This window comes from Bacillus sp. SDLI1 (genome assembly GCF_001553895.1).
In the GTDB taxonomy this organism is placed as follows: Bacteria; Bacillota; Bacilli; order Bacillales; family Bacillaceae; genus Bacillus; species Bacillus siamensis.
This window is the reverse complement of sequence record NZ_CP013950.1, coordinates 1869206-1926876: the sequence shown is the minus strand read 5'-3', so window position 1 is coordinate 1926876 and position 57671 is coordinate 1869206. Positions and strand designations below refer to the sequence as shown.

Annotated in this window: 35 protein-coding genes and 3 pseudogenes (2 of these 38 running past the window's edge); 22 read left to right on the top strand and 16 right to left on the bottom strand. The window is 49.3% G+C overall.

The features are described 5' to 3' along the window. Together AUL54_RS09070 and AUL54_RS09065 are read left to right on the top strand one after the other, a co-directional pair. Positions 1-451 carry the 3' portion of a proline utilization transcriptional regulator PutR gene (locus AUL54_RS09070; protein ID WP_060963644.1) on the top strand. Its footprint begins 785 nt before the window's first position, so 451 of the gene's 1236 nt are visible here — the last part of the coding sequence; its start codon lies beyond the left edge, outside the window; its stop codon occupies positions 449-451. 185 nt (positions 452-636) lie between these two features. Beyond that, positions 637-1647, top strand: coding sequence for an NAD(P)/FAD-dependent oxidoreductase (locus tag AUL54_RS09065; protein ID WP_060963643.1), 1011 nt, complete (start codon positions 637-639; stop codon positions 1645-1647). Positions 1648-1680: 33 nt separating this feature from the next. Here AUL54_RS09065 and cobA read toward each other — a convergent pair whose 3' ends face one another. From cobA to AUL54_RS21950, 4 genes and pseudogenes are all read right to left on the bottom strand, one after another. Next, positions 1681-3120 carry a uroporphyrinogen-III C-methyltransferase gene (gene cobA, locus AUL54_RS09060; protein WP_060963642.1) on the bottom strand — a complete coding sequence of 480 codons (1440 nt, stop codon included), beginning with the start codon at positions 3118-3120 and terminating at the stop codon, positions 1681-1683. A 67-nt stretch (positions 3121-3187) separates the two neighbouring features. Then, positions 3188-3508: a nitrite reductase small subunit NirD gene (nirD, locus tag AUL54_RS09055; RefSeq protein ID WP_060963641.1), complete on the bottom strand. Its 321-nt coding sequence runs from the start codon at positions 3506-3508 to the stop codon at positions 3188-3190. Between the two features lie 20 nt (positions 3509-3528). After that, complete coding sequence (nasD, locus tag AUL54_RS09050) at positions 3529-5946, bottom strand: NADPH-nitrite reductase (RefSeq protein ID WP_060963640.1); 2418 nt, start codon at positions 5944-5946, stop codon at positions 3529-3531. Positions 5947-6064: 118 nt separating this feature from the next. Then, a pseudogene (locus AUL54_RS21950) lies at positions 6065-6194 on the bottom strand (hypothetical protein); the annotation flags it as partial. 147 nt (positions 6195-6341) lie between these two features. On the opposite strand from AUL54_RS21950, the gene AUL54_RS09045 reads away from it, so the two are divergent. From AUL54_RS09045 to AUL54_RS09025, 5 genes and pseudogenes are all read left to right on the top strand, one after another. Further along, positions 6342-7544 (top strand): GTP-binding protein, encoded by a 1203-nt coding sequence (locus AUL54_RS09045; protein ID WP_060963639.1) that lies wholly within the window; start codon positions 6342-6344, stop codon positions 7542-7544. A gap of 63 nt (positions 7545-7607) precedes the next feature. Beyond that, on the top strand, positions 7608-8744 hold the full coding sequence (locus tag AUL54_RS09040) for a zinc-dependent alcohol dehydrogenase (RefSeq protein ID WP_060965076.1): 1137 nt from the start codon (positions 7608-7610) through the stop codon (positions 8742-8744). A gap of 16 nt (positions 8745-8760) precedes the next feature. Continuing rightward, positions 8761-9195 (top strand): RDD family protein, encoded by a 435-nt coding sequence (locus tag AUL54_RS09035; RefSeq protein WP_060963638.1) that lies wholly within the window; start codon positions 8761-8763, stop codon positions 9193-9195. A gap of 117 nt (positions 9196-9312) precedes the next feature. Further along, the gene (locus AUL54_RS09030; RefSeq protein WP_406795067.1) at positions 9313-9591 is read left to right on the top strand and encodes a YckD family protein; all 279 of its coding nucleotides are present in this window, start codon (positions 9313-9315) and stop codon (positions 9589-9591) included. 100 nt (positions 9592-9691) lie between these two features. Continuing rightward, positions 9692-9962, top strand: a pseudogene (locus AUL54_RS09025) (family 1 glycosylhydrolase); the annotation flags it as partial. Positions 9963-10121: 159 nt separating this feature from the next. On the opposite strand, the gene comJ reads toward AUL54_RS09025, so the two are convergent. From comJ to hxlA, 4 genes are all read right to left on the bottom strand, one after another. Beyond that, positions 10122-10520 (bottom strand): competence protein ComJ, encoded by a 399-nt coding sequence (gene comJ / locus AUL54_RS09020; protein WP_047476185.1) that lies wholly within the window; start codon positions 10518-10520, stop codon positions 10122-10124. Positions 10521-10541: 21 nt separating this feature from the next. Next, positions 10542-10979 (bottom strand): NucA/NucB deoxyribonuclease domain-containing protein, encoded by a 438-nt coding sequence (locus tag AUL54_RS09015; RefSeq protein WP_060963635.1) that lies wholly within the window; start codon positions 10977-10979, stop codon positions 10542-10544. 357 nt (positions 10980-11336) lie between these two features. Next, the gene (gene hxlB, locus AUL54_RS09010; protein WP_060963634.1) at positions 11337-11894 is read right to left on the bottom strand and encodes a 6-phospho-3-hexuloisomerase; all 558 of its coding nucleotides are present in this window, start codon (positions 11892-11894) and stop codon (positions 11337-11339) included. Beyond that, complete coding sequence (hxlA, locus tag AUL54_RS09005; RefSeq protein WP_016936796.1) at positions 11891-12526, bottom strand: 3-hexulose-6-phosphate synthase; 636 nt, start codon at positions 12524-12526, stop codon at positions 11891-11893. The genes hxlB and hxlA overlap by 4 nt, the downstream gene beginning before the upstream one ends. 232 nt (positions 12527-12758) lie before the next feature. Here hxlA and AUL54_RS09000 point away from each other — a divergent pair, with 232 nt between their 5' ends. The 6 genes from AUL54_RS09000 to AUL54_RS08975 all read left to right on the top strand — a co-directional run bounded on the left by AUL54_RS09000 (position 12759) and on the right by AUL54_RS08975 (position 41300). Then, positions 12759-13121, top strand: coding sequence for a transcriptional activator HxlR (locus AUL54_RS09000; protein ID WP_060963633.1), 363 nt, complete (start codon positions 12759-12761; stop codon positions 13119-13121). Positions 13122-13710: 589 nt separating this feature from the next. Then, on the top strand, positions 13711-24465 hold the full coding sequence (gene srfAA / locus AUL54_RS08995) for a surfactin non-ribosomal peptide synthetase SrfAA (RefSeq protein WP_060963632.1): 10755 nt from the start codon (positions 13711-13713) through the stop codon (positions 24463-24465). 21 nt (positions 24466-24486) lie between these two features. Beyond that, positions 24487-35247, top strand: a complete 10761-nt coding sequence (gene srfAB, locus AUL54_RS21845) for a surfactin non-ribosomal peptide synthetase SrfAB (RefSeq protein ID WP_060963631.1) — start codon at positions 24487-24489, stop codon at positions 35245-35247. A 34-nt stretch (positions 35248-35281) separates the two neighbouring features. Further along, positions 35282-39118: a surfactin non-ribosomal peptide synthetase SrfAC gene (gene srfAC, locus AUL54_RS08985; protein WP_060963630.1), complete on the top strand. Its 3837-nt coding sequence runs from the start codon at positions 35282-35284 to the stop codon at positions 39116-39118. Positions 39119-39136: 18 nt separating this feature from the next. Next, entirely contained in the window at positions 39137-39868 is a 732-nt protein-coding gene (gene srfAD, locus AUL54_RS08980; protein WP_016937291.1) for a surfactin biosynthesis thioesterase SrfAD, read from the top strand. Positions 39869-39989: 121 nt separating this feature from the next. Further along, positions 39990-41300 (top strand): aminotransferase class I/II-fold pyridoxal phosphate-dependent enzyme, encoded by a 1311-nt coding sequence (locus AUL54_RS08975; protein ID WP_060963629.1) that lies wholly within the window; start codon positions 39990-39992, stop codon positions 41298-41300. Positions 41301-41334: 34 nt separating this feature from the next. Here the strand turns inward: AUL54_RS08975 and AUL54_RS08970 are convergent, their stop codons facing one another. The 6 genes from AUL54_RS08970 to AUL54_RS08945 all read right to left on the bottom strand — a co-directional run bounded on the left by AUL54_RS08970 (position 41335) and on the right by AUL54_RS08945 (position 46082). Continuing rightward, positions 41335-42009 (bottom strand): 4'-phosphopantetheinyl transferase family protein, encoded by a 675-nt coding sequence (locus AUL54_RS08970; RefSeq protein ID WP_060963628.1) that lies wholly within the window; start codon positions 42007-42009, stop codon positions 41335-41337. A gap of 98 nt (positions 42010-42107) precedes the next feature. After that, entirely contained in the window at positions 42108-42737 is a 630-nt protein-coding gene (locus AUL54_RS08965; RefSeq protein WP_016937287.1) for a YczE/YyaS/YitT family protein, read from the bottom strand. A gap of 99 nt (positions 42738-42836) precedes the next feature. After that, positions 42837-43580, bottom strand: a complete 744-nt coding sequence (gene tcyC, locus AUL54_RS08960; protein WP_060963627.1) for a cystine ABC transporter ATP-binding protein TcyC — start codon at positions 43578-43580, stop codon at positions 42837-42839. A 12-nt stretch (positions 43581-43592) separates the two neighbouring features. Next, positions 43593-44297 carry an amino acid ABC transporter permease gene (locus tag AUL54_RS08955; protein ID WP_016937285.1) on the bottom strand — a complete coding sequence of 235 codons (705 nt, stop codon included), beginning with the start codon at positions 44295-44297 and terminating at the stop codon, positions 43593-43595. Next, positions 44284-45081 (bottom strand): cystine ABC transporter substrate-binding lipoprotein TcyA, encoded by a 798-nt coding sequence (gene tcyA / locus AUL54_RS08950; RefSeq protein ID WP_060963626.1) that lies wholly within the window; start codon positions 45079-45081, stop codon positions 44284-44286. Before tcyA ends, AUL54_RS08955 begins: the two co-directional genes overlap by 14 nt. Before the next feature lie 128 nt (positions 45082-45209). Beyond that, positions 45210-46082 (bottom strand): transcriptional regulator BsdA, encoded by an 873-nt coding sequence (locus AUL54_RS08945; RefSeq protein WP_060963625.1) that lies wholly within the window; start codon positions 46080-46082, stop codon positions 45210-45212. Between the two features lie 84 nt (positions 46083-46166). On the opposite strand from AUL54_RS08945, the pseudogene AUL54_RS08940 reads away from it, so the two are divergent. The 4 genes and pseudogenes from AUL54_RS08940 (at position 46167) to AUL54_RS08925 (ending at position 48916) form a co-directional block, all read left to right on the top strand. Beyond that, a pseudogene (locus tag AUL54_RS08940) lies at positions 46167-46786 on the top strand (non-oxidative hydroxyarylic acid decarboxylases subunit B). 2 nt (positions 46787-46788) lie between these two features. Beyond that, positions 46789-48210 carry a phenolic acid decarboxylase BsdC gene (gene bsdC / locus AUL54_RS08935; RefSeq protein ID WP_016937282.1) on the top strand — a complete coding sequence of 474 codons (1422 nt, stop codon included), beginning with the start codon at positions 46789-46791 and terminating at the stop codon, positions 48208-48210. A gap of 17 nt (positions 48211-48227) precedes the next feature. Further along, the gene (locus AUL54_RS08930; RefSeq protein ID WP_060963624.1) at positions 48228-48455 is read left to right on the top strand and encodes a non-oxidative hydroxyarylic acid decarboxylases subunit D; all 228 of its coding nucleotides are present in this window, start codon (positions 48228-48230) and stop codon (positions 48453-48455) included. Further along, a complete protein-coding gene (locus AUL54_RS08925; RefSeq protein WP_060963623.1) occupies positions 48455-48916 on the top strand; it encodes a hypothetical protein in 462 nt (153 codons plus the stop codon). Before AUL54_RS08930 ends, AUL54_RS08925 begins: the two co-directional genes overlap by 1 nt. A 42-nt stretch (positions 48917-48958) precedes the next feature. Here AUL54_RS08925 and AUL54_RS08920 read toward each other — a convergent pair whose 3' ends face one another. Beyond that, positions 48959-50437: a peptide MFS transporter gene (locus AUL54_RS08920; RefSeq protein WP_060963622.1), complete on the bottom strand. Its 1479-nt coding sequence runs from the start codon at positions 50435-50437 to the stop codon at positions 48959-48961. A gap of 277 nt (positions 50438-50714) precedes the next feature. Between AUL54_RS08920 and AUL54_RS08915 the strand changes: the two genes are divergently transcribed. Continuing rightward, positions 50715-52460 (top strand): right-handed parallel beta-helix repeat-containing protein, encoded by a 1746-nt coding sequence (locus tag AUL54_RS08915; RefSeq protein WP_060963621.1) that lies wholly within the window; start codon positions 50715-50717, stop codon positions 52458-52460. 88 nt (positions 52461-52548) lie between these two features. Here the strand turns inward: AUL54_RS08915 and AUL54_RS08910 are convergent, their stop codons facing one another. After that, a complete protein-coding gene (locus AUL54_RS08910) occupies positions 52549-52770 on the bottom strand; it encodes a YczF family membrane protein (RefSeq protein ID WP_060963620.1) in 222 nt (73 codons plus the stop codon). A 121-nt stretch (positions 52771-52891) separates the two neighbouring features. On the opposite strand from AUL54_RS08910, the gene gerKA reads away from it, so the two are divergent. The 4 genes from gerKA to AUL54_RS08890 all read left to right on the top strand — a co-directional run. Further along, positions 52892-54532, top strand: a complete 1641-nt coding sequence (gerKA, locus tag AUL54_RS08905; RefSeq protein WP_060963619.1) for a spore germination protein GerKA — start codon at positions 52892-52894, stop codon at positions 54530-54532. After that, a complete protein-coding gene (locus AUL54_RS08900) occupies positions 54519-55745 on the top strand; it encodes a Ger(x)C family spore germination protein (protein ID WP_060963618.1) in 1227 nt (408 codons plus the stop codon). Before gerKA ends, AUL54_RS08900 begins: the two co-directional genes overlap by 14 nt. A gap of 24 nt (positions 55746-55769) precedes the next feature. Beyond that, positions 55770-56888 (top strand): endospore germination permease GerKB, encoded by a 1119-nt coding sequence (locus AUL54_RS08895; protein ID WP_060963617.1) that lies wholly within the window; start codon positions 55770-55772, stop codon positions 56886-56888. Between the two features lie 171 nt (positions 56889-57059). After that, positions 57060-57671, top strand: partial view of an LLM class flavin-dependent oxidoreductase gene (locus tag AUL54_RS08890; RefSeq protein ID WP_060963616.1) — the start only. Its footprint extends 711 nt past the window's final position; 612 of the gene's 1323 nt are visible here — the first part of the coding sequence; its start codon is at positions 57060-57062; the stop codon falls past the right edge of the window.

Here is a 57671-nt window from a genome sequence, read left to right as displayed (position 1 = left end):
GAAGATCCCCACTCCCATCTATATCGGAATCGGCAATGAATACAGCAGCATCCTGAAGCTCGGGAAAAGTTATATAGAAGCCCTTGAAGTCATAAAGGCCGCAGAAATTACCGGAAATCAGGAAAATATCCCGTACGAATACAGCAAGCTCGGGATCTACCGCTATCTTGAAAGCATCGAAGAAAAAAACGCCTCACTGGAATATGTAAACCATGATTTAGCTTTATTAAAAGCCAAGGATAGAGAAAGCAGCACCGAATTGCTGAAAACGTTAGAAATCTATCTCCTCAATAACTGCAAAACAAAACCAGCCGCAGAACAGCTTTTTATTCATCAAAACACATTGAACTACCGTATCAAACAGATTCTTGACATGACATCAATTAATTTAAACGACTTCAGGACAAGGTGCCAGCTGTATCTTGATATCATGCTGATGAAAAAGAAATAAAAAAGAAACCAGTCGCCGTACTGGTTTCAGCTTTAATACCCTCCCGCTTATCAATCTCAGAACCTCACCCCTTTCCCAAGATGAGAAATGAATGAACACTGCTCCTCAATGTATGTTATACTCTTAGTGATATTGATTCTCAATTAGATATGTTTGAAGTATAGATATAAACGGGAGGCAGAATAATGGCGGAAAATCATGAGGTGTATGACGTCACGATTATAGGCGGGGGCCCGATCGGCCTGTTTACGGCTTTTTATTGCGGGATGCGCGAGCTAAAAACGAAAGTGATTGAATTTTTGCCGCGGCTCGGGGGGAAAGTGTCTATGTTTTTCCCGGAAAAAATCATCCGTGATATCGGCGGAATTCCGGGGATCGCAGGGGAACAGCTGATTAAGCAGCTGATGGAGCAGGCGGCGACATTTGAGCCGGATATCGTGTTGAATCAGCGGGTGACCGGATTTGAGCGGCTGAATGACGGGACCATTGTGCTGGAAAGTTCTGAAGGGGAAAAGCACTATACACGCACCGTGATTTTGGCTGTCGGCATGGGAACGCTTGAGGTCAATGAGCTCAACAGCGAGGATGCGAGCCGTTATTCAGGGAAAAACCTTCATTATAAAGTGGAGAAGCTGGATGCGTTTGAAGGTAAGCATATCGTGATCTCCGGAGGGGGAGATGCCGCGGTTGACTGGGCGAATGAGCTGGAACCGATTGCGGCGTCTGTTACCGTCTTGCACCGCCGTGAGGAGTTCGGCGGTTTAGAAAGCAGCGTGGCGAAAATGAAGCAGTCTTCCGTGCGGGTGTTTGCGCCGTATCGTCTGAAGCATCTCAACGGCACCGGGGAACGGATCGAGAGCGTCACCGTTTGTCATACCGAGTCTGGCCATTCTGAAGACATCAAGCTTGATGAGCTCATTATCAATCACGGGTTTAAAATTGATCTCGGCCCGATGAAGGATTGGGGGCTTGAGATAGAAGAAGGCAGGATTAAAGCCGACAGACATATGCGGACCAATCTTCCAGGCGTGTTTGTTGCAGGTGACGCCGCCCATTATGAAAGCAAGCTCAGATTGATTGCCGGCGGCTTCACGGAGGGACCGACCGCCGTGAACAGCGCCAAAGCATATTTGGACCCGCAGGCGGATCAGATGGCGATGTATTCGACTCATCATAAGAAATTGGTGACACAATAAAAAAGGGAATGGCCCCCGATGTTGAGCCGGGGGTCAGCTGTGAACGAGCATGTCTTTCATTTCATTTTGTATAAACGCAAATAACTGTTCCTGATTTTTCACGGCGGTAAATCCGTAACCGGCGGGTATGTCTTCACCGATGCAGATGACGGGAGGGCGGTTTGCTGTCGGATTCGGTGATATGCCGATCTGTTTTCCGGCGCTGAGCAAATGCTGAGCGGATTCTTTGCCCGGACAGATAATCATTTGCAGAGGAGACTCACTGATTGTGCGTTCGATCATCGAAGTGAACCGCTCATCTGGGATATGTTCATGAGTGATATAAAACGGGCATGATACTGAGTCTGGCATGTTTTCTGCCGCTTGACGGCTTCCGACAATGAGCGAATGCGGAGACTCACCTTGATGGCCGGATAGGCGGAAGCCCCGTTTTGTCAGTTCCGTCTTTGCCGCTTCAGTCGCTGCATTCAGGCTTGCTGTCACCCGGCGGATGTCAATCTGCTTGAAAGCCAGTGTGTCAAAGAATTCACAGACCGCACGGCGTGATGTGAAAAAGATCTGTTCAAAAGTGCTGATCCGCTTCAGGATGTTTTCGTTTGCGGGCATTTTTTTAATCATCCGCTTCGGCCATTCGATAACATCAGCGCCATACTCGCGCAGCCTGCCTGTCAATGTATGTTCATCATCGCCCTGAGTGACCACCATGATATGCCGCCCGATGAACGGTTTGCTTTCAAACCAGCTGTATGTTCGAAGGTTTACGATATCTCCGATGACGATAATGGCGGGGTTGGTGATGTTTTGGCTTTGTACTTTTTCATAAATATCCTGAAGCGTTCCTTTTACGCTGCGCTGCCGGCCCCATGTTCCCCATTGAATGACGAGTACGGGGACGGAGGGGGATTTCCCGTGCTCCATAAGCTGCCGGCATATAAATGACAGATTTTTAACGCCCATATAAAACACAAGCGTTTGAACGCTTCGGGCCAGCCCTTCCCAGTCGAGATTCGGCCTGCCTTGTAATGATGTATCATGAGCGGTGATCATGGCGAAGGACGAAGCGCAATCACGATGGGTGACGGGGACGCCCGCATACAGCGGCGCCGCGATTCCCGAGGTGATGCCGGGCACCATCTCGTAGCGGATGCCGTGCCGATGAAGCGCCTCCGCTTCTTCGCCGACTCTGCCGAACACGCTTGGGTCTCCGCCTTTCAAGCGGACTACGGTGAAGCCTTCCGCTGCTTTTTCAATCAGCAGGGCATTTATCTCCGACTGTTTCATAAAATGGCGGTCGGGCAGTTTTCCGCAATAAATGAACCGGCAGTCTGGAGAGGCATATTCAAGAAATGTTGGGTTTGCAAGCCGGTCATACAAAATGATATCCGCTTTCTCCAGAACCTGTTTCCCTTTTACGGTAATCAGCCCCGGGTCTCCAGGTCCGGCACCGACAAAATATACAATTCCGTTTCTCATGGTGGCGTCATCCCTTCATCAATTTAAAAAGTGAAGGACCACTTGAAAAAGTGATCCGACCCTTTAATCAATACAGGAGGTATACATTCTCTCCCTCGATCAGTGTTTCGTATGTTTTAATACAGCCATGATCCGGCTCTTGGACTTTTCCGTCTTCTAAGGAAATTTTCCAGTCATGCATCGGGCAGAAGACGTATTCTCCGCTGACGATGCCTTCAGCCAGGACGCCCCCTTTATGAGGGCAGCGGTTTTCGACGGCGCGGACGCTTCCGTCAGAAAGCTTAAATACGGCAAGCTCTTTATCTTCTATATATACGGTTTTTCCTAACTCCTCAGGTAATTCGTTTAACATGCCTATGCAAACCTTTGTCATATCTTTATTAACCATGTCCGTTCCTCCTTACTGTTTTATGAAGTCGTGACGACATTTTCAAATAAATCTTTAGAAGCTTTTTTATCTTTAAGGAAATATTGCCACGGATCTTTGTGAACAGAGAGTGTTTCATTCATCCTGTCGTTGAGCTCCTGCCGTTTTTCAGGATCGTTCAACACAGATTGGACATGGGATAAACCGATGCGCTCAAGCCATGCGGATGTGCGCTCCAAGTAGTTAGCCGTTTCTCTGTAGTACTGAAGGTAAGCGCCCGCGTATTCTAAGACTTCTTCATTCGTTTTCACTTTCATCAGCAAATCACCGGCGCGCAAATGAGTTCCGCCGTTCCCCCCGACATAAAGCTCCCAGCCTCCGTCGATGCCGACAACACCAAGGTCTTTAATGCCGGACTCCGCACAGTTCCGCGGGCAGGCAGACACGGCCATTTTAACCTTATGAGGCGTATTGAGCCCTTCGAATTTTTTCTCAAGCGCAATGCCCAGTGCCATGGAGTCTTGTGTGCCGAAGCGGCAGAATTGTTCGCCTACGCACGTTTTTACCGTGCGGAGTGTTTTTCCGTACGCGTAGCCTGAAGGCATATCAAGCTCGGCCCATACTTTCGGCAGGTCTTCTTTTTTGACGCCGATGAGATCAATTCGCTGGCCGCCTGTCATTTTAACGAGCGGGATCTCATATTTGTCGACGACATCGGCGATCTTGCGGAGATCCTGAGAGTTGGTCACGCCGCCGTACATCCGGGGCACGACTGAGTATGTTCCGTCTTTTTGAATATTGGCATGCATCCGTTCGTTCACAAAACGGGATGTTCTGTCATCCTCGTATGTAGACGGATTGATCATGCCTAAGTAGTAGTTGAGGGCAGGCCGGCATTTGGAGCAGCCCTCCGGCGTTTTCCAGCCGAGCACGTTCATGATTTCTCTCGTATGTGATAGCCCTTTGGCTTTGATTTCTTCTACGACTTCATCTCTCGAAAGCGAGGTGCATCCGCAAATCGCTTCTTTTTGCGCGGATGCGTCAAATTCTGAGCCCAGTGTATATTGAAGAATGTCTTCCACGAGCGGTTTACAGCCTCCGCAGGAACGGGATGCCCCAGTACATGCTTTGATTTCGTCCGTTGATGTGCAGCCTTTTTCCTGAATGGCTTGAATAATCGCGCCTTTTGATACACCGTTGCAGCCGCAGATGATTTCATCGTCGCTCATCGCCGCGGTCATGCTTGCGCCTGCTTCCTGATCAAGAGGCTGTAAGATTGATATTTTGGAGGTTTCAGAGATATCGGCTTCTTTTTGAATCATGGAAAACAGGCGGCCGCCCTCGCTGCTGTCTCCGAATAAAACAGCGCCGACAATTTGATTGCCTCTCAGGACGATTTTTTTATAGATGCCGTCCTGCTCATCGAAAACTTTAATCGCTTTTTTCTCCTCTGTTTCGTTAAAGTCACCGGCAGAGAATACCTCGACGCCTGATACCTTTAATTGAGTGGAGAGAACGGAGCCTTCATACGGTTTTGTTTCAATGCCGCAAATATGTTTGGCCAGCACTTTTGCCTGTTCATAGAGCGGCGCCACAAGACCGTATGCGATTCCGCGGTGCTCGGCACATTCACCGACAGCGTAAATGTGCGGGATTTCAGTCTGCATATAATCGTTAACAATGATTCCGCGGTTAACCGGAATGCCGCTTTCCGCGCCAAGCTGGGTATTCGGGCGGATGCCGACCGCCATGACGACTAAATCAGCTTCGATGCTTGTGCCGTCTTTAAAGCGTACGCCTTCGACACGGTCAGTACCGACAATTTCTTCGGTTTGCTTTTCAAGTAAAAAGGTCATGCCTTGTTTTTCTAATTCGTTTTGCAGCAGGCGCCCTGCAGTTGGATCAAGCTGGCGTTCCATCAAGTATGGAGCGAGGTGGATGACAGACACGTCCATTCCGAGATTCAGCAGCCCGCGAGCGGCTTCCAAACCAAGCAGTCCTCCGCCGATGACGGCTGCTTTTTTATATTGTTTTGACGCAGCGAGCATCGTGTCGGTATCTTTTATGTCCCGGAATGCCGTGACGCCTTTTTTATCTGCGCCCGGAATCGGAAGGATAAAAGGGACAGAGCCTGTCGCCAGGATGAGTTCATCATAGGGCTGGATTCTGTCTGCATCTGTAATGACGGTTTTGCTGTCTTGGTCCACTTTGATGACTGTTTCACCGGTATGCAGCTGAATGTTGTTTTCTTTGTACCAGTCCCAATCGTTTAATGTAATATCTTTAATATCTGTATCGCCTTGAAGCACTTTTGACAGAAGGATTCGGTTATAGTTGGGATGAGGTTCGGCCCCGAATATTGTAATCTCGAATTCGTCTTTTGAAACACGCAGTATTTCTTCAATCGCTTTTACCCCGGCCATTCCATTTCCAACAAGGACTAGCTGTTTTTTTCCCATCAGATGATCCGCTCCTTACCTATGTTTTCTTTAGCGTAGCACAGCGAAAACAGATATTTAAGATACATGTTATGAGATGTAACAAAAAATACTAAAAAATCTAAAAATTTTATGAAAATTATTTTGGGCTGATACGTGCAGCGCACATCTTAAAACCGGGCATTTTTACAGTCCGGGTCCAAGGCTTCACCAATTAAATCGTTGATGTTTTGCGTGTCAGACCACTGGATGGGAACAAACAGTGTATGATGTCTGACTTTTACTTGATTTTAAACAGAGATTGCATCAGAATAAATAGTAATAATTACGATTTACTATACTATACATATTAGTTGAAAAGAGACAGTCACAGATAATAAATCGTAATCATTCTATTTTGTTGGGAGGCTATTTTTATGGGGAAAATTCCGGTTACAGTATTGAGCGGCTATCTTGGTGCTGGAAAGACGACAGTTTTGAATCATATTTTACAAAACCGCAACGGTTTAAAAATTGCCGTCATCGTTAATGACATGAGCGAAGTAAACATAGACGCGGGCCTGGTGAAACAGGGAGGGAGCTTATCACGGACAGACGAAAAACTCGTAGAATTATCCAACGGCTGTATCTGCTGCACGCTGCGTGAGGATCTATTAGTCGAAGTTGAGAAACTTGCCAAAGACGGCAGATTTGATTATATCGTGATTGAATCAACAGGGATCAGTGAACCGATTCCCATTGCCCAGACATTTTCTTATATAGATGAAGAAATGGGTATTGATCTGACAACATTCTGCAGGCTGGACACAATGGTTACCGTGGTGGATGCAAACCGCTTCTGGCATGATTTCCAGTCCGGTGACAGCCTCCTTGACCGTAAAGAAGCTGCGGAAGAAGAGGATGAACGGGAGATTGCCGACCTATTAATTGATCAAATTGAGTTTTGTGATGTGCTTATTTTAAATAAGTGCGACATGGTGGGCGAAAAAGAGCTTGAACAGCTTGAAACAGTTCTTCGCGCATTACAGCCCCGTGCCAAGCTGATCCGATCCGTCCGCGGAGAAGTGCCTGCCGAATGCATTTTGAATACCGGTTTATTTGAGTTTGAAGAAGCGAGTTCATCAGCAGGATGGATAAAGGAGCTGACGGCAGGCCATGAAGCGCACACTCCGGAAACAGAAGAGTATGGAATCACTTCGTTTGTGTATTCACGGCGTCTGCCGTTTCATACCGTTCGTTTTGACAGCTGGCTGCATCAATCAATGCCTGACAGCATTGTGCGCGCAAAGGGAATTGCCTGGTGTGCAACCCACAACAGCTTCGCGCTGCTGATGTCTCAGGCGGGTCCGGCGGTCTCAGTTGAGCCTGTCTCTTATTGGGTGGCGGCGATGCCGAAACGTGAGCAGGAGCAGATCAAACAGCAGGAACCGGAGATTCTGGAGGATTGGGACGTTCAATTCGGAGACCGTCATACGAATCTGGTATTTATCGGGATTGATTTAGATGAAGCAGCCATTGCAAAGGAATTAGATCAGTGTCTGCTCACGCCGTCTGAGTTCGATTCTGACTGGTCTCAATTTGAAGATCCTTTTCAATGGGACATTCAGCGGGCTGAATAACATACCGGCCAAGTTTAGAAGCATGTGAGAAGGGAAGGAGTGATGAAAAAGGAGCTGAACAATGTGAAAGCACTGACATACCAAGGAAAAGAACATATGGAAGTGAAAGAAGTCCCTGCACCCGTCATTCAAGATGAGAGGGATGTCATCGTTCGAATCACCGCAACCGGAATTTGCGGTTCAGACCTTCATTTATATAAAAACGGAATACCCGCCGATCCGGGTTACATCGTTGGGCACGAGCCAATGGGAATCGTTGAAGAAACGGGCAGTCAAGTTAAAAAGCTGAAAAAAGGCGACCGGGTCGTGATTCCTTTTAACATCGGCTGCGGAGAATGTTATTATTGCAAGCACCAGATGGAAAGCCAGTGTGATGAATCAAATCCCAATCCTCATACAGATGCCGGCGGCTTATTCGGTTTCTCGGAGTTTAACGGTAATTATCCCGGCGGGCAGGCTGAATATTTACGAGTGCCCTATGCTGATTTCTCTTCTTTTCTGGTTCCGGCAGACAGCGAGCTAGAAGATGAACAGGTGCTGCTTCTGTCAGATGTCATGCCGACCGCCTTTTGGAGCGTTCAGCACAGCGGAGTGAAAAAAGGAGACACAGTCGTTATTCTGGGCTCAGGTCCGATCGGTTTAATGGCGCAAAAATTCGCTTGGAAAAAAGGCGCAAAGCGGGTCATCGCAGTCGATCAAGTCCCGCACCGCCTTGAACATGCGAGACGCATAAACAGAGCAGAGACCTTCAATTTTTCAGAGCATGAGGAGATCGGGAAACTGCTGCATGAACAAACGTCAGGGGGCGCGGATGTTGTGATTGATTGTGTCGGAATGGACGGCACGCCGCTTTCAAAAGAAAAAGAAAAGCAAAAACCGAATCAGTTCGGAACCATCAGTCCGATTCTTACAGCGTCAGAAGCCGTTAAGAAGTTCGGTACTGTTCAGCTCACAGGTGCATATATTTCCGAAGCGGATGGTTTTCCGATCGGTGATTTTTTCACGCGCAACGTTTCTCTAAAAATGGGCCAGGCACCCGTTATCCATCTGATGCCGATGCTGTATCAAATGGTCGAACAAAATGAAATTGATCCGACGGATATTATTACGCACAAAATGAGTCTTGCGGAAGCCCCTGCTGCATATGATATATTTGACAAAAAAGAAGATGGCAACATAAAAGTGATTTTGAAGCCATAGAGCGAGGGGAAACACAATGAATATTTACAGACCGGCGGGATTTTGGATCAGATTGGGAGCCGCAGTACTCGACTATTTAATTATTTCAGTGCCTTTGGCGATTATTTATATGCTGGCAACGGGAAAAGATCCGGATGAGAGTGCAATGATCAGCATTATTTTGACTCTTTATTCTATCTTGCTCCCTGTATACTGGAACGGTTATGTTATCGGCAAAAAGATCTGCGGTATCCGCATCGTCAAAAAAGACGGCACTCAGGCAGGCTTTCTCACTATGATTTTAAGAGTGCTTGTGGGCGCCTTAATATATGGTGTGACGTTAGGAATCGGTGTGATCGTGAGCGCATTTATGGTCGGAATGAGAGAAGACAAACGGTCGATCCATGATTTTGTGGCAGGAACGTATGTCACATACGCATTGCCGGACGAATCGATTGAAAAGAGCGAATAATTTCGCTCTTTTTTTTGCATAAAAACTGGATGGAGGCACAACATATAACAAACGCTAAAGGAGGAAAAAGTCATGAAAAAAACTGCGTTATCATTGGCTGCGTTTTTCATTACGGCAATGATTTTTATAATGCCGGCACATGCAGCTGAAACAAAAATGCCTTCAACAATGTCACTTACGGTACAGCAGAAAAAAGAAATTGAATCTCTTGAAAAGGAAATACTCGAAAAACGTAAACATGTCATTTCCAAATATGTTGAGTACGGTGTCCTGCCGAAAGAAAAAGCAGAGCATATTAAACAGCATATGGACAGGCACTTTAATATGATGAAACAAAATGGCTTTATCCCGAAGCCTCCTCCTCATAAATTGGAGAAGCGGCATCATCATTCTTAAGCATCCGGCAAGCCGGATGCTTTTTTGTTTTATCGGGATTGCTCTGAAACGCGTTTCATAACCTATGATATCAAATCAGACGCATCAGGAGATGAAACACATGAGACATGAAAAAACGGGTTTTTTACCGGATATATTTCTATGGGGATCGGCATCAGCCGCCTATCAGGTTGAAGGGAGCCTGGAATACAGACGGTAAGGGTTCCTCAGTCTGGGACCATTTCGCAAAAATAACAGGTAAAACGTTTAAAGGCTCAACCGGCGATACAGCAGCCGGCCATTATGAATGGTATAAAGAAGATGTCGCCTTGATGGCAGAGATGGGTTTGACAGCTTACCGCTTTTCTGTCAGCTGGCCGAGGATTTTTCCTAGCTTCGATTATTCATCGGCTTATCTGCTTACAAGTCACCCTGACCCTGAAGACAAAACTGCATTTGAAGTTTTTACTGGTATCGGAACGTGATCGAAACAAACGGTAAGAGTTTATAAGAGTTCCCTGAGAGAAATATATTTCTCTCAGGGTTTTCTTTTACATTGCGGCCGCATCGATAATATACGTATCTGCATGCAGGTCGGATAATTCGGCAGGCACTGAATAACAAGTAAGGCTGTATCGGCCTTTCGGAAGATCGAAGAAAAGCCGTTTTGACATCACGCTTTCAATCTCAATTCCATCTTTTACAGCTTCAAAAGAAACAGCCGCTTTTTTCTCATAGGATGGCACCGGTTCATTTGTATTAAGCCTGAGGACAATAAATGCCTTCGTATTTCTCCTTGCTTCAAAAGAAACAGCTCCGTCAGCCTCCGCAAATCCTTTTTCAATGGCTTCATCCGTCCAATCGATAACAGGCGGTTCGGAATCTTTTTGGAAGATTGTAAATTGATGATAAGAAATGATAAGTTCTTGCGGTTTCCATGATTTAATCAATGAGCTGCTCCTCCTGTTTTGTTACTTGATTTTAAATAATACTCTCGTTCCATCTGGATCATTGGTAAGCTGGTGTCCGACCCAAGAGCCGGCCCCGCGGTTGTCTGCCGGAGAAATATATTCTACGGAGGCATTGTTTCCGCCCTGTTTACAAACCGCCATCGGCCATTCATCTCTGTCGTACCCCGTTTTTACAGGCACATGTTTAAGAGATTGCTCACGCCGCTTATGTACTCCGTCTCTGTCAATGGTGCATATGCTGGGATGTCCTTCTTTTATCGCGTCCTTAATATGCTTTGCTGTTTCCGGATATCGATCGGACGGAAATAGGATTACTTTGTCGTAATCGCTTTTCTGAACGGTCTGCTCGTTATCTGAGAAAATATCACCCTTGATCAGGGCCGCAACTGCTCCGGCAATGATGATAAGAACAAGCAGCAGTGCTTTTAATGTTTTCAAGAGTATCAATCACCTCCAGTTTTAAATTGCTGTAAAGCTGGTCCAAGAATAAAGCAGAATCGGCCCGCTGTAAAGCTGTTAAAATATATTTTCCAGCCTCAATTTCAACTGAATATCTGTAAAACCGCCTGCACAAATTAGTTTTATCCAATAAAAAACCGGTCAGAAAGTCTTTTTTGCAGTTTCTCTATTCAGAAATGAATGATTGCGGCCGTCTGAATAATTGGCTATTATAGCGATAAGCTCACAGGCAGGGTATTTTCGTCAGCGAGTTTCCGGGTGAAAACCTGGCCGGATGCAATCGAGCGCCGCAGGACGATAAAAAGACGGCCATCTGATAAGAAGGCCGCCAGTATATCATTCCAGATTTGCATGATTTGCAAACATGTCTGCCGAATTCAGTTCTTTTTTCTCCATGATTTTTAGAATAACCGCATCGTAAAACAGCAGGAGAGTCTGTTCAAATAAAGAACCCATCGGCTGAATCGTCTTTCTGTCTCCGCCGGTCTCATCCTTAGGAGAGCCGGGAATCGTTATCGTAAGATCCGCAAGTCTGCCGAGACTCGAGTCAGGATTAATCGTTAATGCAGTGATGATGCCATTAAGGCTTTTGGCTTTTTCAGCAGTATGAAGCAGGCTTTTTGTTTCGCCTGAGCCTGAGCCGATGATGACGAGACCGCCTTCTTTGAGGGGAGGGGCAAGCGTCTCACCGACGATGTAAGCGTTCAGCCCGATATGCATCATCCTCATGGCGAACGCTTTAGCCATAAAACCGGAACGGCCCGCTCCGGACGTGAAGATCTGATCTGCAGCTAAAATCTGATCCGCAAGCTTGTCAGCTTCATTGTCGGCTATTAACGATGCAGTACGGGATAATTCATTTAGGATTTCATGTAAGTATTCCGTCGTTTTCATGATCCTTGTGTGATCAGCTGTTTCATTTTAGAAGCAGTATCCGCTTTATTGTCAGCTCCCGTAATGCCTCCGCCGACAATGATTAAATCTGGGTTTTGTTTGATGGCTTCGGGAAGCGTATCAAGTTTAATGCCCCCGGCAATTGCGGTTTTAGCGCTCTTGACCGCTTTTTTAATCGCCGTCAGTTCCTCGAATGAATTTTTTCCTTCTGCTTGAAGATCATAACCTGTGTGGACACAAATATAATCAACACCGAGTTGGTCAATTTCTTTTGCCCGTGTTTCAAGGTCTTTTACGTTGATCATATCGACAAGGATTTTTTTCTGCTGTTTTTTTGCTTCGGCAACCGCTCCTTTGATCGTCGAATCATCTGTCGCCCCTAAAACGGTGATGATGTCGGCACCTGCTTCTGCCGCTTTCATAATCTCGTAACCGCCTGCATCCATGATTTTAAGATCGGCAAGCACTTTCAGGTGAGGAAAGGCCGTTTTCATTTCCTGCACGGCTTTCAGTCCTTCATTAATGACGACGGGAGTGCCGATTTCTACAACATCTATATATTGCTCGACCTCTTTCACAAGTTCAATTGCTTCAGGGATATTCACTAAGTCTAATGCGAGCTGTAATTCCACTGTATATTCACTCCTCTTTTTAATGTATCTACATTCTATAGAGTGCCCTGCAAGTTGAAAAGTACGCACTTTAAAGTCAAATAGTTACTTTGAGGATACTGTCCCCCGCAGGCAATGTGTTTTGTCTCAGCAAAACTGCGTGGTAGTATAAATGGATGAAAGCTCTGTGAAAAAGTAAGCAAGTGTTTATAGATGATTAACGTACGAAAAGTAAGAGGAAGGAGAATGGTCCGTGAGCCGAATGGATAAGAAAACGTTTAATTGCGAAAAGGAATTGACGCTTGCCGTGATAGGCGGGAAGTGGAAAATGCTGATTATGTGGCACCTGGGAAAAGAAGGGACAAAACGATTTAATGAGCTGAAAGCTTTAATTCCTGATATTACGCACAAAATTCTTGTGAATCAGCTCAGGGAGCTGGAGCAGGATCTGATCGTTCACAGGGAAGTTTACCCTGTTGTTCCCCCGAAAGTGGAGTACTCATTAACGGAGCAAGGAGAGACCCTTATGCCGATTTTGGATGCTATGTATAAGTGGGGAAAAGAATATATGGAATTAATCAACATTGATAAAACCGCAATAAAGGAACCTTTTTGAAGCGCTCTATAAAAAATAGAGCGCTTTTTTTTGCGGTTTAATGAAATCATATTGCGAACGATTAAATCTCCTGTTTCGGTTCTTGCGCTGTTTTTTCCTCATCAGCTCATATATGAAAACTATTTTCATTCTGCCATAACTGGATATTCGAAAGATTTATACTATAGTTTAAAGATTTTTAATTTTACATAAATAATAATTTTAAAAATAAATTGCGGGATGCCGCAAAATACCCTCTGGAATTGTCGGAATTTTTTTCGGTGTGCCGCATGAAACTTTTCACCCATTTTTCGGTGATAAAAACAATAATTTCATATAAAGTGAACGTAAGTAGATATATAGTAATTCATGAAGAAATAGGTAAACCCTGTTGCTTACAAACATTGGATTCTTGTCTTGATTTCTCATAAATTTGAGCCGAATTTCGGACTGTGCGGGTGAATGGATTGCGGATTTCGGCGGTGATTAAATCGGGATCGTTTTGGAGGTAAGTGGTTCTTTTGGCTTGATAATGAGTTAGGGACATTGAGGGAGGCTGTTTCTAAGGGAGAATTGACAAATTTATCTTGAAAAGGGGAGGCGCACACATATGGAAATAACTTTTTATCCGTTAACAAATGCACAAAAACGTATCTGGTATACAGAAAAATTCTATCCGAACACAAGTATTTCAAATCTTGCGGGTTTCGGAAAGCTCATTTCTGAGGACGGCGTACAAGCCCATGTCGTTGAGAAAGCGATACAGGAATTCGTCCGTCGTCATGAGTCGATGAGAATCCGTCTTCGGCTTGATGATGAGGGGGAGCCCGTTCAATATGTGAGCGAATACCGTCCGCTGACTATCGAGCATACAGACATCAGGCAAGCCGGCTGCTCTGCAGACGAGCTGTCAAAATGGGGGCGTGACGAGGCAAGCAAACCTCTGGCGTTATATGATCAGGATTTATTCCGTTTTTCGGTGCACACGATCAGTGAAAATGAGGTCTGGTTTTACGCTAATGTGCATCACATTATTTCAGACGGGATTTCCATGACGATTCTGGGCAATACGATTACTGATATTTATTTGGAGCTTTCAGGCGGAGCAAGTGGGGAACAGACGGAGATTCCTTCCTTTATCGAGCATGTGCTGACAGAGCAGGAATATGTGCAGTCGAAGCGGTTTAAAAAGGATCGGGATTTTTGGAACGGACAGTTTGAGACCGTACCGGAGCTTGTGTCTTTAAAACGGAGCCAGGCAGATGCGGGTCTTGATGCGAAACGGTTTTCTCAAGAAATTCCTCATGACCTGTACGGCCGGATTCAATCATTTTGCGGGGAGCATAAGGTCAGCGTTCTTTCTCTGTTCCAGTCAGCTCTGATCGCTTATCTCTACAAAGTGACAGGCCGGGATGATGTCGTCACGGGTACGTTTATGGGAAACCGGACGAATGCGAAAGAAAAGCAGATGCTCGGGATGTTCGTATCCACGGTGCCTGTGCGGACAAGTGTTGACGGAAGCCAGCCGTTCTTGGAATTCGTCAAAGGCCGGATGAAGGATCTGATGAAAATTCTCCGCCACCAAAAGTATCCATATAACTTGCTTGTCAATGATTTGCGTGCTTCAAAAAGTTCGCTGAGCAGATTGTTTACGGTGGCTCTGGAGTATCAAGTGATGCAGTGGCAGAAAAAAGAGAATCTGTCCTTCCTGACAGACCCGATCTTCAGCGGAAGCGGAACAAATGATATATCGATTCACGTGAAGGAACGATGGGACACCGGGAAATTGACGATTGATTTTGACTATCGCAGTGACATATTCAAGGCGGACGAAATTGCCTCTGTTTCTGAACGTTTGATCACGCTGATTGAAGATGCGATATCATCTCCTGACCGTGTAATTGATGAGCTCGCTCTTCTTTCAGAATCCGAGAAAGAGCTGCTCCTGAAGCGTGCTCTCGGCAATCCGGTCGCTTATCGCAAGGAGATGACGATTCCGGCGCTGTTTGAAGAGAAAGCGAAGGCACTGTCTGACAAACCCGCGGTTGTATATGAAGGCCGGACATTGTCCTATCGCACATTGCATGAACAGTCAGGCCGTATCGCCGGACGCCTTCTTAAAGCCGGGATATCAGCCGATTCTCCTGTCGCTGTGCTGCTTGGCCGATCTGACCGTGTTATTGCGGCAATATTGGGAATTTTGAAAGCGGGCGGCGCCTATGTGCCGATTGATCCTGACTTTCCGGCGGATCGGATTCAGTACATCTTGGAGGACAGCGGAGCGAAGGCTGTTCTGACAGAGGCGGGAATACAGGCGCCTGAAACGAATGCCGAACAGATTGATTTTGATGAGGCCGTTCAATATGAGACAGCCGCTGACGGTGTCGGCACACAATCAGACCGGCTGGCTTACATTATCTATACGTCCGGTACAACAGGGCGGCCGAAAGGCGTGATGATTGAACATCGGCAAGTTCATCACCTGGTTCAATCATTGCAGCAGGAGATTTATCAGTGCGGTGAACAGACATTAAGAATGGCGCTGTTGGCCCCGTTTCATTTTGATGCGTCCGTTAAACAGATTTTCGCCTCGCTTCTTTTAGGCCAGACGCTTTATATCGTGCCGAAAACAACTGTTACAAACGGCTCGGCACTGCTGGACTATTATCGTCAAAACCGGATTGAAGCCACTGACGGAACGCCTGCGCATCTGCAGATGATGGTTGCGGCGGGAGATGTCAGCGGAATTGAACTGCGCCACATGCTCATTGGGGGAGAAGGCCTGTCCGCCGCTGTTGCTGAACAGCTGATGGCGCTGTTTCATCAATCGGGCAGAGCGCCGCGGCTGACAAATGTCTACGGGCCTACGGAAACGTGCGTAGATGCGTCCGTGCATGAGGTGTCACAAGATAACGGAATGAATCAGCAGGCGGCGTACGTTCCGATCGGAAAACCGCTCGGCAACGCCCGGCTGTATATATTGGATAAGCACAAACGGCTTCAGCCCGACGGCACGGCCGGTGAGCTGTATATCGCGGGAGACGGGGTAGGCCGCGGTTATTTAAATCTTCCGGATTTGACCGCAGAGAAGTTTTTGCAGGACCCGTTTAACGAGAGCGGCCGCATGTACCGCACGGGCGATATGGCGCGCTGGCTGCCGGACGGAACAATCGAATATATCGGCCGGGAAGACGATCAAGTGAAAGTCCGCGGCTACCGTATTGAGCTGGGAGAAATTGAAACGGTGCTCAGGAAAGCTCCGGGCGCGGCGGAGGCCGTCGTGCTGGCACGGCCGGATCAGCAGGGCAGCTTAGATGTTTGCGCATATATCGTTCAAGAAAAAGGAACCGAGTTTCACCCTGCCGAGTACCGGGAGTATGTGTCCAAACACCTTCCTGATTACATGGTGCCCGCTTACTTTACAAAAACGGATAAAATTCCGCTTACGCCGAGCGGGAAGGCAGACCGCAAAAAGCTGTTTGCGCTTGATGTGCAGGCTGTCAGTTCGTCAGAGTATGCGGCGCCGAGAAATGAGACAGAGAAAACGCTCGCCGTCATCTGGCAGGAAGTCCTCGGAATGGACAAGGCGGGTATTTATGACCATTTCTTCGAGTCTGGCGGTCATTCCTTAAAGGCAATGACGCTTTTGACGAAAATTCATAAGCAAATGGGCGTGGAAATCCCGCTGCAATACTTGTTTGAGCATCCGACAATCGCGGCGCTTGCCGATTATGCGGTAAGCCGAAACGAAGGGATGGATTACAGTGCGATTAAGCCGGCTGAGAAGCAGGCGAGCTATCCGCTTTCGCTCGCCCAGCAGCGCATCTATATCGCGAGTCAATTTGAAGATGCGGGGGTCGGGTATAACATGCCGGCAGCAGCCGTTATCGAAGGCGCTTTAGACCGTGAAAAACTAGAGCGTGCATTTTCTGTTTTAATCAGCAGGCATGAAGCGCTCAGAACATCGTTTCAATCAGAGGACGGCACGCCGAGACAGGTGATTCACGAGCATGTTCCGTTTCATATTGAAATGATCGAAGCGAGCGGGAGAACGAATGAACAGGTAATGAAGGATTTTGTGCGCCGTTTTGAGCTGGCGGAGGCGCCTTTGTTCAGAATCGGCCTGCAAACGCTCGGTCACAATCGCCATATGCTGCTGTTTGATATGCATCACCTGATTTCAGACGGAGTGTCAATTTCCATCATGCTGAAGGAACTGGCAGACATCTATAGCGGAAAACAGCTGCCTGATTTGCATATTCAATATAAAGATTACGCCGTCTGGCAAGCGGAACGGGCGGAGGAAGGCTACAAGATAGAGCGGGCGTATTGGAAAGAAGTCTTTAGCGGCGAACTGCCGGTGCTTCAGCTGCTCCCTGATTACCCGCGGCCGCAGGTGCAAAGCTTTGAGGGTGACCGCGTATCAGTCAAGCTGCCGAAAGAGCTGCGGGACCGGTTGCAGAAGCTTGCCGGGAAAAACGGAGCCACCCTTTATATGGTGCTGTTATCGGCATATTATACGCTGCTTTCTAAGTATTCAGGACAGGAAGACATCATCGTGGGAACACCGTCAGCGGGAAGAAATCATTCCGATACCGAGGGACTGATCGGGATGTTTGTCAACACGCTTGCGCTGCGAAGCTCCGTGAAGCAGGATCAGACATTTACAGACTTGTTAGGTCATGTTCGCAAGCAGGTGCTGGACGCGTTTTCTCACCAGGACTATCCGTTTGAGTGGCTGACCGAGGAGCTGAATGTGCCCCGGGATATGAGCAGGCATCCGATATTTGATACGATGTTCAGTCTGCAAAATGCTTCGGACGGAATTCCGGAGATCGGCAATCTTACGCTGTCTCTTCATGAAACCAACTTCAATATCGCCAAATTCGATCTGACAATGCAGGCCCGGGAAACAGCGGAAGGCATTGCGCTCGATTTGGATTATTGCACGAAGCTGTTTAAGCGCTCGACGGCGGATCGCCTGCTTGCGCACTATGTCCGCCTGCTGGAGAGTGCGGCAGCTCAGCCGGATGCGAAAATCAGCGAATATGACCTGCTTTCTGAACGGGAGGCTTTGAATCAATTACAGCGGTTCAATCCGGAGCGCACGGCCTATCCGAAAGAGCAAACGATCGTGCAGATCTTTGAAGAACAGGCCCGAAAGAACCCTGACCGGACCGCTCTTCAGTTCGAAGGGGAAACCCTGTCGTATCAGCAGCTGAATGAACGCGCCAACAGGCTTACGCGGCATATTCTTTCGGTCGGTGGCGGCGGAAAAACCGCGGCTGTTTTATGTGAACGGTCAATGGACATGATTGTTTCCATTATGGCTGTATTAAAAGCGGGGGCAGCCTATGTGCCGATTGATCCTGAACATCCGGTTCAGCGGATTCAGCATTTCTTCCGCGACAGCGGGGCGAGTGTGCTCCTGACTCAGCGAAGCCTCAAGCCGATTGCGGAAAAGGCCGGTTTTCAAGGCGTCATTGTGCTTGCTGATGATGAGGCGAGCTATGAAAAGGACTCTCACAATCCAGCATTGCCGTTTGATTCCAAGACGATTGCCAATCTCACTTATACATCAGGAACTACGGGAACGCCGAAAGGAAACATCGTCACACATGCCAACATTTTGCGGACGGTAAAGAACACGAACTATTTGGCCGTTTCTGAAGAAGATACTGTGCTCGGACTGTCAAACTACGTCTTTGACGCCTTTATGTTTGATATGTTCGGTTCGCTGTTAAACGGTGCAAAGCTTGTGATCGTCCCGAAAGATACGGTGCTGGACATGACCCGCCTGTCCCGTGTGATCAAACGGGAGAATGTAAGCATTCTGATGATTACGACGGCCCTGTTCCACCTGCTTGTTGATATGGAGCCGTCCTGTCTGACGACGCTTCGGAAAATCATGTTCGGGGGCGAAAGGGCGTCTGTTGAGCATGTCAAAAAGGCGCTGGCGGCAGTCGGAAAAGGAAAACTGCTTCATATGTACGGTCCGTCTGAGAGCACGGTGTTTGCGACATACCACCCGGTAGATGTGATTGAAGAAGATACGCTCTCCGTTCCGATCGGAAAACCGGTCAGCAATACGGAAATCTTCATCATGAACACGGCCGGACGAATGCAGCCGGCAGGTATCCCGGGCGAGCTGTGCGTCAGCGGGGAAGGTCTCGTGGAAGGCTATTACAACCGTCCTGAACTGACGGAAGAAAAATTTGTGAAGCATCCGTTTAAAGAAGGTGAACGGATGTATAAAACGGGCGACTTGGCCAGATGGCTGCCGAATGGCGATATCGAGTTTATCGGACGTATCGACCATCAGGTGAAAATCCGCGGCCAGCGGATTGAGCTTGGCGAAATTGAGCACCAGATCCAAAGCCATGACCAAATTCAAGAATGCATCGTGCTCGCTGTGGACCAGGGTGCGGGTGACAAACTTCTTTGCGCGTATGTTGTCGGCCTCCGAGAAATCTCTTCCCGGGAGCTGAGGGAGCATACGGCGAAGGATCTTCCGGCTTATATGATTCCGGCTGTCTTTATTCAAATGGATGAACTGCCTCTTACAGGAAACGGGAAGATCGACAGACGGGCGCTGCCGATGCCTGATGTGACCGCAGCGAAAGCTGTGTCATATACGGCGCCGCGCAATGAAACAGAACAAAAACTGGCGGATATTTGGGCTGAGGTGCTGCAAATGGAGCGGGTCGGCGTGCACGATCAGTTCTTTGAGATCGGAGGCCATTCGTTAGCGGGAATGAAACTGCTTGCTCTCATCCAGAAGACATTCGGCGTGCAGCTTACATTAAAGGATCTGTTCACTTCTCCGACGGTTGCGGGACTGACGCAGCTGATTGAAGGCGCTGAGCGGAAGACGGCTGAAAGCATCATACCGGCGGCTGTGCAGGAAACGTATCCGGTTTCTTCACCGCAGAAGCGGATGTTCGTGCTTCAGCAGCTGGAAGGCGCTGAAACAAGCTATAACATGCCGTCTGTGCTCCGCTTAAAAGGAAAGCTTGATGCAGAAAAGCTGAAATCTGTCATGAAACAGCTGACAGAACGCCATGAAGCCTTCAGAACGACGTTTGACATAAAGGATGGAGAAACGGTTCAGCGTATATGGGCCGAAGCTGATATTGACATGGAATATTACGAAGCCTCTGAGGAAGACGCCGGACAAATTATTCAGAGCTTTATCCGGCCGTTCCGCCTGGATCAGCTTCCTCTCGTCAGAACGGGGCTGGTTAAGCTGGCTGAACATGATCACCTGCTGCTGTTTGACATGCACCATATCATTTCAGACGGCGCTTCAGTCGGCGTGCTGATAGATGAACTGTCCCGCCTGTATGGCGGCGAAACGCTTGAGCCGCCGCGGATTCATTATAAAGACTACGCGGTATGGCAGCAGAAATTTATTCAATCAGAGCAGTACCGCAAGCAGGAGGAGCATTGGCTTCGGGAGCTTAACGGCGAGCTTCCGGTATTGACGCTGCCGGCTGATTACAGCCGTCCGGCTGTGCAAACCTTTGAAGGAGACAAGCTGGTCTTTTCACTGACTGAAGAACAGACGTCGGCTCTTCGCAGTCTTGCGAAACAAACGGATTCTACCATGTACATGGTGCTGCTGGCGTCATACAGCGCTTTTCTCTCAAAATTGAGCGGACAGCATGACATCATTGTCGGCTCCCCGGTTGCGGGACGGTCACATGCGGATCTCGCTAACGTCATCGGTGTGTTTGTGAATACACTCGCGCTTCGGACGTATCCGGAAGCGGACAAAACGTTCACAGATTATCTTGAAGAAGTAAAACAAACCGCTTTACGTGCATTTGATGCGCAGGATTATCCGCTTGAGGACCTTCTGCAAAAGATTGAGGTGCAGCGTGATACGAGCCGAAATCCGCTGTTCGATGCGGTATTCTCAATGCAAAACGCAAATGCCGAAGATCTGGTCATGGAAGGAATTGAGCTGAAGCACCATCCGTTTGACAGAAAAACAGCCAAGTTTGACCTGACGATGACGGCTGATGACACAGACGGAGGCTTAACGTTTGTGCTTGAATATAACACTGCGCTGTTTAAACCGGAAACGGCAGAGACGTGGAAGCATTATTGGCTTCATCTGTTAGAAGCCGCCGCGGAAAATCCGGCAGCGAAGCTTTCTGAGCTTTCATTGGTGAATGAAACAGAAAAACAAGCCCTCCTTGACGCATGGAAAGGAAAAACACTCTCTGTGCCGCGGGACAAAACAGTTCACCGTCTCTTTGAAGAAACGGCCGCCCGCCACGCAAACCATCCGGCCGTGGCATACAACGGCGCGAAATGGACGTACGGCGAGCTGAACGCAAGGGCGAACCGCATCGCGCGCGTTCTCATGGACTGCGGCGTTACGGCTGACGAACGTGTCGGCATTTTGACGAAACCGTCCTTGGAAATGGCCGCGGGCGTACTCGGCGTCCTAAAAGCGGGCGCGGCATTTGTGCCGATTGATCCCGATTACCCGAAAGAGCGGATCAGCTACATTCTGCAGGACAGCGGGGCCAAGCTGCTTCTCACGCAGGAAGCGCTCGACGTGCCGGAAAGCTACACAGGAGATACGATCCTGCTTGACGGCAGCCGCTCTATTCTGAGCCTGCCGCTTGATGAAAACGATGAAGCGAATCCGCAGACGGAAACAACGGCGGATCATCTCGCTTATATGATTTACACGTCAGGAACGACCGGACAGCCGAAGGGTGTCATGGTCGAACACCATGCGCTGGTGAACCTGTGTTTCTGGCATCACGACGCATTCGCCATGACGGCGGAGGATAAAAGCGCCAAATACGCGGGCTTCGGTTTTGACGCCTCCATCTGGGAGATGTTCCCGGCATGGACCATCGGCGCGGAGCTTCACGTCATTGACGAAGCGATCCGGCTGGATATCACCCGCTTAAATCACTATTTCCAAGAGCACGGCGTGACCATCACCTTCCTGCCGACACAGCTGGCCGAACAATTTATGGAGCTGGAAAATACCTCTCTCCGCATGCTTCTCGTCGGAGGAGACAAGCTGAAGCGGGCGGTGAAACAGCCGTACACGATCGTCAACAACTACGGCCCGACGGAGAACACCGTCGTCGCGACAAGCGGCGTCATCAATCCGGAGGAAGGATCGCTTTCGATCGGACGGGCGATTGCCAATACGAGAGCGTATATTCTCGGCGACGGCGATCAGGTGCAGCCGGAAGGCATTGCCGGTGAATTGTGCGTGGCAGGCCGCGGACTTGCGCGCGGATACCTGAACCGTGAGGAAGAAACGGCGAAGCGGTTTACCGCAGATCCGTTTGTGCCAGGCGAGCGCATGTACCGGACCGGCGACCTCGTCAAATGGAACGCGCAGTGCGGCATCGAATACATCGGCCGCATCGACCAGCAGGTCAAAGTGCGCGGCTACCGGATCGAGCTTTCAGAAATTGAAGTCCGCCTCGCCCAGCTTGCGGACGTTCATGACGCGGCGGTGACGGCGGTGGAAGACAAAGCGGGCAATACCGCGCTTTGCGCCTATGTCGCACCTCAGCAGGATGATATCGAAGCGCTCAAAGCCGCGCTGAAAGACACGCTTCCGGACTACATGGTCCCGGCATTCTGGGTGGAGATGGACGAGCTTCCGGTCACCGCAAACGGCAAGATTGACAAAAAAGCCCTGCCGGCGCCGGACATTGAAGCGGGAAGCGCCGCTTACAAAGCGCCGGAAACGGAGATGGAGACGCTGCTTTCTGACATTTGGCAGGAAGTGCTCGGTCTTGATCAGATCGGCGTAAGCGATAATTTCTTCACGCTCGGCGGCGACTCGATCAAAGGCATCCAAATGGCGAGCCGCCTGAACCAGCACGGGTATAAATTGGAGATGAAAGATCTCTTCCAGCATCCGACCATCGAAGAGCTCGTCTCTTATGTGGAGCGGACGGAAGGCAAGCAGGCCGATCAGGAACCTGTCGAAGGCGAAGCGGACTTAACGCCGATCCAGCGCTGGTTCTTTGAGAAAAACTTTACCGACAAACACCACTGGAACCAATCCGTCATGCTTCACGCGAAAGACGGCTTTGATCCGGACCTGGCGGAAAGAACTCTGCAAGCATTGATCGAACACCATGATGCGCTCCGGATGGTTTACCGTGAGCAAAAGCCGTATTACAGAGGGCTTGAGGAGGCGTCTGTTGAACTGAACGTCTTTGAGCTGAACGGACTCAGCGAAGATCATGAAGACCGTATCGAACGGGAAGCAGACCGTCTTCAAAGCAGTATTTCACTGGAAACAGGACCTCTGCTGAAGGCCGGGCTTTTCCGGGCGGAAGACGGAGACCACCTTCTCCTTGCGATCCATCACTTAGTCGTAGACGGTGTATCTTGGCGGATTTTACTGGAGGACTTCACGTCCGTTTATACACAGCTCAAGCAAGGCAATGACCCGGCGCTGCCGCCGAAAACACATTCATTCGCCGAATTTGCCGAGAGAATCAAAGAATACGCAAATACGAAGGCGTTTCTGAAAGAAGTTGATTACTGGAAAGAGCTTGAGGAAAAAGAGGTGTGCACTCAGCTCCCGAAAGACAGGCAGTCTGGGGATCAGCGCATGAGACATACAAGAACGGTCAGCTTCTCTCTGACGGCTGAACAAACGGAACAGCTGACCACAAACGTCCATGAAGCCTACCACACGGAAATGAATGATATTCTGCTGACGGCGCTCGGACTGGCGCTCAAGGAGTGGACGGGTGAAGACACGATCGGCGTTCATTTGGAAGGCCACGGACGCGAAGACATTCTTGACGGCTTGAATATCACCCGGACGGTCGGCTGGTTTACGAGCATGTATCCGATGATCCTTGAGATGAAACACGCCGACGACCTTTCATATCAGCTGAAACAAATGAAAGAAGACATCAGGCATATCCCGAACAAAGGAGTCGGCTACGGCATTCTGCGTTATGTAACGGCGCCTGATCATAAAGAGAATCTTTCGTTTGAGATTGATCCGGATATCAGCTTTAACTACTTAGGCCAGTTTAATGAGATGTCGGATTCCGGCTTATTTACAAGATCCGATATGCCGTCGGGACAATCGCTGAGCCCGGACACAGAGAAGCCGAATGCGCTTGATATTGTCGGATTTATAGAAAATGGGCAGATGACGATGACGTTTGCCTATCATTCTCTCGAATTTCATGAAAAAACCATTCAATCGTTCAGTGACAGCTTTAAAGGGCACCTCCTGAACATCATAGATCATTGCCTGGCTCAAGACGGTCCTGAACTTACGCCTAGTGATCTTGGTGATGATGATCTGACGCTTGATGAACTTGATAAATTAATGGAAATTCTCTAACAGAAAAGACAGAGGTGACATATGAGCAAAAAATCGATTCAAAAGGTGTATGCACTCACACCGATGCAGGAGGGGATGCTGTATCATGCGCTGCTTGATCCGCATTCTTCCTCCTACTTCACACAATTAGAGCTTAGAATTCACGGAAGTTTTCAGCTCGAGCTTTTTGAAAAAAGCGTCAATGAGCTGATCCGGACATATGACATCCTGCGAACGGTTTTCGTGCACCAGCAGCTTCAAAAACCGCGCCAAGTCGTATTGGCCGAACGGAAGACGAAAGTGCACTATGAAGATATCAGTCAATTAGATGAAGCTCGTCAAACCGAATATATTAAACGCTATAAACGCGACGTGCAGCAGCAGGGCTTTCATCTGGCGAAGGATATTCTTTTTAAAGCGGCGGTATTCAGACTCAGTGAGAAGGAGCTGTATCTCGTCTGGAGCAATCATCATATCGTCATGGACGGCTGGAGTATGGGCGTTTTGATGAAAAGTCTGTTTCAAAACTATGAAGCGCTTCGTGCCGGCCGGCCCGCCGGAGGAAGCCAGGGCAAACCTTACTCTGACTATATCAAATGGCTCGGAGGCCGGGATTATGACGAGGCGGAACAATATTGGAGCAGCCGCTTGGCGGATTTCGAACAGCCGAGCCTGCTCCCGGGCCGTCTGGCAGCGGAAAAGAAAGACTATCAAAATGAAGAATATTCTTTTGTCTGGGATGAAGAGCTGGTTTCGCAGATTCAGCAGACCGCCAACCGGCATCAAGTCACGGGGCCTAACCTGTTTCAAGCGGTGTGGGGCGCAGTGCTCAGCAAATACAACTATACAGACGATGTGGTGTTCGGCACTGTCGTATCAGGCCGTCCTTCAGAAATCAACGGCATAGAAACAATGGCCGGCCTGTTCATCAATACGATCCCCGTCAGAATCAAGATTGACAAAGAAGCAACCTTTTCTGACGTGATGACGGCAGTTCAGAAAAACGCCGTGGAAGCCGAGCGCTATGATTATGTGCCGCTCTATGACATTCAAAAGCGCTCCGCTCTGGACGGCAGCCTTTTGAATCATTTGGTCGCCTTTGAAAACTATCCGCTTGACAAAGAGCTGGAAAACGGGGACATGGAGGAAAGACTCGGCTTTTCCATTAAAGTTGAACATGCTTTTGAGCAGACGAGCTTTGATTTCAATCTCATCGTGTATCCGGGAAAAACGTGGACTGTCAAAATCAAATACAATGGAGCGGCTTTTGCTCATGATGCCATCGAACGAACGGCGCACCATCTGACCCGCATGATGAAAGCGGCGGTCGGAACGCCTGACGCGCCCGTGCGGGATCTAGGCCTTGTTTCAGGCGAAGAAGAGCGGCAGATTGTTGACATATTCAATGATACGAAAACGGCGCTTCCGGAAGAGGAGGCCGTTCACCGTTTGTTTGAAGTGCAGGCAAACCGGACGCCCGCAAGCATCGCGATAAAACAAGAGGGGCGCGAATGGACGTACCGTGAAGTGAACGAAGCGGCCAACCGCCTGGCGAGACATCTTGTGAAGAACGGGCTGGAAAAAGGCCGGACCGCCGCTATTATGAACGACCGGTCTGCGGAAACCGTTATCGGCATGCTTGCCGTCCTAAAAGCAGGCGGCGCATATGTGCCGATTGATCCTGCTTTTCCGGAGGACCGTCTCCGCTTTATGGCGGAAGACAGTTCGATTCAGATCGTGCTGACAGTTCAGGACTATCTGGAGCAAGCAGGCGCATTGCAAGTCCCGGTCATCATGCTGGATGAAAGCGCGGATGAAACGGTAAGCGGAACAAACTTGAGTCTCCCTGCCGGCGGAAACGACTTGGCGTATATTATGTATACATCCGGATCGACCGGCAAACCGAAAGGCGTCATGATTGAACACAGAAATATCATCAGGCTCGTCAAACATTCGAATTATGTGCCGGTTCATGAAGAAGACCGCATGGCGCAAACGGGAGCCGTCAGCTTTGATGCCGGAACCTTCGAAGTCTTCGGTGCATTGCTGAACGGAGCTGCGCTTTATCCTATTAAAAAAGAGACGCTGCTTGACGCCGGACAATTCGCCCAATTTCTGAAAGAGCATCGGATCACGACCATGTGGCTGACGTCTCCGCTGTTTAACCAGCTTGCCCAAAAGGATGCCGGCATGTTTAACACGCTCCGGCACCTTATCATCGGCGGTGATGCGCTTGTACCGCATATCGTCAGCAAAGTGAGAAAGCAGTCACCGGAGCTGTCTCTTTGGAACGGCTACGGCCCGACGGAGAATACGACGTTTTCGACGAGTTTTCTCATTGATCAGGACTACGACGGCTCGGTCCCGATCGGGAAGCCGATCGGAAATTCCACTGCGTACATTATGGACGAAAACCGCAACCTTCAGCCGATCGGAGTCCCGGGTGAGCTGTGCGTCGGCGGAAGCGGAGTGGCTAGAGGCTATGTGAATCTGCCTGAACTAACGGAGAAGCAATTTGTCCGGGATCCGTTCAGACCGGATGAAATGATATATCGGACGGGAGACTTGGCGAAGTGGCTTCCGGACGGCACGATCGAGTTTCTCGGCAGAATTGACAATCAAGTAAAGGTCCGCGGGTTCAGAATCGAGCTCGGCGAAATCGAGGCGAAAATCAGCCAGGTGCAGAATGTGACGGAATCTGCAGCTGTGATCCGGAAAAATAAAGCGGATGAAAATGAAATCTGCGCTTACTTTACCGCAGACCGGGACCTTTCACCGGAAGACCTGCGCAAAACGCTGTCAGAATCACTTCCTGAATACATGATTCCCGCGCACTTCATACAGATGAGTCAGTTTCCGCTGACGGCGAACGGAAAAATTGATAAAAAGGCGCTGCCTGAACCGCAGACTGAAGCCGTTCAAAAAGAATACGAAGCGCCGAAAACGGAAGCGGAGCAGAAACTCGCGGACATTTGGGAAGGCATTCTCGGCGTAAAAGCGGGTGTGACTGACAATTTCTTCACGATTGGCGGACACTCTTTAAAAGCCATGATGATGACCGCTAAAATTCAGGAGCACTTTCAAAAAGAAGTGCCGATCAAAGTGTTATTTGAAAAGCCGACCATTCAGGAGCTTGCTCATTATTTGGAGCATGAGAGCGAGGAGGAGCAGCAGTTTGAACCGATCCGGCAAGCGCCTCATCAGAAGCATTATCCTGTTTCCTCAGCACAGCGCAGGATGTATATCCTTAATCAGCTCGGACAGGCCAGCACGAGCTACAACGTCCCTGCTGTACTTCTGCTGGAAGGATCAGTAGACAAAAACCGTCTTGAAGAGGCCATGCAGGCATTAATCAACCGTCATGAGACACTGCGTACATCGTTTGACATGGCGGATGGAGAAGTCGTGCAGACCATTCATGAAAATGTGAGCTTTCAGCTGGAAACCGCCGAGGGCCGGGAAGAAGATGCGGAAGAGCTGACAAAAGCCTTTATCAGACCGTTTGCGCTCAACCGCGCGCCGCTTGTCCGTTCGAAGCTGATCCGGCTTGAAGCTGACCGATATCTTCTGCTGATTGACATGCATCACATTATTACGGACGGAAGCTCTATGGGCATTTTCATCGGTGATCTGGCGAAGCTTTATCAAGGTACGGAGCTTGCGCTGCCAAAGATTCATTATAAGGATTTTGCAGTCTGGCAGCGTGAAAAAGCAAATCTCGATCAGCACGAGGCCTACTGGCTCGAAACGTTCAAAGGCGATCTGCCGGTGTTGGATCTGCCGCTTGATTTCCCGCGTCCTGCCGATCGCAGTTTTGAAGGGGAACGCGTCATCTTCGGGCTTGATAAACAGGTGACGGCGCAGATTAAGACATTGCTGGCTGATACAGATACGACGATGTACATGTTCTTGTTAGCCGCTTTTCAAGTGCTGCTGTCCAAATATTCGGGGCAGGAAGACATCATAGTCGGATCTCCGGCGGCCGGAAGACAGCATCCTGATCTCCAAGAGGTGCCGGGCATGTTTGTCAACACTGTCGCGCTTCGGTCGCATCCTGCCGGCAAAAAAACGTTCAAGCAATTCCTGGACGAGGTGAAAACGGCGAGTCTTCAAGCTTTCGAGCATCAAAGCTATCCGCTTGAAGAATTAATTGAAAAACTGCCGTTAACGAGGGACACAAGCCGGAGTCCGCTGTTCAGCGTGTTATTTAATATGCAGAACATGGAGATCCCGTCTCTGCGGCTCGGAGATTTGGAGATTTCTTCTTACTCCATGCATCATCATGTCGCTAAATTTGATCTTTCCTTAGAAGCGGCTGAGCGCGGAGAAGAGGTCGGACTGAGCTTTGATTACGCGAAAGCCTTATTTGCGGACGAAACCATCCGCCGCTGGAGCGCTCATTTTGTCAATCTGATTAAAGCCTGCGCTGAAAATCCGGATATTCAGCTGGCCGACGCAAGCCTGTTATCTGAACCTGAGCGGGAAGCGCTCCTCTCTGATGAAAAACGTACGGAAGCGGATCTCCCTGAGGGCACTTTTGTTTCGCTGTTTGAACGGCAAGCGCAAAAAACGCCTGATCTCACGGCGGTTGCGGGCGGAACAAGTCTGACATACCGGGAACTTGATGAACAGTCGAACCGGTTTGCGCGCCACCTTCAGGCGTGCGGAGCGGGCAGTGAGGACATCGTGGCTATTATGATGGATCGTTCGGCCGACTTGATTACCGCGATTCTCGGCGTCATGAAAGCCGGAGCGGCATTTCTCCCGATTGATCCGAAGACTCCTGAAGAGAGAATCCGCTATTCTCTAGAAGACAGCGGAACGAAGCTTCTGGTCGTCAATGAGAGAAACATGACCGCGGCCGCCGTTTATAAAGGAAAAACGGTCGTAATGGAAGGCGGAGAATGGCGGAACGAATGCGCCGATCGGCTCGAAACGAATCCTGACGCCGACCAGCTTGCATATATCATTTATACCTCGGGAACAACGGGCAAACCGAAAGGCGTCCAGCTGGAGCACCGCAATCTAGTCAATTATGTCACGTGGTTCAGCCGTGAAGCCGGTTTGACCGAAGCTGATAAATCCGTGCTGCTGTCTTCTTACGCATTTGATCTCGGATATACGGCCATATTCCCGATTCTTCAGGCGGGCGGCGAGCTGCACATTGTGCCGAAAGAGACGTACACTTCGCCTGAACAGCTTGGTGAATATATACAGAAAAACGGCATTACGTATATGAAACTGACGCCGTCATTGTTCCATATGATCGTCAATACTGCCCGTTTTACGGCAGAACGCCGTTTCAGCCCGCTTCGTTTAGTGGTGCTCGGCGGTGAAAAAATCATCACGTCCGATGTCCGCAAGTTTCATGACGTATACGCCCATACTGACTTCATCAATCACTACGGGCCGACGGAAACGACGATCGGCGCCATTGCCGGACGGATCAATATGGAGCGCCTTGATCAATATGAGCAGCGTCCCGTGATCGGCCGCCCGATCGCAAATACCGGCGCCCTTGTGCTGGACGGATCAATGCAGCTCGTTCCTCCGGGCGCAAGCGGCGAGCTTTATATTACCGGGAAGGGGCTTGCCAGAGGATATCTTCACCGTCCGCAGCTGACGGCGGAGAAATTTCTCTCAAATCCTTTTTCACCGGACAGCCTCATGTACAAAACGGGAGATGTCGTCCGAAGGCTTTCTGACGGGACGATTGAATTTATCGGCCGCGCGGATGATCAGGTGAAAATCCGGGGCTACCGTATCGAATTAAAAGAGGTTGAAACTGTGCTGTTAAGCGTAAACGGCATTCAGGAGGCGGTCGTTCTCGCAGTCAGCGAAGGCGGACTGCCGGAACTGTGCGCGTACTATAAAGCCGACAGCGGGCTGAAAGGCTCTGAGCTTCGCAAACGGCTTTCCGAAACACTGCCGTCTCATATGCTTCCGGCCTATTTCGTGCAGGTGGACCGCATTCCGCTCACAGCCAACGGAAAAACAGATAAAAACGCCCTTCCGAAACCGGGCGCAAGCCAGACGGCGCAAACGGCTTCAGCCTTGCCGGAAACGGAGCTGGAAGAGAAGCTTTGCCGCATTTGGCAAAAGACTCTCGGTGCGGATACGCTCGGCATCGACGATAATTTCTTCGATTACGGCGGGCACTCTTTAAAAGGCATGATGCTCCTTGCCAATATCCAGGCTGAGCTGGACAAAACGGTTCCGTTAAAAGCGCTGTTCGAACAGCCGACGGTCCGTCAGCTTGCCGCATATATCGAGAATTCAGCTGTATCTGAGAAATATCGCATGATCTCACCGGCAGACAGTGCAGACGCGTACCCGTTATCCTCCGCCCAAAAACGGATGTACGTCCTGAACCAGCTTGACCGGGACACAATCAGCTACAATATGCCGTCTGTTCTTCTGATGGAGGGAGAAGTCGATATTTCAAGGCTTCAGGAAGCGCTCAATCAGATGATCAATCGTCACGAATCTTTGCGGACGTCCTTTATCGATCAAAATGGCCTGCCGATGCAGCGGATCACAGAACAGGCTGACATCGAGCTTCACATCTTTGAAGCAGCGGATGAAGAGAAAGCCGATCTTATCATTCGGGCATTCATTAAGCCGTTTGATTTGAGTGCGGCTCCGCTCATTCGGGCCGCTCTTGTCAGACTGAATGAACAGAAACACCTGCTGCTGCTGGATATGCATCATATTATTGCCGACGGCGTGTCCAGAAGCATGCTGGTCAAAGAGCTCGCTCATCTTTACAAAGGCGGAAGTCTGCCGGCGCCGAGCCTGCATTATAAAGACTTCGCCATCTGGCAGAATGAACCCGAGCAGGCCGAACGGATGAAAGAGCATGAGCAATATTGGCTCTCCGCGTTCTCTGGTGAGCTTCCTGAACTGAACCTGCCGACCGATTTTCCGCGTCCTCCGGTTCAAAGCTTTAAAGGACAGTCCGTCCGCTTCAGAGCGGGGCGTGAAACGGAAAAAGCGGTGCGTGAATTAATGGAACAATCGGGAGCGACTCTTCATATGGTGCTTCATGCCGCCTTCCATGTCTTTTTAGGCAAAATCACGGGGCAGCGCGATATCATTATCGGCTCGGTGACTGCCGGAAGAACGAGCGCCGAAGTTCAGGAAATGCCGGGGATGTTTGTCAATACGCTTGCGCTTCGCAATGAAACGCGCAAAGAGCAGACCTTCGCCGGGCTGCTCGAACGGGTGAAACAAACCAATCTCGACGCGCTGGCGCATCAGGATTATCCGTTTGAAGATCTGATCGGAAAGCTTGACCTGCCGAGAGATATGAGCCGAAATCCATTGTTCCAAGTCATGGTGACGACAGAAGATCCGGATAAAGAAACACTGGAACTGGAGAACCTGCGCATCACTCCGTATGAGTCGAACCAAGGCACGGCGAAATTCGATCTGACACTCGGCGGCTTTACGGATCAAGAAGGCCTCGGTCTTCAGTTTGAATATGCGACTGATCTGTTTAAAAAAGAAACAATTGAAAAGTGGAGCGCCGGGTTCCTGCGTATTCTGAAGCAAGCGGCAGAAAACCCGGACAGAAAGCTGCCTGAGATTTCCCTGATCAGCGATGCTGAAAAACAAGCCCTCCTTGACGCATGGAAAGGAAAAACACTCTCCGTGCCGCTGGACAAAACGGTTCACCGTCTCTTTGAAGAAACGGCCGCCCGCCACGCGAACCGTCCGGCCGCGGCATATAACGGCGCGAAATGGACGTACGGCGAGCTGAACGCAAGGGCGAACCGGATCGCGCGCATTCTCATGGACTGCGGCGTCACGGCTGACAAACGTGTCGGCATTTTGACGAAACCGTCCTTGGAAATGGCCGCGGGCGTACTCGGCGTCCTGAAAGCGGGCGCGGCATTTGTGCCGATTGATCCCGATTACCCGAAAGAGCGGATCAGCTACATTCTGCAGGACAGCGGGGCCAAGCTGCTTCTCACGCAGGAAGCGCTCGACGTGCCGGAAAGCTACACAGGAGATACGATCCTGCTTGACGGCAGCCGCTCCATTCTGAGCCTGCCGCTTGATGAAAATGATGAAGCGAACCCGCAGACGGAAACCACGGCGGATCATCTCGCTTATATGATTTACACGTCAGGAACGACCGGACAGCCGAAGGGTGTCATGGTCGAACACCATGCGCTGGTGAACCTGTGTTTCTGGCATCACGACGCATTCGCCATGACGGCGGAGGATAAAAGCGCCAAATACGCGGGCTTCGGTTTTGACGCTTCCATCTGGGAGATGTTCCCGGCATGGACCATCGGCGCGGAGCTTCATGTCATTGATGAAGCGATCCGGCTGGATATCACCCGCTTAAATCACTATTTCGAAGAGCACGGTGTGACCATCACCTTCCTGCCGACGCAGCTGGCCGAACAATTTATGGAGCTGGAAAATACCTCTCTCCGCATGCTTCTCGTCGGAGGCGACAAGCTGAAGCGGGCGGTGAAGCAGCCGTACACGATCGTCAACAACTACGGCCCGACGGAGAACACCGTCGTCGCGACAAGCGGCGTCATCAATCCGGAGGAAGGATCGCTTTCGATCGGACGGGCGATTGCCAATACGAGAGCGTATATTCTCGGTGACGGCGATCAGGTGCAGCCGGAAGGCATTGCCGGTGAATTGTGCGTGGCCGGCCGCGGACTTGCGCGCGGATACCTGAACCGTGAAGAAGAAACGGCGAAGCGGTTTACCGCAGATCCGTTCGTGCCAGGCGAGCGCATGTACCGGACCGGCGACCTCGTCAAATGGAACGCACAGTGCGGCATCGAATACATCGGCCGCATCGACCAGCAGGTCAAAGTGCGCGGCTACCGGATCGAGCTTTCAGAAATCGAAGTCCGCCTCGCCCAGCTTGCGGACGTTCATGACGCGGCGGTGACGGCGGTGGAAGACAAAGCGGGCAATACCGCGCTTTGCGCCTATGTCGCACCTCAGCAGGACGATATCGAAGCGCTCAAAGCCGCGCTGAAAGACACGCTTCCGGACTACATGGTCCCTGCGTTCTGGGTGGAAATGGACGAGCTTCCGGTCACCGCAAACGGAAAGATTGACAAAAAAGCCCTGCCGGAACCGGACATTGAAGCGGGAAGCGCCGCTTACAAAGCGCCGGAAACGGAGATGGAGACGCTGCTTTCTGACATTTGGCAGGAAGTGCTCGGTCTTGATCAGATCGGCGTAAGCGATAATTTCTTCACGCTCGGCGGCGACTCGATCAAAGGCATCCAAATGGCGAGCCGCCTGAACCAGCACGGGTATAAATTGGAGATGAAAGATCTCTTCCAGCATCCGACCATCGAAGAGCTCGTCTCTTATGTGGAGCGGACGGAAGGCAAGCAGGCCGATCAGGGACCTGTCGAAGGCGAAGCGGACTTAACGCCGATCCAGCGCTGGTTCTTTGAGAAAAACTTTACCGACAAACACCACTGGAACCAATCCGTCATGCTTCACGCGAAAGACGGCTTTGATCCGGACCTGGTGGAAAAAACCCTGCAAGCATTGATCGAACACCATGATGCGCTGCGGATGGTTTACCGTGAAGAAAGGGAAGGCATCATTCAGACATACCTCCCTGTCACAGAATGCAAGGCAAGCTTTGACATCGTTGATCTGTACGGAACAGACGAAGACATGCTGAAAAGCCAGATTCAGCGGCTTGCCGATCAGCTTCAGGGCAGTCTTGATCTGAAGAACGGCCCGCTGTTAAAAGCGGAGCAATATCGGACAGAACAAGGCGACCACCTGTTAATTGCGGTTCACCATCTCGTCGTGGACGGGGTTTCATGGAGAATTTTGCTTGAGGATTTCGCTTCAGGTTATAAGCAGGCGAAGCAGCAAAACAGCATCGTCCTCCCGCAGAAAACCCACTCCTTTAAGGATTGGGCAGAGGCGCTGAGCGCGTTTGCGCAATCAGAAGAGCTGAAGAAGCAGGCGGATTATTGGGCGCAGGCAGATGAAGAAGAACTCCAGCCGCTGCCGAAAGACCATGAACCGACAAAACGGCTCGTCAAACATACGGCGGCCGTGAAATGTGAACTAACTGAGGAAGAAACGGCGCAGCTGCTTACAGATGTTCATCATCCGTACGGAACGGAAATCAACGACATTTTGCTTAGCGCGCTCGGCTTAACGATCGGTGAATGGACGGAAAACGGTAAAGTCGGCATCAACTTAGAAGGACACGGCCGGGAAGAAATCATACCGAATGTCAATATTTCACGGACGGTCGGCTGGTTTACGGCTCAATATCCGTTGATTCTGCAGATCAGCAAAGAAGACGGCGTCTCTTCCGTCATTAAAACGGTAAAAGAGACGGTGCGGCGCGTTCCTGATAAAGGCGTAGGATACGGGATTCTCCGGTATCTGTCATCCGATGAAACAGAAAAAGGCGCCACGCCTGAAATCAGTTTTAACTACCTAGGGCAGTTTGACAATGAAGTGAAAACTGAATGGTTTGAACCGTCTCCATATGATATGGGGCGTCAAGTCAGCGAAGAGTCAGAGGCGTTATACGCACTGAGCTTCAGCGGGATGGTTACAGGCGGCCGCTTCGTCATTTCCTGCTCATACAATCAGGAAGAATATGAAAGAAGCACAGTCGAAGCACAGATGCAGCGATTTAAAGAAAACCTCTTAATGATCATCCGCCATTGCACGGCCAAAGAAGAGAAAGAATTTACGCCGAGCGACTTCAGCGCGCAGGATCTTGAGATGGATGAAATGGGAGACATCTTTGACATGCTTGAGGAGAATTTAACGTGATAAAAACAGTTAACAGAAGGGGGGAGCGGAGCAGATGAGCCAGTTCAAAAAAGATCAAGTTCAGGACATGTATTATTTGTCGCCGATGCAGGAGGGAATGCTGTTTCATACTCTCCTGAATCCCGGCCAAAGCTTTTATATCGAACAAATGACAATGAAAGTAAAAGGCAGCTTGAATATCAAATGCCTTGAAGAAAGCATGAATGTGATCATGGACCGGTACGATGTATTTCGTACCGTGTTCATTCACGAAAAAGTAAAAAGGCCGGTCCAAGTCGTATTGAAAAAACGGCAGTTTCAGATAGAAGAAATCGATCTGGCACACTTACCGGGCAGCGAGCAAGCAGCCAAAATCAATGAATACAAAGAACAGGATAAAATCAAGGGGTTTGATTTGACGCGGGATATCCCGACGCGTGCGGCTATTTTTAAAAAAGCTGAAGAAAGCTTTGAATGGGTGTGGAGCTATCATCACATGATTTTGGACGGCTGGTGCTTTGGCATCGTCGTACAGGATCTGTTTAAGGTATACAATGCCCTGCGCGAACAAAAGCCATACAGCCTGCCGCCGGTCAAACCATATAAGGACTATATCAAATGGCTTGAAAAGCAGGATAAACAAGCATCACTGCATTACTGGCGCGAGTACTTAGAGGAATTTGAAGGACAAACGACATTTGCGGAGCAAAGAAAGAAACAAAAGGACGGCTATGAGCCGAAAGAGCTGCTCTTCTCACTGCCGGAGGCGGACACAAAGGCGTTTAACGAGCTTGCAAAATCACAGCATACCACTTTGAGTACGGCGCTGCAGGCAGTGTGGAGCGTATTAATCAGCCGCTACCAGCAGTCCGGCGATTTGATCTTCGGCACAGTCGTTTCCGGACGTCCCGCAGAAATCAAAGGCGTTGAACATATGGTCGGGCTGTTTATCAATGTAGTCCCGAGGCGGGTGAAACTGTCTGAGGATACCACATTTAACGGATTGCTCAAGCAGCTGCAGGAACAATCGCTGCAGTCTGAGCCGCATCAATACGTGCCGCTCTATGACATCCAAAGCCAGGCCGATCAGCCAAAGCTGATTGACCACATCATTGTGTTTGAAAATTATCCGCTTCAGGATGCAAAAAATGAAGAAAACAATGAAAACGGCTTTGAAATGGAGGATGTCCATGTTTTTGAGAAGTCGAATTACGATCTCAACCTGATGGCTTCCCCGGGTGATGAGATGCTGATTAAGCTTGCCTATAATGAGAATGTGTTTGATGAGGCATTTATCCAGCGCTTAAAATCACAGCTTCTCACAGCGATTCAGCAGCTCATCCAGAAGCCGGATCAGCCTGTTCATACGATCAGTCTTGTTGATGAAAAGGAAAGAGAGTTTCTGCTTACAGGCTTAAACCCGCCTGCTCAAAACCATCAGGCGAAGCCTCTGACGGATTGGTTCAAAGAGGCGGTGAATGTTCATCCTGATGCGCCGGCGCTTACGTATTCCGGCCAGACTCTTTCCTATCGCGAATTAGATGAGGAAGCGAACCGCCTTGCACGCCGTTTGCAAAAGCAAGGTGCGGGTAAAGGCTCCGTTGTCGCGTTGTACACGAAGCGCTCGCTTGAACTGGTGATCGGCATTCTCGGCGTACTAAAAGCAGGAGCGGCTTATCTCCCTGTTGATCCGAAGCTGCCGGAGGACCGAATCTCGTATATGCTGACTGACAGTGATGCAGCCTGTCTGCTGACACATCAGGAGATGAAAGAAAAAGCGGATCAGCTGCCGTATACAGGAACAACACTTTTCATCGATGATCGAGCACGGTTCGAAGAGCAGGCAAGCGACCCTGCAACCGCAATTGAACCCGATGATCCGGCATATATTATGTATACGTCCGGCACAACCGGAAAGCCGAAGGGCAATATCACCACTCATGCCAATATTCAAGGATTGGTCAAGCATGTAGACTACATGGCATTTTCTGAAAAAGATACGTTCTTATCCGTTTCGAATTACGCCTTTGACGCATTTACCTTTGATTTCTACGCGTCAATACTGAATGCGGCACGGCTCATTATCGCAGATGAACAGACACTGCTTGATACAGAACGGCTGACTGACCTGATCCGGCAGGAGAATGTCAATGTCATGTTTGCGACGACTGCACTTTTCAATCTTCTCACCGATGCGGGAGAGGATTGGCTGAAAGGGCTTCGCTGCGTGTTATTCGGAGGTGAGCGCGCGTCTGTGCCTCACGTCAGAAAAGCGTTTGAGATCATGGGGCCGGGCAAGCTGATTAATTGCTACGGGCCGACTGAGGGAACAGTGTTTGCGACAGCTCACGTCGTGCATGATATGCCGGATTCCATCTCTTCATTGCCGATCGGAAAGCCGATCAGCAATGCCAGTGTTTATATTCTTAACGAGCAAAACCAGCTTCAGCCATTCGGAGCTGTCGGTGAACTGTGCATCAGCGGAATGGGTGTATCAAAAGGGTATCTGAACCGTCATGATCTGACGGAGCAAATGTTTATCCCAAACCCGTTCAAGCCGGGAGAAAAGCTTTACCGCACAGGGGATTTGGCACGCTGGCTGCCGGATGGGACGATTGAATACGCCGGCCGTATTGACGATCAGGTCAAAATTCGCGGACACCGGATCGAGCTTGAAGAAATTGAAAAGCAGCTGCAGGAATACCCGGGTGTGAAAGATGCGGTTGTTGTTGTTGACCGCCATGAGTCTGGAGATGCATCAATCAACGCCTACCTCGTGAACCGAGCGCAGTTATCAGCCGAAGACGTAAAAGGGCACCTGAAAAAACAGCTTCCTGCTTACATGGTGCCGCAAACCTTTACTTTCTTAGAGGAGCTTCCTTTAACGACAAACGGGAAGGTCAATAAACGGTTGCTGCCAAAACCGGATCCCGCTCAGCTGGCGAAAGAATGGATTGGGCCCCGAAATGCGACGGAAGAAACGATTGCACACATCTGGTCCGAAATTCTCGGCAGACAGCAGATAGGCATTCATGATGATTTCTTTGCACTCGGCGGGCACTCCTTAAAAGCGATGACGGCTGCGTCCCGTATTAAAAAAGAGCTCGGTACGGACATCCCGGTGAAGCTGTTGTTCGAAGCGCCGACAATCGCAGGCATTGCCGATTATCTGCTTCACGGTGAAGAAAAAGGGATGAAAGACCTCACCCTCATGAATAAAAATCAGTCTGACACACTGTTTGCGTTCCCGCCTGTTCTCGGTTACGGGCTGATGTACCAGCCGCTGGCAAAACATCTGTCCGGCTATAGAATCTGCGCGTTCGATTTTATCGAGGAAGACAGCCGTATCGAACGCTACACAGAGCTGATCAATCAGCTGCAGCCGGAAGGCCCGGTCAAGCTGTTCGGATACTCGGCAGGATGCACGCTTGCCTTTGAAACCGCCAAACGGCTTGAAGCCGGGGGACGTAAAGTGGAGCGGCTGATCATGGTTGATTCCTATAAAAAACAAGGCGTCAGCGACTTGGAAGGCCGCACCGTAGAAAGTGATGTCGAGGCGCTGATGAAGGTAAACAGGGACAATGAAGCACTGAATAACGAAGCCGTCAAAGAAGGGCTCGCCCAAAAAACAAACGCGTTTTATTCTTATTTCGTGCATGCTGTCAGCACCGGCACCGTCAATGCGGATATAGATCTATTAACATCAGAACCGGACTTTGCGATGCCGCCGTGGCTCGCTTCGTGGGAGGAAGCTACGAAAGGTGAATACCGTGTGAAAAAAGGCTGCGGGACTCACGCAGAAATGCTTCAGGGTGAATATCTCGAAAGGAATGCGGCATTTTTGCTCGAATTCCTAAGAAATGAACATCTGAAGCTGACAACTTCACGATAGAAAAGGAGGAAGCCGCCAATGGTCCAGCTCTTTAAATCGTTCGATACCACAGAAAAAACGCAGCTCATCTGTTTTCCGTTCGCAGGAGGCTATTCCGCATCATTCCGCCCGCTCCACACCTATCTCCAAGGTGAATGTGAGATGCTTGCCGCGGAACCGCCTGGACACGGGACAAATCAAATGTCCGCCGTTGAGGATTTTGAACAGCTCGTCAGCTTGTACAAGCAGGAGCTGAATCTCCGTCCTGACCGTCCGTTTGTGCTGTTCGGGCACAGTATGGGAGGCATGGTCGCTTTCAGGCTGGCGCAAAAGCTGGAGCGGGAAGGCATTTACCCTGAGGCCGTGATCATCTCAGCCATTCAGCCGCCGCATGCGGAAAGGAAAAAGGTTTCTCATCTTGATGATGAAAAATTTCTCGCCCATATTATCGAGCTTGGCGGAATGCCGCAGGAGTTAGTGGAAAATAAGGAGGTCATGTCATTTTTCCTGCCTTCTTTCAGATCCGACTACCGCGCGCTTGAAAGCTTCCGGCCGTCTGATCTTCACACCATTCAATCACCCGTCCATATTTTTAACGGGCGAAAAGATAAAAAATGTATCAAAGATGCGGACGGATGGAAAAAATGGGCCGCAAATCCCGTATTTCACGAGTTTTCCGACGGCCACATGTTCATATTAAGTGAAACTGCAAAAGTGGCGGAACGAATCTATGAGATTATTAACAGGAGCACTGCAGGCCAATTGTTATAGGTTATGACAGACAGCATTCGCTGTCTGTTTTTTGTAACAAAATCTGCCCGATCGTTTTCTCATTTATCAAAAATTTTATGTTATGATTTGATGGAATATAATTTTGAAGGGATTGTCGTACATGAATGATGCAGCAAAAGAGCTGAACAGAACATTATCTGAAGAAAACCCGCACGTGCTTCATATGCTTTCTGATTTGGGCAAAGATTTGTTTTATCCGAAAGGGGTGCTGACGCAATCTGCGGAAGCGAAAGCCAAGGCCGGAAAGTATAATGCCACGATCGGAATCGCCACCTCACAAGGGGAGTCCATGCACTTTTCCCATATTCAAGAGACATTGTCCGCCTATAACCCCGATGATATCTACGATTATGCTCCGCCGCAGGGAAAAGAGCCGCTCAGACAGGAATGGCTGAAAAAAATGCGTCTCGAAAATCCTTCATTAGCCGGCAAAGACATCAGCACGCCGATCGTGACAAACGCTTTGACACACGGGCTGAGTATTGCCGCCGACTTGTTCGTCAATGAAGGGGATACGCTCCTTCTCCCTGATAAATATTGGGGAAATTACAACTTCATTTTCGGTGTCCGGCGCAAGGCATCCATTGAGACGTACCCGCTTTTTCAGCAGGATGGGCGTTTTAATGCGGCGGGGCTGTCCGAGCTGCTGAAAAAGCAGGAAGAAAAGGCGATTGTCGTGCTGAATTTCCCGAATAATCCGACAGGCTATACGCCGGGGGAAGAGGAGGCGTCAGAAATCGTCAGCGTGATTCTGGAGGCGGCGGAGGCCGGCAAAGAGATTGTCGTGCTCGTAGATGATGCGTATTACAATCTGTTTTACGATGAAACGGCCATTCAGGAATCCATCTTCAGCAAACTCGCCCAAGTGCACGACCGGGTGCTTTGCGTGAAAATAGACGGCGCGACGAAGGAAAATTACGCATGGGGCTTCCGCGTCGGTTTTATTACGTACAGCACAAAAAGCGAAAAAGCGCTGCGCGTGCTCGAGGAAAAAACAAAAGGGATTATCAGGGGAACGATTTCAAGCGCCCCGCACCCGTCCCAAACATTCATGCTTCGGGCGATGCAGTCACCGGAATACGAGAAAGAAAAATCGCTGAAATATAACATTATGAAAAAACGGGCTGACAAAGTGAAAGCCGTTCTTGCAGAAAACAAGCATTATGAAGACGTATGGACGCCTTATCCGTTTAACTCGGGTTATTTCATGTGTGTCCGGCTGAAAGACATAAACGCCGGCGAATTGAGAGTGTCGTTGCTTGAAAAGAGAGGAATCGGAACGATATCCATTAATGAAACCGATTTGCGAATCGCATTTTCATGTGTTGAAGAAGAACACATCGCGGATCTGTTCGAAGAAATTTATCAAGAAGCAAAGCAGCTGCAGAAACAGGCGGAAATATCAGGCTGACAAAAAAGGAGGGGACACCCTCCTTTTTCTATGCTTACAGCAGCTCTTCATACGTTTTCATCTCAATCCCGTCACAAAAATCGGGATGCGCCGCACAAACGGCCAGCTTATACTCCTCGTCCGCCTCATATGTGCGGATGAAACAAGGTTCATGCCCGTCCGGGAGCTCAATGGACACATGGCCGTCGTCTTTAAGGCGGACGCTGAATGAATCAAGCGGCAGGGAAAGCCCTTTTCCAGCCTGCTTGATAAAGCTTTCTTTCATCGACCACAGGTGGTAAAAATAATCGGTCTGCTGATCGGGGTGTTTCGCTTGCAGATCACTGTATTCCGTCGGTGAAAAAAACCGTTTGGCGATATCAATCGTGCCGGGCTTCATTTTTTCAATATCAATGCCGATCGGTTTTGAATCAACGGCACACACGACCCAGCGCCCGGAGTGGGAAATGTTAAAGTGCATGTCCGGAAGCGCGGGGATATACGGTTTTCCGTATTCCTGGACGCTGAATGAAATCGCGGCCGGATCAAGTCCGTAAGCCTTCCCCGCGGCGGTGCGGATCAGCATATCGCCGATCAAGGTGCGGTGAGCATCCTCCTTATGGTAAAAGCGCCGGCATTTTTCCCGCTTATTGGCGGACACGGCCGCCATCATCCGATCTTCTTCTTCCGGAGAAAGCGGCCGGTCCATATATACTCCGTAAATCTTCATGTCCAGATCCTCCGTCTGCAAATATTGTCAAAACCATCCTATCATATCAGACGCAAGCTGTCCGAAAATAAAAAAACAAAACCATTTCGGCTTTGTTTTTAATGTACGGACGTTGCCCGCCCGGAGATCGCATATGTTAACAGTTTAGAGGACTGCGGCAAAGAAAAGCGCAGAATCAGCCCAGTTAAAACCGCCGTAATAATCGTTCCGGCTCCGATCGGTCCGCCCATCGTCCAGGCTGCGGCCAGAACCGTCAGCTCAATGCCGTTCCGCACCCATTGCACGTTCCAGCCCGTTTTTTCAGATATCAGCATCATCAGAGAGTCACGGGGGCCCGCACCGAGCCCGGCTGATACGTAAACCCCGACGCCGCAGCCGATCAGCAGCAATCCGAAAGAAAAAAACACGGCTGCTAAGGAAAAAGCGTGCGCCTCAGGAAGCAGAAACGAAAAGAAATCAATAAACATTCCCATCAGCACCATATTCAAGATGGCGCCGATTTTCGGGAGCGTCCTCGTGAACAGGCAGGTTAAAACGACGATCACCGCCCCGACCAAGATGGACCATTGGCCGACGGAAAGCCCGAAATGCTGAAAAAGCCCATAATGAAAGGCATCCCAAGGGCTGATGCCGAGAGCTTTTCCTTTAATGGTTAAAGATACTCCGAAAGACAAAATCAACAGACCGGCAAAATAAAACGTCCAGCGCATCACGAATTCCCGCTTCAAAGAGGTCCCTTCTTTCATAAAATTTCATTAATTGTCATTGTAGCATAAACGCCGAAAAAAAGAAGAAGCGAAATCAGTGTTTCGCTTCTTCTCCGGCTCCTACAAAGGATTCAGTATACGATTTAAGAACCGCTGCGTACGTTCCTCTTTCGGCGCGGAAAAAATTTGGGCCGGCGGTCCTTGTTCCACAATGACGCCGCCGTCAATGAAGATGACTTCATCGGCCACTTCCTGCGCGAATTTGATTTCGTGCGTGACGACAACCATCGTCCACCCTTCGTTCGCCAAATCCTTAATGACTTTAAGCACCTCGCCGACCAGCTCCGGATCAAGCGCTGACGTCGGTTCGTCAAACAGCATCAGCTCGGGTTGAATCGCAAGCGCGCGGGCGATGCCGACACGCTGCTGCTGACCGCCGGAAAGCTGGAACGGGTATAAGTTCATTTTGTCTTTCAGCCCGACTTTTTCAAGAAGCTCCATCGCTTCTTTTCTGACTTGCTCCTTGTCGCGCTTTTGCACTTGAATGGGTCCTTCCATGACGTTTTCAAGCGCCGTGCGGTGAGGAAACAGATGATACGCCTGAAAGACCATGCCTGACTTGCGGCGGAGGCGGAGGATATCAGCCTGCTTCACTTTTTTAGAGAAATCTATAGAAAAATCGGAGAATGCCAGCTCGCCGCGGTTGGGGATCTCAAGCGCGTTCAGACAGCGCAGAAGCGTCGTTTTTCCTGAACCGGACGGTCCCAGAATGGCGATGACTTTCCCTTTTTCTATCTCCATATCTATCGTTTTTAAAATTTCATTCTGGCCGAATGATTTATTCAATCCTTTGACGGAAAGCATATCGAAACCTCCTTATTTGGCCACATAACGGTCGAGACGCCGTTCGATCACATGCTGTACGATTGACAGCAAGAAGCAGATGATCCAATAAATAAAGGCGGCTTCAATATAGATGACCAAGATTTGATCAAGGTTTTGCGCGCCGATCTCCTGCGCTTTTCTGAACAGCTCCGCGACGAGAATCTGTGACGCGAGAGACGTATCCTTGATCAGGCTGATAAATGTATTTGATAATGGCGGAATGGACACGCGAAACGCCTGCGGCAGGATCACGCGGAACAATGTCTTGCGATAGGTCATGCCGATCGTATAACCGGCTTCCCATTGCCCTTTCGGCACGGAAGAAATAGATGCCCGGATGATTTCAGAAGCATAGGCGCCCACATTTAATGAAAACGCGATGACTGCGCTTGGGAAAGGGTCCAGCGTAATATTAAAGGTCGGGAACAGATAAAAAATGATGAACAATTGAACGAGAAGAGGAGTGCCGCGCACTGCTGATACGTATACGCTGAACACCCATCTCAATGGTTTCATATTTGACATTCTGGCGAGCGCCGTAATCAGCGCGATGATCATTCCGAAAATAAAGGAAAGAATAGTAAGGGGAATCGAGTAATAGATTCCCCCGGAAAGAATCGGCCAGAATGACTGCTGCACCAGGTCCCAAGGAATGGCTGCCGCAATCACCGGCTCGGGCATGTTACTTAGAAACATCTTCGCCGAACCATTTTTTAGCGATTTTAGAAAGAGTCCCGTCCTCTTTCATGTCTTTTAACGCTTTGTTGACGTGAGTCACAAGTTCGCCGCTTCCTTTACGGAATGCGAAATATGTCTGCTGCGGCTGGCCTGTTTCAAACGCGATTTTCACGTTTTTATTGCCGGACGTTTTTAAGTAGTTCAGTACGGCAAGTTTATCGTTGTAAGTCAGATCAGCGCGGCCCTGCTGAATGAGCTGAAGGGATTGCGCCATGCCTTCAACGCCTTCAACTTTCGCGCCGGCATCTTTCGCTAATTTATTGTAATTGCTTGTTAATGACTGAGCCGCTGTTTTTCCTTTGACATCAGCTTCTTTCGCAATTGTGCTGTCTTTTTTCGTCACGACGACGGCATTTGACGTTGTGTATTTATCAGAAAAATCATATTGGTTCTCACGGCCTGTTTTGCCGACTTGGTTAGCGACAACGTCAAACCGTTTCGAGTTTAAACCTGCAAACATGCTGTCCCATTGCGTTTCTTTGAAGTCAGCTTTCAGACCGAGACGTTTCGCGACTTCTTGAATCACTTCCACATCATATCCGGTCAGTTTATCAGTCTTTTTATCATGGAAGGTAAACGGTTCGTACGTTCCTTCTGTACCGACGGTCAGTACGCCTTTTTTCTTGACAGAAGCCCAAAGATCGCTGTCATTTGACTTAGATCCGCTGCCCTGTGAGTTTCCGCAGGCTGCAAGCACCGCGATGCTGACCATCATGAATAAAGCGAACAATGCTTTTTTCATCTTCTTTATCCCCACTTTTCTGAGTAGTTTTATTGAGAAAAAATAGCTCCCAATTGTAAAGGATAACTTTTTTTTAGTATGAGTCAAGTAATTGGTTTTCATGAGTGTGAAATCTCCGTGTTTCACGATCAATATAATTCCAAAAACTGTCTGACCGGCTTCGGGAGATAGCTGTCTTTTCTCCAGATGACGGCCGGCGTCATGACAAACGGGTTGTCCTCGATGATAACCGTTTTGACATGCGAACGCATATGGACGGGAATCATCGTCAAAGGCAGAATGGTGGCGCCGAATCCTGATGATACGAGGCTCAAGAGCGTCGCGGAATCATGGCATTCACAGACAACACGTAGGTCGAGATCGTACTGTTCACAAACATGGAGGACTTGATCATACACACCCTTTCCATTGACGGTGCGCAAAAGGATCAGAGGCAAAGAGGCGATATCATTCAGCTTAATCGTTTCACCGCACAGACGTTTCGTATGCTCGGACAGCACCAAGACGCACGGAATGTCTTCAAGTTCCTTCGATTCAATGCCGTCGTTTTTAATCAAAGTGGTGGTGACAGCAGCGTCAATCTGTCTGGATTCCAATAGCTCCAGCAGTGAGACGGGTTCATCTTCCCAAATGTTAAAGGTGAGATGCGGATACCGTTCTTTCATCTGTGACACTTTTTCAAGCATGAGCGCGGCGCAGTAAATGGTTGACCCTACGGCAAGCGTGCCGGCCACTTCCTCCTTCAGCTCTTGTACCTCGATAATGGCATCCTCAAACTTATGAAGAATCTCTTTCGCTCTTTTCAAAAAGACATTTCCTTCATATGTAAGGGTCATTTGTTTCTTTTTATTGCGGTCAAACAGGATGACGCCCAATTCATCTTCCAGCTGTTTCAGCTGTCTGCTTAACGGCGGCTGCGCCATATGAAGCTTTTTGGCGGCCGTCGTGATTTTCTGCTCTTGGGCGATGGTGACGAAATAACGCAATTGCCTGATATCCATGAACAACGCTCCTTTCTTTTATACCTTTAAAGTATGATACATAGATTTAACGAATATTTTTCATATGGATATATCAGGAGTATGATGGTTTTGACACCATATTTCAAGCGTAAAGGAGGGTCAATATGAAGCTCGTCATCGGAATGACCGGGGCTACGGGGGCCATATTCGGGATCAGGCTTTTAGAATATTTAAAAGCCGCGGAGATCGAAACCCATCTTGTCGTGTCACCTTGGGCAAATGTCACCATCACACATGAAACCGATTATACGTTAAAAGATGTCGAGAAACTGGCGTCCTATACGTATTCTCACAAAGACCAGGCGGCGGCGATTTCAAGCGGCTCGTTTGAAACGGACGGGATGATCATCGCTCCGTGCAGCATGAAATCACTTGCAAGCATCCGCACAGGAATGGCTGATAATCTGCTGACAAGAGCGGCAGACGTCATCCTGAAAGAGCGGAAAAAACTTGTGCTGCTGACAAGAGAAACGCCGCTCAGCCAAATTCATTTAGAAAATATGCTAACGCTTACAAAAATGGGTTCCGTCATTCTTCCGCCGATGCCGGCCTTTTACAACAAGCCGGCTGACATGGACGAATTGATCGACCACATCGTGTTCCGGACGCTCGACCAGTTCGGGATCCGTCTGCCGGAAGCGAAACGGTGGTACGGAATTGAAAAACAAAAAGGAGGAATCTGATAATGGCCTATCAGGATTTTAGGGAATTTCTCGCCGCTCTTGAAAAAGAAGGGCAGCTCTTAACAGTCAACGAAGAGGTAAAACCGGAGCCGGATCTGGGCGCCGCTGCGCGTGCAGCCAGCAACCTCGGGGATAAAACCCCCGCGCTTTTGTTTAACAATATTTACGGACATCACCATGCGCAGGTCGCCCTGAATGTCATCGGATCATGGCCGAATCACGCGATGATGCTGGGCATGCCGAAAGATACGCCTGTAAAAGAACAATTCTTTGAGTTCGCCAAACGGTACGATTCATTCCCGGTAGCGGTCAAACGTGAAGAAACCGCGCCGTTTCATGAAAATGAAATTACTGAGGACATCAACCTTTTTGACATCCTTCCGCTATTCAGAATCAACCAGGGGGACGGCGGCTATTACTTGGATAAAGCGTGCGTCATTTCCCGCGATCTTGAAGATCCGGACAATTTCGGCAAGCAGAATGTCGGCATTTACAGAATGCAGGTGAAGGGAAAAGACCGCCTCGGCATTCAGCCCGTGCCTCAGCATGATATTGCGATTCATCTTCGCCAGGCTGAAGAACGCGGCGTCAATCTTCCCGTTACGATTGCGCTCGGCTGTGAGCCGGTGATTACGACAGCTGCATCAACTCCGCTGCTATACGACCAATCCGAGTATGAAATGGCCGGCGCGATTCAAGGGGAGCCCTACAGAATCGTCAAATCTAAGCTGTCTGATTTAGACATCCCTTGGGGCGCTGAAGTCGTTCTGGAAGGTGAGATCCTCGCGGGAGAACGGGAATACGAAGGACCTTTCGGTGAGTTCACGGGTCATTATTCCGGCGGCCGCAGCATGCCGGTGATCAAAATCAAACGGGTATATCATAGAAACAATCCGATCTTTGAACATTTATACTTAGGCATGCCGTGGACGGAGTGCGATTATATGATCGGCATTAATACGTGCGTACCGCTTTACCAGCAGCTGAAGGAAGCCTATCCGAACGAAATCGTCGCCGTCAACGCGATGTATACGCACGGCCTGATCGCCATCATTTCAACGAAAACACGCTACGGCGGCTTTGCCAAGGCGGTCGGCATGCGCGCCCTGACGACGCCGCACGGACTTGGCTACTGCAAAATGGTCATTGTCGTGGATGAGGATGTCGATCCGTTTAACCTCCCGCAAGTCATGTGGGCGCTCTCAACGAAAATGCATCCGAAACACGACGCGGTCATCATTCCTGACCTGTCCGTCCTTCCGCTTGACCCGGGATCTGATCCGGCTGGGATGACACACAAAATGATTCTTGACGCCACGACGCCTGTCGCGCCGGAAACAAGAGGCCATTATTCGCAGCCGCTTGATTCTCCGCTGACAACGAAAGAGTGGGAACAAAAACTGATGGACTTAATGAATCAATAAGAAAGGATGAGTTTGCTATGAAAACATGCCCGCGCTGTGAATCGAAAAAAGGAGAAACCGTCAGCCAATCGCCGGTCAAAGGCGCTTGGGAAATATACCAATGCCAAACCTGCTTTTTCACATGGAGATCCTGTGAACCGGAAAGCATCACGAATCCGGCGGCATTCAACCCGGCATTTAAAATTGATCCGAAAGAAACGGAGACGGCCATACATGTTCCCGCTGTCCCGGAAAGAAAAGCGTAATGCTGACGGAGCACTTGCCGGAGGCGCTTTACACGCTTTTAGACGGAACCGAGCTTGAAAAAAAACAGCACGACGCATTTGTGCTGCAGTCCGTGACAAAAGAAGGCCGTCCGCACGCAGCCATGATCAGCGCCGGTGAAATACTGGCTGTAAGCAGCACAAATCTCCGGCTCGCCTTATGGAAAAACACGACGACCGTAAACAGCCTGCGGCATTCGGGACAAGCTCTTTTCATCGCCTGGCACGGAGGAGCCGCATATTACGTGACATTGGAATGTGAGGCGCTTCCGCCGCTGAAAGAGGCGAAATACGAAAGGGAGCGGTTCAGCTGCCGCGTGATCACCGTCAAGGAAGATCGGGCGAAATACGCGGATCTGACATCCGGACCGGTCATCCGGCTTCACGAGCCGGATGGTGTCCTGAAGAGGTGGAGCGAAACGCTTGAGGAATTAAAACGATAGACGCACAAAAAAAGCCTGCGGACGGTTCCGCAGGCTTTTCTCTTATTGTACGCCTTTCATCGCCCGTTTAATAACAGGGGAAAGAAGTACTAAAATAATACCGAGAATGATCGAAATAAGACCGATTGAGCCGAAGTAGGCCGCTTCAGAAACCTTATCAAACAAACCGACTACTTTTGCGTTCAAGGCTTGACCGCAGGCGTTTGTTAAGAACCACATGCTCATGGTCTGCGCTGAGAAGGCGGCAGGCGCGAGCTTCGTTGTGACGGATAAACCGACCGGTGAAAGGCAAAGCTCGCCAAGCACAACCAAAAGGAAGCTGAGCACAAGCCAAAGCGGGCTCACAAGCTCGCCGCTTCCGCCCATAACAGGAAGCACCATGACTAAAAATGACAATCCGGCAAGAATAATGCCGATCGCGAATTTAATCGGTGTTGAAGGCTGGCGTTTGCCGAGCTTCAGCCAGATCCAAGCGAACACCGGTGCGAAAATGACGATGAATAATGGGTTCAGAGACTGGAACCATGATGACTCAAGATGTATGCCCGCAAAAGAAAGTCTCGTGCGCTGATCGGCATATAAAGCAAGAATCGTTGCGCCCTGCTCCTGAATCGCCCAGAACATAACCGCCGCAATAAACAGCGGAATATAAGCCGCAAGCCGTGATTTTTCCGTTTTTGTCGCTTTTTTGCTCATGAACATCACAATAAAGTAAATAACCGGAATGGCAATGCCGAGGATACTGACGATGTCAATCACACGCTGGATCGTCAGCCAGCCGGTTTGAATCAGAACAATGATAATGGCTGCTGCGATGATTATTCCGATTCCCGTTCCGATCACTGATGATTTAGAAATCGGGTTCGGTACATTGGAGCCTGCTTTGCCGAGGTATTTCTTTCTCGTAAGAGCGAAAACAATCAGTCCGAGGAACATACCGGCCGCGGCGCATCCGAAGCCTAAGTGGTAGTTGTACTTCTGTCCGAGTGTTCCGACAATTAGCGGCGCAAGCAATCCGCCGAGGTTGATCCCCATGTAAAAGATACTGAAACCTGAGTCGCGGCGCTCGTCTTCCTTCGTATATAAAGCTCCGACAACGCTGGATACGTTTGGTTTAAGAAGGCCGGTTCCGATAATGATCAGAGTCATGCTGGTAAAAAACGCCGCCGTGCTGCCAGGGAAGGCAAGAGCGATGTGCCCGAACATAATTAAAATTCCGCCGTAAAAAACGGTGTTTGCCGTACCGAATACCCGGTCGGCCAGCCACCCGCCGATGACGCTCGACATGTATACGAGAGACCCGTATATGGACATGATGGCAACTGCGGTGGTTTTATCAAATCCGAGACCGCCATGAGCGACTTCCGTGTATAAATAGTAAAGCAGTATAGCTCTCATACCATAGTAGGAGAAACGCTCCCAAAATTCAGTAAAAAACAGTGTGAACAGGCCGCGGGGATGACCGAAAAAGCCTCGTTGCGGCACAGTTTCTGTTATAGATTCCTTTTCAATAGATGCCACCTGAGCCAACCCTTTCTTAAAAAAGTGTATTACAAAAATCATATTCTTATATAATACTTGTGTCAATATAATTTATACTGAATTCAAAAAATTCCAGAATGAAAAGATATTAAAACGTTGAATATAGATGGATTTTCCTAATTCCAATGGCTTATTTTGTCATATAATCTGACTAAACTATCTACATAAACTTTTTTAATAAAATTTAAAGTATGTACAGGCGGAGCGGATTATGACGGAATAAGATGAAATAAGAGAGGAAGGAGGAGATTATGACTTGCCGAATCGTATTTTAGATATAACGGATTGCGGTGTGGCAGCAGACGGGACTGCCGATGTGACGGCCGCCATCAATCAATGCTTGGCTAAGGCTGTCAGCGAGGGCAGTCATACGGTGTTTTTTCCGCCCGGAACATATAAAATCAACGGCACGCTCGGCGGTGACAAAAGCCAGCCGTTTAGGAACGCGGGAATTAATGTGCCGAGCCATCTCTCCATCATCATGGATCCGGAATGCACGATTAAAGTGGCGCCGAACAGCTCCTGGGGTTATTCGGCTTTCTATATAGGCAGGCGGGAAAATGTCACCATCACCGGCGGCCGCATCATCGGGGAACGGGATGAACACACGTATACCAATGTTCCTTTGCGGTCGACTCATGAATGGGGGTTTGGCATCTGTATTGAAGGCAGCAGCAATGTGCTGATCGAAAATGTGAAAATATCGGATTTTACGGGAGACGGCATTATTGTCAGCCCGCTCGGTTTAAAAACAAACAGTGATTACGAAACATCAGAACATGTGACCATCCGCCGCTGTGAGATCAGGGAGTCAAGACGGAACAACATTTCAATCACCGGCTGCAATACCATTACGGTGGAGGAATGCGTGATCGAAGACGCCGGGCAAGGGAACGGAACAGCTCCGAAATTCGGAATCGACATTGAATCGTACGGAGAAGGCGATGTTGATTATGAAGAGGCTCTTCATATTACGATCCGCAACAACTTCTTTTCCGGTAATGCCGCAAGCTCAGTCACCAACTTTAACGGATATCATGTGTTAATTGAAGGAAATCATTCCGACAACACAATCAGCTACGGATACGGCGCACATACCGTCATTTCCGGGAATGTTCTCTTTTGGTCAAACGGCGGCTCAAGGACCGGAATCGCCGGACAAGGTGTATCCCAAGGACAGGACAGCAGCAATGCCGTCATTTCCAACAATCTGATTACCGGTTTTTCCACGGGAATAGATGTAAGAGGAAAAAGCGTCCTCGTCACTCACAACAAAATCAATCAGTTTGAAAATGCGGGTATTTCCGTCTATCAGGCGGAAGATGTGACCGTTGACGGCAATGTCATTGAAAACGGACGTTCCGAAACGAGACGAAGCACGGGGATGCGGGCGACGCTCTCGGACAACGCCGTCTTTATGAATAACACTCTGAATCAGGTAACAGACGGAATCAGCATGTCAGCCGGCAATATCACTATAAAACAGAATGTGCTGACATCATTCAGCCGGGGCATATGGGTCACAGGCGGAAATGCCGTCATTGAAGGAAATACGCTCATCCCGAATGCGTTTCAGGGCGCCGCGGAGTCCTATGCCGTATCTGTTACAAATAACGCCAGGGCTGTTATCAAGGGAAATCTCTTCAAAAGCTACAAAAACTACCCCATTTTCAGTTCAACATCCTCAGGGACCTCTGTCATCGGCAACCGCTTTGAATCATCACCGCTTATCGTTACCGTGTATCTGAACTCAGGCACGCATGAAGTCATAGACAATACGATCACGATCAACCGAACGGCGGGCAGCCCGATCGGCATCTATTTGAACGGTGCCTCCAATTCCCTCATTTCGGGCAATACCATCAACAACCTTTCCGCCGCTTCTGCATCCGCCATCCAAACCAGTTCCTCGGCAAGCACCAAAATCATCGGTAATCGCATTATCAAAGGCGTCATTGTGAAACACACGACAGATACGGAAATCGGAAATATCGTCATCTGAAAACCATCCCCGCCGGAAAAATAAAAAGAACACATGAACTCCGACAAAGGGAGGGATGTGTTCTTTTTTGACACCATACAGCCGTCTGTCAGGCATCTTTTTTACCTGATTTATATAAAGCCAGCATTTCTTTCATTAAAAAGAGGGCGAAGAAAAACAGCATCAGCCATTCCGAGAAGGTCATTAATTTAAAAGCGGACAGGTTGTTTCGAACCGCTCCATACAGACTGAAACCTTGCAGCATATCCGTTCCTATCGAAATCATCAGACAGGCAGCCAGCAAAAAAATTGAAACCCCCAATATTTTCATGCACATCACTCTCCCTTTTTATCCTTTTCGATTACGCAAAACTTATACAGACTATCCGACGTGCATAATCTTTTGCTGTACAGGAAGAATATGAAAAAAACAAGGAAAGGTTTTTTGCGATATGCCGCCATTTTTTAAGCAGAAGAAACGAAAAAAAGACGATCAAAAGAACGGTGACAATGAAGATAGAAAAGAAGCGGAAACCAAATCAGACAAAGAGCGGGAAGAGCCGATCTCCGCAAGCTTAAAGGAAAATATGAAGAAGCTGTCTGAGAGATTCGGCAACAGTGCCGATGTCGTCATCCGCCGGCTGAAAATCGGAAAAGAAGAGCTTCCGGCTGCGATCGTGTATATCGCCGGTTTGGTAGACGAGCAGCTTGTCAGCCAATCCCTTCTGGAGGATTTAATTGACATCCCGTCCGTTCAGCCGGAACAGGCGGTCTGCCTGATATATGAAAAAACGCTTGCGATCGGCGGAGTAAAAGAGGAAGAGAAATGGAAAAGCCTTTATGCCGGGCTGGTGGCGGGCAGCACGCTCATTTTTGTCGACGGGGCTGACAAGGCGCTGATCGCCAGCACGGAAGGAGGAGAGCAACGGTCCATTGAAGAGCCGAGCACTCAGGTGTCCTTCCGCGGACCGCGGCAGGGATTCACTGAATCCCTGCAAACCAATATTTCAATGATCCGCAGGTATGTAAAAAATCCTGATGTATGGGTGGAAAAAATGGAGATCGGGCACGAAACGAATACGGACGTCGCGCTGATGTATATTAACGGAATCTGTGAAAAAAAGCTGATTAAGGAAGTCCGCAGACGGCTGAAGCACATTGACATCGACGGCATTCTGGAATCCGGCTACATTGAACAGCTTATTGAAGACGCGCCGTTTTCCGTATTTCCCACTGTGTATCATACGGAACGGCCGGACGTTGTGGCGGGGAATCTGCTGGAGGGAAGATTTGCGATTATTGTGGACGGAACGCCGTTTGTTCTTATCGCGCCGGCCTTATTCATTCAATTTTTTCAATCGGTCGAGGATTATTATTCCCGATTTGATATCGCTACAAGCATCCGGCTGCTTCGGGTTTTGATTTTCTTCATTTCGCTGGTGGCGCCGGGGATTTACGTGGCGGCGACGACCTTTCATCAGGAAATGATTCCGACGCAGCTGCTGATCGTCATCGCGGCCCAGCGGGAGACCGTGCCGTTTCCGGCCGTAATTGAAGCGCTGACGATGGAAGTGGCCTTCGAGATTCTCAGGGAAGCGGGCGTCCGTCTTCCGAGAGTGGTCGGCTCCGCCGTTTCGATTGTCGGAGCGCTTGTCATCGGCCAAGCCGCCGTACAGGCCGGCATCGTCTCCCCGGCCATGGTGATCGTCGTCGCGCTGACGGCGATTGCCAGCTTTGCGACTCCTGCTTTTGACATGGCGATATCTGCGCGCCTGATCCGGTTTGTCTTTATTCTGACCGCGGCCATCATGGGATTTTACGGGCTGATTCTGGGCATTATCATGATGTTTGTCCATCTGTGCGGACTGCGTTCGTTCGGTTTTCCGTATATGTCCCCGCTCGCTCCTTTGACCCCGGGCGGGCTGAAGGATTCCATTTTCCGCGCTCCGTTATGGGCGGATGAAAAAAGGCCGGGGCTGCTCGTGCAGAAAAACAACAGGCGCCAAGGAGAACATCAAAGACCGAAACCGGAGACCTCCAGAGGAATGGTTAATAAAGATGTAGAAGAGGGCGGCGGCAATGAAAAGACGTAAATGGATACTCCTCCTTTGTACGATGGTTTCTCTTATATTTGTATCAGGATGCTGGGATAAAAGGGAGCTGACCGATTTGGCCGTAATCTCCGCCATCGGTATTGACCGTACCGAATCGGGAAAATACGTCCTTCACTTTCAGATTATCAACCCGGGAAACGTAGCCGGCGGCCTGCAGGGCGGCGGAGCGGGAGACCGGCCGCCGGTTTCCGTCTATTCCGTGTCCGGAGACAATATGACGGAAGCTTTGAGAAAAGCCTCGATGAAGGTGTCCAGAAGGCTCTATTTTGCGCATACGAATCTTGTGGTGTTCAGTGAAAGGCTCGCGAAAGAGGAAGGACTCAATTTTATTCTGGACAACCTTGACCGTGATACCGAATTCAGGACGACCGCAACCGCGGTTATTGCGCATAATTGCAAGGCTGAAGACATTATTAAAGTGCTGACGCCGATTGATAAAATCCCTTCCAATAAAGTGAACAAGACGCTCAGCTTCACACAGGAACAATACGGCAGAGTCGTGAAAACAAGCCTTCAGGACGTTCTGATTGATCTCGCTTCTCCGACCGGGTCGCCGTTTATTCCGGGTTATGAAATGCACGGAGACGATAAAGCCGGCCCTACGATGGAAAATACGCAGACGACTGAACCGAAAGCGGTGCTGTCAGCGGACGGACTGGCGGTGTTCAAAAAGGACGGGAGACTGGACTACTGGATCGAGGATGATGACAGTGTCGGCGCTGTATGGCTGCTGAACAAAATCAAGCATACGTTTATCAATGCGGATTGGAAGAACGTGAAGCATGCCATCAGTCTGCAGGTCACCCGCCAGAATACAAAGGTGACGGCCACTTTTCCGAACGGAAAACCGCATATTCACGTTCATGCTGAGGTCGAAGGGCTTGTGGACGCTGTCAGATACCCTTTCCATCTGTCTGATCCGAAAGTGATCATGGTCATGCAAAAGGCGCTCAGCACGCAGCTTGATAGAGATATCACCAAATCAATTGAAGGTATTAAAGCCCATAAGAATGATTTCGTCGGGTTCGGAGACCTGATCTATCGAAAACATCCGGACAAATGGAAAAAGCTCGAAGGGAAGTGGGATGAAGAAATTTTCCCCAACATCCCCGTGGACGTAAAAACGGAAGTCATTATCAGAAGAACGGGCTTGCGGAATAACCCTCTCTCAGACAAGCTTGAGCACGATTGATTTGAGGAGAAAGGAGCGAAGCGTATGGAAAATGCGAAAATCGGCACACGCCAGCTGTTTGTTATGATCATTTTGTTTGAATTGGGCAGTTCGTTATTGATCCCGCCGGGCACGATGGCCGGGCGGGATGCATGGCTGTCCGTGCTTCTCGGGTGCGTTACCGGTCTCGGACTTTTCTACGTATATCAGGCGCTGTATCAATATTTTCCTGAGTCCTCTCCGAGAGATTACATGACCGAACTGATCGGCAGGCATCTGAGCTGGGCGGTCTCTCTTCTTTATATTCTCTATTTTGCTTATATCGCCGCCCGCATATTGAGGGATTTTGGCGAAATGCTTGTCACCTTCGCCTATCAGGACACGCCCCTTCTAATTGTGAATGGCATGCTGATGCTTGCCGCGATATTTGCGGTCAGAAAGGGAATTGAAGTCATAGCGAGAGCCGGCGAGCTGCTGTTTAGCATTATGTATTTCCTGACGGCCATCGGGCTGATCCTCATTATCAGCTCCGGCACGATAAACCTGAGATTTCTCCAGCCTGTTTTAGCGGACGGGATGGGGACGGTCATTTATTCCGTATTTAAACAGACCATGTTCATCCCGTTCGGTGAATTAATCGTGTTTGTCATGATATTCCCCTGCTTAAAAGATCGGAAAAAGGTGAAGAAAACAGGATTTCTGGCGATTATCATCAGCGGCCTGTTTTTGGCGATGTCAGTGGCAATTAATATTTGTGTGCTTGATGTCAACTTAATGCTCCGCTCTCAATTCCCGCTGCTGAGCACCATACAGACGATTAAAGTGGAAGAGTTTTTAGACCGGCTGGATGTCTTTTTCATGCTCGTGCTCGTCATCGGCGGTTTTTTCAAAGTCAGCCTTTTTACATATGCGGTTGTCGTGGGCGTGTCCACGCTGTTTAAAGAAAAAAATCCGTCCCAGCTGGCCTTCCCGGTCGGATTGGGGGTGCTGATTCTCTCCATCAGCATCGCAAGCAATTTTTCGGAACATATGAATGAAGGCTTAAACATTGTCCCGATCTATATTCATCTTCCGTTTCAAGTGCTGTTCCCCGTCTTGCTGCTTATCATTGCCGTCATCAAGAAAAAAGTCAAAGGGAGCGTCTATTCAGTTTCGAAGAAATAACCCGGCCGGTGCGCCGGGTTATTTTTAAAATCATGATTTTTTTCTTAATGCATTGACAAACTTGCCCGACAATTGTACATTTTGATTTATTCTTATAAATTTAATAGGAAATATAGGTTTAATGGTGTTAATATATTCCGCACCGTATTTCATTATAGAAGGAGATCCGTCATGACAAAGAAAAAAGAAATCAAACTCGGTGTGTTTCTCGCAGGCACCGGCCATCATGTCGCCTCTTGGAGACATCCTGAGGCGCCGGCGGACGCGAGCATGAATTTGGATTATTTCAAAGAACTGGCGAAAACAGCAGAGCGGGGGAAATTAGACATGCTGTTTTTGGCGGACAGTTTATCAATAGACAGCAAATCGCATCCGAATGTGCTGACGCGCTTTGAGCCGTTTACCCTGCTGTCGGCGCTCGCTCAGGTCACATCCCGCATCGGTCTGACGGCGACCGCGTCTACCACATACAGCGAACCGTTCCATATCGCGAGACAATTTGCATCGCTGGATCATCTTTCCAACGGCCGCGCGGGCTGGAATGTCGTCACATCATCAATTGAATCGACCGCGCTTAATTTCAGCGGTGAAACGCATCTTGAGCACCATCTCAGATATCAGCGCGCGGAAGAATTCGTGGAAGTCGTCAAAGGATTATGGGATTCGTGGGAGGAAGACGCCTTTATCCGCGACAAAGAGTCAGGGACATTTTTCGAAAAAGACAAAATGCATGAATTGAATCATAAAGGAACCTATTTTTCCGTGAGAGGGCCGTTGAATGTC

What these genes read in the sequence shown, in the direction of transcription:
- AUL54_RS09065 (WP_060963643.1), top strand. Translation starts at nt 637, where the DNA reads ATGGCGGAAAATCATGAGGTGTATGACGTCACGATTATAGGCGGGGGC.
- cobA (WP_060963642.1), bottom strand. Translation starts at nt 3,120, where the DNA reads ATGAGAAACGGAATTGTATATTTTGTCGGTGCCGGACCTGGAGACCCG.
- nirD (WP_060963641.1), bottom strand. Translation starts at nt 3,508, where the DNA reads ATGGTTAATAAAGATATGACAAAGGTTTGCATAGGCATGTTAAACGAA.
- nasD (WP_060963640.1), bottom strand. Translation starts at nt 5,946, where the DNA reads ATGGGAAAAAAACAGCTAGTCCTTGTTGGAAATGGAATGGCCGGGGTA.
- AUL54_RS09045 (WP_060963639.1), top strand. Translation starts at nt 6,342, where the DNA reads ATGGGGAAAATTCCGGTTACAGTATTGAGCGGCTATCTTGGTGCTGGA.
- AUL54_RS09035 (WP_060963638.1), top strand. Translation starts at nt 8,761, where the DNA reads ATGAATATTTACAGACCGGCGGGATTTTGGATCAGATTGGGAGCCGCA.
- AUL54_RS09030 (WP_406795067.1), top strand. Translation starts at nt 9,313, where the DNA reads ATGATTTTTATAATGCCGGCACATGCAGCTGAAACAAAAATGCCTTCA.
- hxlB (WP_060963634.1), bottom strand. Translation starts at nt 11,894, where the DNA reads ATGAAAACGACGGAATACTTACATGAAATCCTAAATGAATTATCCCGT.
- srfAA (WP_060963632.1), top strand. Translation starts at nt 13,711, where the DNA reads ATGGAAATAACTTTTTATCCGTTAACAAATGCACAAAAACGTATCTGG.
- srfAB (WP_060963631.1), top strand. Translation starts at nt 24,487, where the DNA reads ATGAGCAAAAAATCGATTCAAAAGGTGTATGCACTCACACCGATGCAG.
- srfAC (WP_060963630.1), top strand. Translation starts at nt 35,282, where the DNA reads ATGAGCCAGTTCAAAAAAGATCAAGTTCAGGACATGTATTATTTGTCG.
- srfAD (WP_016937291.1), top strand. Translation starts at nt 39,137, where the DNA reads ATGGTCCAGCTCTTTAAATCGTTCGATACCACAGAAAAAACGCAGCTC.
- AUL54_RS08975 (WP_060963629.1), top strand. Translation starts at nt 39,990, where the DNA reads ATGAATGATGCAGCAAAAGAGCTGAACAGAACATTATCTGAAGAAAAC.
- AUL54_RS08970 (WP_060963628.1), bottom strand. Translation starts at nt 42,009, where the DNA reads ATGAAGATTTACGGAGTATATATGGACCGGCCGCTTTCTCCGGAAGAA.
- tcyC (WP_060963627.1), bottom strand. Translation starts at nt 43,580, where the DNA reads ATGCTTTCCGTCAAAGGATTGAATAAATCATTCGGCCAGAATGAAATT.
- AUL54_RS08955 (WP_016937285.1), bottom strand. Translation starts at nt 44,297, where the DNA reads ATGTTTCTAAGTAACATGCCCGAGCCGGTGATTGCGGCAGCCATTCCT.
- tcyA (WP_060963626.1), bottom strand. Translation starts at nt 45,081, where the DNA reads ATGAAAAAAGCATTGTTCGCTTTATTCATGATGGTCAGCATCGCGGTG.
- AUL54_RS08945 (WP_060963625.1), bottom strand. Translation starts at nt 46,082, where the DNA reads ATGGATATCAGGCAATTGCGTTATTTCGTCACCATCGCCCAAGAGCAG.
- bsdC (WP_016937282.1), top strand. Translation starts at nt 46,789, where the DNA reads ATGGCCTATCAGGATTTTAGGGAATTTCTCGCCGCTCTTGAAAAAGAA.
- AUL54_RS08930 (WP_060963624.1), top strand. Translation starts at nt 48,228, where the DNA reads ATGAAAACATGCCCGCGCTGTGAATCGAAAAAAGGAGAAACCGTCAGC.
- AUL54_RS08925 (WP_060963623.1), top strand. Translation starts at nt 48,455, where the DNA reads ATGCTGACGGAGCACTTGCCGGAGGCGCTTTACACGCTTTTAGACGGA.
- AUL54_RS08910 (WP_060963620.1), bottom strand. Translation starts at nt 52,770, where the DNA reads ATGAAAATATTGGGGGTTTCAATTTTTTTGCTGGCTGCCTGTCTGATG.
- gerKA (WP_060963619.1), top strand. Translation starts at nt 52,892, where the DNA reads ATGCCGCCATTTTTTAAGCAGAAGAAACGAAAAAAAGACGATCAAAAG.
- AUL54_RS08900 (WP_060963618.1), top strand. Translation starts at nt 54,519, where the DNA reads ATGAAAAGACGTAAATGGATACTCCTCCTTTGTACGATGGTTTCTCTT.
- AUL54_RS08895 (WP_060963617.1), top strand. Translation starts at nt 55,770, where the DNA reads ATGGAAAATGCGAAAATCGGCACACGCCAGCTGTTTGTTATGATCATT.